The 44,186-nt window shown below is 72.1% G+C and carries 48 protein-coding genes and 2 pseudogenes (1 of these 50 only partly in view); 18 read left to right on the top strand and 32 right to left on the bottom strand.

The annotated features are described in order from the left end of the window. Positions 1–456: the 5' portion of a type I polyketide synthase gene (locus ACFVSN_RS29605; protein WP_387956888.1), read on the bottom strand. 27,585 nt of this gene lie to the left of the window's left edge; the window shows 456 of its 28,041 coding nt (coding positions 1–456); it begins with the start codon at positions 454–456; its stop codon lies beyond the left edge, outside the window. A 316-nt stretch (positions 457–772) separates the two neighbouring features. On the opposite strand from ACFVSN_RS29605, the gene ACFVSN_RS29610 reads away from it, so the two are divergent. Further along, positions 773–1,096, top strand: coding sequence for a hypothetical protein (locus tag ACFVSN_RS29610; RefSeq protein WP_380445998.1), 324 nt, complete (start codon positions 773–775; stop codon positions 1,094–1,096). 50 nt (positions 1,097–1,146) lie between these two features. Here ACFVSN_RS29610 and ACFVSN_RS29615 read toward each other — a convergent pair whose 3' ends face one another. Then, positions 1,147–2,184: a GDP-mannose 4,6-dehydratase gene (locus tag ACFVSN_RS29615; RefSeq protein ID WP_387598219.1), complete on the bottom strand. Its 1,038-nt coding sequence runs from the start codon at positions 2,182–2,184 to the stop codon at positions 1,147–1,149. Between the two features lie 285 nt (positions 2,185–2,469). Between ACFVSN_RS29615 and ACFVSN_RS29620 the strand changes: the two genes are divergently transcribed. The 3 genes from ACFVSN_RS29620 (at position 2,470) to ACFVSN_RS29630 (ending at position 6,537) form a co-directional block, all read left to right on the top strand. Continuing rightward, entirely contained in the window at positions 2,470–3,318 is an 849-nt protein-coding gene (locus tag ACFVSN_RS29620) for a BTAD domain-containing putative transcriptional regulator (RefSeq protein WP_380445996.1), read from the top strand. 31 nt (positions 3,319–3,349) lie between these two features. After that, positions 3,350–4,138 (top strand): SDR family NAD(P)-dependent oxidoreductase, encoded by a 789-nt coding sequence (locus ACFVSN_RS29625; RefSeq protein WP_380445995.1) that lies wholly within the window; start codon positions 3,350–3,352, stop codon positions 4,136–4,138. A gap of 68 nt (positions 4,139–4,206) precedes the next feature. Beyond that, a complete protein-coding gene (locus ACFVSN_RS29630; RefSeq protein ID WP_387598224.1) occupies positions 4,207–6,537 on the top strand; it encodes a condensation domain-containing protein in 2,331 nt (776 codons plus the stop codon). A gap of 61 nt (positions 6,538–6,598) precedes the next feature. Here ACFVSN_RS29630 and ACFVSN_RS29635 read toward each other — a convergent pair whose 3' ends face one another. From ACFVSN_RS29635 to ACFVSN_RS29670, 8 genes are all read right to left on the bottom strand, one after another. Then, positions 6,599–7,000 carry a VOC family protein gene (locus ACFVSN_RS29635; protein ID WP_387598226.1) on the bottom strand — a complete coding sequence of 134 codons (402 nt, stop codon included), beginning with the start codon at positions 6,998–7,000 and terminating at the stop codon, positions 6,599–6,601. A 193-nt stretch (positions 7,001–7,193) separates the two neighbouring features. Beyond that, complete coding sequence (locus ACFVSN_RS29640; RefSeq protein ID WP_380491550.1) at positions 7,194–7,583, bottom strand: ribonuclease domain-containing protein; 390 nt, start codon at positions 7,581–7,583, stop codon at positions 7,194–7,196. A 178-nt stretch (positions 7,584–7,761) separates the two neighbouring features. Continuing rightward, on the bottom strand, positions 7,762–8,976 hold the full coding sequence (locus ACFVSN_RS29645) for an MFS transporter (RefSeq protein ID WP_380491552.1): 1,215 nt from the start codon (positions 8,974–8,976) through the stop codon (positions 7,762–7,764). A gap of 29 nt (positions 8,977–9,005) precedes the next feature. Then, a complete protein-coding gene (locus ACFVSN_RS29650; RefSeq protein WP_387956880.1) occupies positions 9,006–10,037 on the bottom strand; it encodes a methyltransferase in 1,032 nt (343 codons plus the stop codon). Positions 10,038–10,144: 107 nt separating this feature from the next. Further along, positions 10,145–11,911, bottom strand: a complete 1,767-nt coding sequence (locus ACFVSN_RS29655; RefSeq protein ID WP_387598233.1) for an FAD-dependent oxidoreductase — start codon at positions 11,909–11,911, stop codon at positions 10,145–10,147. Positions 11,912–11,944: 33 nt separating this feature from the next. Further along, positions 11,945–13,105, bottom strand: coding sequence for an FAD-dependent monooxygenase (locus ACFVSN_RS29660; RefSeq protein ID WP_387598235.1), 1,161 nt, complete (start codon positions 13,103–13,105; stop codon positions 11,945–11,947). Between the two features lie 49 nt (positions 13,106–13,154). Beyond that, a complete protein-coding gene (locus ACFVSN_RS29665; protein ID WP_387598237.1) occupies positions 13,155–13,826 on the bottom strand; it encodes a cupin domain-containing protein in 672 nt (223 codons plus the stop codon). 48 nt (positions 13,827–13,874) lie between these two features. After that, a complete protein-coding gene (locus ACFVSN_RS29670; protein WP_387598239.1) occupies positions 13,875–14,711 on the bottom strand; it encodes a sugar phosphate isomerase/epimerase family protein in 837 nt (278 codons plus the stop codon). A 932-nt stretch (positions 14,712–15,643) separates the two neighbouring features. On the opposite strand from ACFVSN_RS29670, the gene ACFVSN_RS29675 reads away from it, so the two are divergent. The 3 genes and pseudogenes from ACFVSN_RS29675 (at position 15,644) to ACFVSN_RS29685 (ending at position 21,397) form a co-directional block, all read left to right on the top strand. Next, entirely contained in the window at positions 15,644–17,374 is a 1,731-nt protein-coding gene (locus tag ACFVSN_RS29675) for an acetolactate synthase large subunit (RefSeq protein ID WP_387956881.1), read from the top strand. Next, a pseudogene (gene ilvN / locus ACFVSN_RS29680) lies at positions 17,371–17,610 on the top strand (acetolactate synthase small subunit); the annotation flags it as partial. The gene ACFVSN_RS29675 and the pseudogene ilvN, both read left to right, overlap by 4 nt. A gap of 406 nt (positions 17,611–18,016) precedes the next feature. After that, positions 18,017–21,397, top strand: coding sequence for a tetratricopeptide repeat protein (locus ACFVSN_RS29685; RefSeq protein ID WP_387598244.1), 3,381 nt, complete (start codon positions 18,017–18,019; stop codon positions 21,395–21,397). 273 nt (positions 21,398–21,670) lie between these two features. Here ACFVSN_RS29685 and ACFVSN_RS29690 read toward each other — a convergent pair whose 3' ends face one another. From ACFVSN_RS29690 to ACFVSN_RS29700, 3 genes are all read right to left on the bottom strand, one after another. Then, on the bottom strand, positions 21,671–22,096 hold the full coding sequence (locus ACFVSN_RS29690; RefSeq protein WP_387598247.1) for an ATP-binding protein: 426 nt from the start codon (positions 22,094–22,096) through the stop codon (positions 21,671–21,673). Between the two features lie 74 nt (positions 22,097–22,170). Continuing rightward, positions 22,171–22,536 carry an STAS domain-containing protein gene (locus ACFVSN_RS29695; protein ID WP_387598250.1) on the bottom strand — a complete coding sequence of 122 codons (366 nt, stop codon included), beginning with the start codon at positions 22,534–22,536 and terminating at the stop codon, positions 22,171–22,173. Then, positions 22,521–22,826, bottom strand: coding sequence for a hypothetical protein (locus ACFVSN_RS29700; RefSeq protein ID WP_387598253.1), 306 nt, complete (start codon positions 22,824–22,826; stop codon positions 22,521–22,523). Before ACFVSN_RS29700 ends, ACFVSN_RS29695 begins: the two co-directional genes overlap by 16 nt. A gap of 160 nt (positions 22,827–22,986) precedes the next feature. Between ACFVSN_RS29700 and ACFVSN_RS29705 the strand changes: the two genes are divergently transcribed. The 4 genes from ACFVSN_RS29705 to ACFVSN_RS29720 all read left to right on the top strand — a co-directional run bounded on the left by ACFVSN_RS29705 (position 22,987) and on the right by ACFVSN_RS29720 (position 25,130). Next, a complete protein-coding gene (locus ACFVSN_RS29705; RefSeq protein ID WP_387598256.1) occupies positions 22,987–23,376 on the top strand; it encodes a helix-turn-helix transcriptional regulator in 390 nt (129 codons plus the stop codon). 217 nt (positions 23,377–23,593) lie between these two features. Continuing rightward, on the top strand, positions 23,594–23,761 hold the full coding sequence (locus ACFVSN_RS29710; protein ID WP_387598259.1) for a hydrophobic protein: 168 nt from the start codon (positions 23,594–23,596) through the stop codon (positions 23,759–23,761). 569 nt (positions 23,762–24,330) lie between these two features. Further along, positions 24,331–24,891, top strand: coding sequence for a hemerythrin domain-containing protein (locus ACFVSN_RS29715; protein WP_387598262.1), 561 nt, complete (start codon positions 24,331–24,333; stop codon positions 24,889–24,891). Positions 24,892–24,908: 17 nt separating this feature from the next. Continuing rightward, entirely contained in the window at positions 24,909–25,130 is a 222-nt protein-coding gene (locus ACFVSN_RS29720) for a hypothetical protein (protein ID WP_387598265.1), read from the top strand. 267 nt (positions 25,131–25,397) lie between these two features. Here the strand turns inward: ACFVSN_RS29720 and ACFVSN_RS29725 are convergent, their stop codons facing one another. From ACFVSN_RS29725 to ACFVSN_RS29750, 6 genes are all read right to left on the bottom strand, one after another. Then, a complete protein-coding gene (locus ACFVSN_RS29725; protein ID WP_387598268.1) occupies positions 25,398–25,970 on the bottom strand; it encodes a type 1 glutamine amidotransferase domain-containing protein in 573 nt (190 codons plus the stop codon). 437 nt (positions 25,971–26,407) lie between these two features. Continuing rightward, a complete protein-coding gene (locus ACFVSN_RS29730) occupies positions 26,408–26,620 on the bottom strand; it encodes a DUF6296 family protein (protein ID WP_387598271.1) in 213 nt (70 codons plus the stop codon). 16 nt (positions 26,621–26,636) lie between these two features. Continuing rightward, positions 26,637–27,059 carry a hypothetical protein gene (locus ACFVSN_RS29735; RefSeq protein WP_387598274.1) on the bottom strand — a complete coding sequence of 141 codons (423 nt, stop codon included), beginning with the start codon at positions 27,057–27,059 and terminating at the stop codon, positions 26,637–26,639. 89 nt (positions 27,060–27,148) lie between these two features. After that, positions 27,149–27,607, bottom strand: coding sequence for an SRPBCC family protein (locus ACFVSN_RS29740; protein ID WP_387598277.1), 459 nt, complete (start codon positions 27,605–27,607; stop codon positions 27,149–27,151). A 215-nt stretch (positions 27,608–27,822) separates the two neighbouring features. Next, complete coding sequence (locus ACFVSN_RS29745; protein WP_387598279.1) at positions 27,823–28,548, bottom strand: GAF and ANTAR domain-containing protein; 726 nt, start codon at positions 28,546–28,548, stop codon at positions 27,823–27,825. A gap of 59 nt (positions 28,549–28,607) precedes the next feature. Next, the gene (locus tag ACFVSN_RS29750) at positions 28,608–29,336 is read right to left on the bottom strand and encodes an ANTAR domain-containing protein (RefSeq protein WP_387598282.1); all 729 of its coding nucleotides are present in this window, start codon (positions 29,334–29,336) and stop codon (positions 28,608–28,610) included. Between the two features lie 212 nt (positions 29,337–29,548). Between ACFVSN_RS29750 and ACFVSN_RS29755 the strand changes: the two genes are divergently transcribed. The 4 genes from ACFVSN_RS29755 to ACFVSN_RS29770 all read left to right on the top strand — a co-directional run bounded on the left by ACFVSN_RS29755 (position 29,549) and on the right by ACFVSN_RS29770 (position 31,946). Continuing rightward, on the top strand, positions 29,549–30,448 hold the full coding sequence (locus ACFVSN_RS29755; protein ID WP_387598284.1) for a Rieske 2Fe-2S domain-containing protein: 900 nt from the start codon (positions 29,549–29,551) through the stop codon (positions 30,446–30,448). 80 nt (positions 30,449–30,528) lie between these two features. Beyond that, on the top strand, positions 30,529–31,050 hold the full coding sequence (locus ACFVSN_RS29760; RefSeq protein WP_387598286.1) for a hypothetical protein: 522 nt from the start codon (positions 30,529–30,531) through the stop codon (positions 31,048–31,050). A 22-nt stretch (positions 31,051–31,072) separates the two neighbouring features. After that, positions 31,073–31,717: a HemK2/MTQ2 family protein methyltransferase gene (locus ACFVSN_RS29765; protein ID WP_387598289.1), complete on the top strand. Its 645-nt coding sequence runs from the start codon at positions 31,073–31,075 to the stop codon at positions 31,715–31,717. Further along, the gene (locus ACFVSN_RS29770; protein WP_387598292.1) at positions 31,701–31,946 is read left to right on the top strand and encodes a CDGSH iron-sulfur domain-containing protein; all 246 of its coding nucleotides are present in this window, start codon (positions 31,701–31,703) and stop codon (positions 31,944–31,946) included. Before ACFVSN_RS29765 ends, ACFVSN_RS29770 begins: the two co-directional genes overlap by 17 nt. Here ACFVSN_RS29770 and ACFVSN_RS29775 read toward each other — a convergent pair. The 4 genes from ACFVSN_RS29775 to ACFVSN_RS29790 all read right to left on the bottom strand — a co-directional run bounded on the left by ACFVSN_RS29775 (position 31,905) and on the right by ACFVSN_RS29790 (position 36,056). Beyond that, a complete protein-coding gene (locus ACFVSN_RS29775; protein WP_387598295.1) occupies positions 31,905–32,915 on the bottom strand; it encodes an iron-containing redox enzyme family protein in 1,011 nt (336 codons plus the stop codon). The two genes, ACFVSN_RS29770 and ACFVSN_RS29775, sit on opposite strands and share 42 nt — an antisense overlap. Beyond that, positions 32,912–33,208, bottom strand: a complete 297-nt coding sequence (locus ACFVSN_RS29780; protein WP_387598298.1) for a hypothetical protein — start codon at positions 33,206–33,208, stop codon at positions 32,912–32,914. Before ACFVSN_RS29780 ends, ACFVSN_RS29775 begins: the two co-directional genes overlap by 4 nt. A 66-nt stretch (positions 33,209–33,274) precedes the next feature. Then, positions 33,275–35,722, bottom strand: a complete 2,448-nt coding sequence (locus tag ACFVSN_RS29785; protein WP_387598301.1) for a SpoIIE family protein phosphatase — start codon at positions 35,720–35,722, stop codon at positions 33,275–33,277. After that, positions 35,715–36,056, bottom strand: a complete 342-nt coding sequence (locus ACFVSN_RS29790) for an STAS domain-containing protein (protein WP_387598304.1) — start codon at positions 36,054–36,056, stop codon at positions 35,715–35,717. The genes ACFVSN_RS29785 and ACFVSN_RS29790 overlap by 8 nt, the downstream gene beginning before the upstream one ends. Positions 36,057–36,192: 136 nt before the next feature. Between ACFVSN_RS29790 and ACFVSN_RS29795 the strand changes: the two genes are divergently transcribed. Beyond that, a complete protein-coding gene (locus ACFVSN_RS29795; RefSeq protein ID WP_387598307.1) occupies positions 36,193–37,197 on the top strand; it encodes a YihY/virulence factor BrkB family protein in 1,005 nt (334 codons plus the stop codon). A gap of 38 nt (positions 37,198–37,235) precedes the next feature. Here the strand turns inward: ACFVSN_RS29795 and ACFVSN_RS29800 are convergent, their stop codons facing one another. The 3 genes from ACFVSN_RS29800 to ACFVSN_RS29810 form a co-directional block, all read right to left on the bottom strand. Then, a complete protein-coding gene (locus ACFVSN_RS29800; RefSeq protein WP_387598310.1) occupies positions 37,236–38,438 on the bottom strand; it encodes a PP2C family protein-serine/threonine phosphatase in 1,203 nt (400 codons plus the stop codon). 108 nt (positions 38,439–38,546) lie between these two features. Beyond that, on the bottom strand, positions 38,547–38,771 hold the full coding sequence (locus tag ACFVSN_RS29805) for a hypothetical protein (RefSeq protein WP_387598313.1): 225 nt from the start codon (positions 38,769–38,771) through the stop codon (positions 38,547–38,549). A 172-nt stretch (positions 38,772–38,943) separates the two neighbouring features. Then, positions 38,944–39,102: a hypothetical protein gene (locus tag ACFVSN_RS29810; RefSeq protein ID WP_387598316.1), complete on the bottom strand. Its 159-nt coding sequence runs from the start codon at positions 39,100–39,102 to the stop codon at positions 38,944–38,946. A 146-nt stretch (positions 39,103–39,248) separates the two neighbouring features. On the opposite strand from ACFVSN_RS29810, the gene ACFVSN_RS29815 reads away from it, so the two are divergent. Continuing rightward, complete coding sequence (locus tag ACFVSN_RS29815) at positions 39,249–39,791, top strand: hypothetical protein (RefSeq protein WP_387598319.1); 543 nt, start codon at positions 39,249–39,251, stop codon at positions 39,789–39,791. Further along, entirely contained in the window at positions 39,788–41,575 is a 1,788-nt protein-coding gene (locus ACFVSN_RS29820) for a glycoside hydrolase family 15 protein (RefSeq protein WP_387956882.1), read from the top strand. Before ACFVSN_RS29815 ends, ACFVSN_RS29820 begins: the two co-directional genes overlap by 4 nt. A gap of 183 nt (positions 41,576–41,758) precedes the next feature. On the opposite strand, the gene ACFVSN_RS29825 is transcribed toward ACFVSN_RS29820, so the two are convergent. From ACFVSN_RS29825 to ACFVSN_RS29850, 6 genes and pseudogenes are all read right to left on the bottom strand, one after another. Continuing rightward, positions 41,759–41,932, bottom strand: coding sequence for a CsbD family protein (locus ACFVSN_RS29825; protein ID WP_387598325.1), 174 nt, complete (start codon positions 41,930–41,932; stop codon positions 41,759–41,761). Between the two features lie 104 nt (positions 41,933–42,036). After that, the gene (locus tag ACFVSN_RS29830; RefSeq protein WP_387598328.1) at positions 42,037–42,354 is read right to left on the bottom strand and encodes a gas vesicle protein K; all 318 of its coding nucleotides are present in this window, start codon (positions 42,352–42,354) and stop codon (positions 42,037–42,039) included. Continuing rightward, positions 42,351–42,536 (bottom strand): gas vesicle protein, encoded by a 186-nt coding sequence (locus tag ACFVSN_RS29835; protein ID WP_387598340.1) that lies wholly within the window; start codon positions 42,534–42,536, stop codon positions 42,351–42,353. Before ACFVSN_RS29835 ends, ACFVSN_RS29830 begins: the two co-directional genes overlap by 4 nt. Positions 42,537–42,598: 62 nt before the next feature. After that, positions 42,599–43,381, bottom strand: a complete 783-nt coding sequence (locus ACFVSN_RS29840; RefSeq protein WP_387598331.1) for a GvpL/GvpF family gas vesicle protein — start codon at positions 43,379–43,381, stop codon at positions 42,599–42,601. Next, the gene (locus ACFVSN_RS29845) at positions 43,378–43,764 is read right to left on the bottom strand and encodes a gas vesicle protein (protein WP_387598343.1); all 387 of its coding nucleotides are present in this window, start codon (positions 43,762–43,764) and stop codon (positions 43,378–43,380) included. Before ACFVSN_RS29845 ends, ACFVSN_RS29840 begins: the two co-directional genes overlap by 4 nt. Before the next feature lie 26 nt (positions 43,765–43,790). Next, a pseudogene (locus tag ACFVSN_RS29850) lies at positions 43,791–44,072 on the bottom strand (gas vesicle protein); the annotation flags it as partial. Positions 44,073–44,186 lie beyond the last annotated feature (114 nt).

A 44,186-nucleotide genomic window follows, 5' to 3' on the forward strand; every position in this document is an offset into this window, starting at 1 on the left:
GTCCTGCGGCATCGCGCCGACGAACACGCCGGTGCGGGTGCCGCGGACGCTGCTCGGGTCGATGCCCGCGCGCTCGATGGCCTCCCAGGAGGCCTCCAGCAGGACGCGCTGCTGCGGGTCCATGGACAGCGCCTCGCGCGGCGAGATGCCGAAGAAGCCCGGGTCGAAGTCGGCGGCGCCCTGCAGGAACCCGCCCCGGACGTCGACCGGCCCGTCCGCCGGGTCGAGCTCCCAGCCGCGGTCGGCGGGCAGGCCGGTGATGCCGTCCTCGCCGGCGACCAGCATCGCCCAGAGGTCCTCGGGAGCCGCGACCCCGCCGGGGAAGCGGCAGCTCATCCCCACGATGGCGATCGGCTCCCGGGCGGCCGCCTCCAGCTCGTCCACCCGCTGCCGGGAGCGCTGGAGGTCCGCGCTGGCCCGCTTGAGGTAGTCCCGGAGCTTCTGTTCCTTGTCCATCATCGACGCAACCCATCTGGAAGACCGGCGAACGGCAGGGATCCGCTTGAGGACGGCCCGCGTGCCCGGCACGCGCGGCGCTCGCATTCCCGCACTCCAGCGCCCAGTCTCGATCCGGCCCGCGCCGAATTTCCCTAGGGTCTGCCTCCGGGCGGACGACGGGAGGCCGGAGGCAGACCCCAGGGTCTGTCGATCCTGCTCCAACGCCCCCCGGACTCTAGGGATTTGCCGGGCCGTTCGGCTGGATCGTCAGTTCCGCGAGCCATGGGCGCGGCCCGACCGGGGCGGCGCCCCGACATCGACGAGGATCACCGCCATGCCCGAACCGTTCCCGCACGGCGACGCACCGAGAGTGCCGCGGCCCTCCGCCGAGGGCACCGCGGACCCGGCCGCGGCCGAACTCAGCGAGCTCAGCGAGCTCGACGAGCAGCTGATCGCCCAACTGGTCCACCGCATCCGGCTGGCCCGGGGCCACCAACTCAGCCGCCGCGCCGCCGGATTGCCGACCACCAGCCTCGCGCAGGAGAACGCCATGCTGCGCCGCTACGCCGCCCGGCTGGGCGACCAGGGCGCCGGAATCGCGCTGGCGATCCTGGAACTCTCCCGGCCGCCGAACGGGCCGGCTCTCGAACAACGCTAGGGCGGTGGGGACTTCGCGTCCCCACCGCCCTCAAGCATTCCCGGCCCGTGTCACCAGCGGGCGCCGGCCAGCACCTCGCCGTAGTCGCGGGCGACGCGCGCCTGCTCCAGGTCGGACTCCACCATCATCCGCATGAGCTCCGGGAAGTCGACCTTCGGCTCCCAGCCCAGCTTCTCCCGCGCGTTGCCGGCGTCGGCGCAGAGCGTCTCCACCTCGGCCGGCCGCACGAGCCCCGGGTCCACCTCGACGTACCGCTCCCAGTCGAGCCCGACGCACTCGAAGGCGATCCTGGCCGCGTCCCGCACCGAGTGCATCCGCCCGGTGCCGATGACGTAGTCGCCCGGCTCGTCCTGCTGGAGCATCAGGTGCATCGCCCGGACGTAGTCCCCGGCGAAGCCCCAGTCGCGCACGGCGTCGAGGTTGCCGAGCAGCAGCCGGTCCTGCAGGCCGAGCTTGATCTGCGCGACCGCCAGCGAGATCTTGCGGGTCACGAACTCGGCCCCGCGGCGCGGCGACTCGTGGTTGAACAGGATCCCCGAGACGCCGTACATCCCGTAGGACTCGCGGTAGTTGCGGGTGATGTAGTGACCGTACGTCTTCACCACGCCGTACGGGCTGCGTGGGTGGAAGATGGTCCGCTCGTCCTGCGGGGTCTCCGCCACCATGCCGAACATCTCGGAACTGGAGGCCTGGTAGAACCGGATCCGTCCGGGACCGCCGACCGCGCCGGCCGGCTTGTTGATCCCGCTGACCATCCGGATCGCCTCCAGCACCCGCAGCACGCCGGTGCCGTTGACCTCGGTGACGAGTTCCGGCTGGCGCCAGGACATCGGCACGAACGAGATCGCCCCGAGGTTGTAGACCTCGTCGGGCTGGATCGAGTCGACGGCGGAGACCAGGCTGCCCTGGTCCATCAGGTCGCCGTCGACGAACCGCAGGTCCGGGATCAGCCTGCTGACCCGGTCCTTCCGCGGATTCGCTTGTCCCCGGGTGAGGCCCCAGACCTCGTACCCCAGGGAGATGAGGTGTTCGGCCAGGTACGACCCGTCCTGGCCGGTCACCCCGGTGATCAGTGCACGCTTGGACATCCGTTCCCCTTCAGCCACCGCTCGCGGGCTCGCGGGCCGTTCTCGGCACAGCCAGCGAACCAGAAGCACGGCTAAGGAATTTGCGAGACTTCGGGCCGGATCACGACGTCCACGCCCCCACGACCACGACGCCCCACGACGTTCGCGCCCCCACAGCGGGCCCGGAAGCGGGCTCGACCCGGGCTAGAGAAATCCCGCCGCCCCCGCGGCACGGGCTTAGTGTGCGGACGCATCCGCACACTCCTTCGACGACCACGCCGAGCCCGCACCCAGGGGAGAACCGCCATGCGCATCCAGGTCCTCGGCCCGCTCACCGCCGACCTCAACGGCACCTCGATCGTCCCCACGGCCGCCAAGCAGCGGCAGATCCTCGCCCTGCTCGCGCTCTACCCGAACCGGATCCTCCCCACGAGCACGCTCATCCACGAGATCTGGGGCGACCACCCGCCGCGGCGGGCCCTCACGACGCTCCAGACGTACATCCTCCAGCTGCGCCGCCGCATCACCCACGCCCTCGCCGGGGCGCCGCCGGCCGGCCAGGACACCACCGCCAAGGACGTCCTGACCACCAGACACTGCGGCTACCAGCTCACCCTCCCGCCCGCCGACCCCGCCCGCCACGCCCTCGACCTCCAGGCGTACAACGACCTCACCACGCGCGGCCAGGAGGCCTTCAACCGCGGCCACGACCTGGACGCCAACGCCCGCTTCCACGAGGCCCTCGCGCTGTGGAACGGCCCCGCGCTCGTCGACATCACTCCGGGACCGATCCTCAGCACCGAGATCATCCGGCTGGAGGAGAGCCGCCTGGTCACCCTCGAACGCCGCATCGACACCGACCTGCGCCTGGGCCGGCACAACGAGCTGATCCCCGAACTCACCCACCTCACCCACCAGCACCCGCACCACGAGGGCCTGCACGCCCAGGCGATGGTCGCCCTCTACCGGGCCGGGCGGCAGACCACCGCACTCACCACGTACCACCACCTGCGCCACCGCCTCACCGCCGAGCTCGGCATCCAGCCCTCGCCCCACCTCCAGCACCTGCACCACGCGATCCTCACGCTCGACCCCACGCTCAACACGCCCGCCACCAGCCTCCACCCGACGACCTACAACCTGTATCCGGCCTGAGCACCCACACCCTCCTCACCCAGGACCCGCCATGACGCCCACATCCGGCAAACCCCTCGCCCTCATCACCGGCGGGACGCGCGGAATCGGCCTCGCCATCGCCCGCGAGCTGGGCAACCGCGGTCACCGCGTCCACATCTGCGCGCGCACGGCCCAGGACATCACCGACACCCTCGGCACGCTCCGCGAGGAGGGCATCGAGGCCGACGGCGCCCCCTGCGACGTCCGCGACCCGGCCCAGGTCACCAGGCTCGTCCAGGACGCCGTGGACCGCCACGGGCCCATCACCGTCCTCGTCAACAACGCCGGCCGCACCGGCGGCGGCCCCACCGCGACGACCACCGACGACCTCTGGTACGACGTCATCGACACCAACCTGAACGCCGTCTTCCTCGTCACCCGCGAGACCCTCAGACACGGGCACATCACCGCCACGGCCCACCCGCGCATCATCAACATCGCCTCCACCGCCGGGAAGCAGCCCGTCACCCTCGGCGCGCCCTACACCGCGAGCAAGCACGCCGTCATCGGCTTCACGAAGGCCCTCGCCAAGGAGCTCGCCCCCACCGGCACCACCGTCAACGCGATCTGCCCCGGCTACGTGCACACCCCCAACACCACCCGCATCCACCACGAGTACGCGACCGCCTACAACACGACGCCCGAGACGATCCTCCAGCACTTCCAGACCCAGATCCCGCTCGGGCGCTACACCACCCCCGAGGAGGTCGCCGCCCTGGCCGGCTACCTCACCACCGCCACGGCCGCGAGCATCACGGCCCAGGCCCTCAACGTCTGCGGCGGCCTCGCCACGCAGTAGGCGGGCCCCGAGCCCCTCCCCCGCACGGCCACCGACGGAAAGGACCCGGGCCAGGTGCCCGCTGATCAATGATGACGACTCGTCAGTTCGCCAGCGCACCGGTCACCTTGTTCGTCGCCGGCACCCCGGAGCCGCCGCCCTGCCTGCCCGCCCGGCGACCGCCGCGGCGCCTCGACGCCGGCTCGGTCACCGCCGCACTGGCCCGCACCGCCACCCGGCAGTGGCGCCCCCCGACACCCGAGGAGTGGCAACCGCCGGGCCGGGCCGCCGAGTTCCACCTCGTCGAGCTCTACCAGCCCTACGCCGGCACCGTGTTGCGCACGGCCCTGCGCGCCGTCGAACCCGGCGCGGGACCGGACGTCCTGTGGGAGCGCGAGGCCGCCGGCCCGGACGGGCTCGACGGCGTCCTCGCCGAGCTCGGCCGCAGCCTCGCGCACGGGCCGCGCGTGCGCGCCGTCCTGGTCGGGCGGCCCGGCGCGGCCCGGCGGCTCTTCGTCGGAATCGCCGCCGGGCCGCCCGCCCGCACCCTCGGCGTCCTGGAGGAACTGCGCTCCGCGCTCTCCCACCCGCCCGCGCCGGTGACCGTCCCCACCAGCGCCCTCCAGCGCGAGCTCCTGCGCGACGCGACCGGCGGGGCCGACCACGGTGGGCGGCACGTCGAGCAGCTGTCCTGGAACTGGCACGGCCCGCTGGACACCGACCGGTTCACCGCCGCCTGGCAGTCCGTCTTCGACCACGAGCTCGTCCTGCGGGCCGCGTTCGACTGGCCGGAGGACGCGCACGACGACCCGTGGATCGTCCTCCACGACCGCGCCGTCCCCGAGGTCACCCGCCACCCGTCCGGCGCGCCCGGCTGGGAGGAGCTCCTGGACGCCGACCGCCGGCGCGGCTTCGACCTGCGCCGGCCCGCCCTGCTGCGCGCCACGCTGGTCGACACCGGCCCGTCCGACGAGGGCCCCGTCACCCGCGTGCTGCTCACCTACCACCACGCCATGCTGGACGGCTGGAGCGTGCGCCTGCTCCTCCAGTCCTTCTACCGCGCCTACCTGACCGGCGGCACCCTCCCCGGCGGCGAGCGCCGCCCGGACCTCCGCGACCACGCCCGCTGGCTCGGCGCCCAGGACACCGGCCCAGCCCGGCAGTTCTGGTCCACCCGGCCCGCCGCCACCGTCGTCGTCCCGGCCGGTCACCTCGCCCACGGCCGCGGCAGCGGACGGGCCCGGCGCCGCCTCACCCCGTACGAGGCGGTGCGGCTGCGCGGCTGGGCCGCCGCCTGGGGCGCGGGCGAGAGCAGCGCGCTCCAGGCCGCGTGGGCCCTGCTGCTGTACCGCGCCGCGCAGGAGCCTGACCCGCGCGTGGCCCCGCGGGCCGTCCGGGTCGGGTTCGCCGTGACGCTCTCGGGCCGCGGGATCCCGCTGGACGGCATCGACCGGCTCCCCGGCGCCCTGCGCACCCCGCTGCCGATCACCGTCCGGGTGCACCCGAGCACGACGGTCCCGCAGCTCCTCGCGGCCCTGCGGGACGGAGTGCTCGACCTCTCCTCCTACGAGTGGGTCTCCCCCGGCCAGGCGCACCGGTGGAACGGCACGCCGCCCGGCCGGCGCCCGCAGAGCCTCGTCGTCCTGGAACACCTGCCGCTCGCGCCGCACCACCCCCGGCTGGACACCGGCCTGGCGGCCCACGGCATCCACGTCGACACCCCGACCCCCGCCGGCACCTTCACGTCGTACCCGATCACGCTCACCGCGCACTACGACGCGACGGGCGGGCTCGTCCTCACCACCGTCCACGACCGCGCCCTGTTCGCCGACCGGGACGCGACCGAACTCCTCAGCCAGAGCGCACACCTGTTGCGCAGCTTCCCCGACCTCCCGAGCGGCCTCGCCACCACCGAGCTCCTCCGCACCACCCTCGCCGGCCACCCGGTCCCGCACCCGGGCGGTCCCTCCGACCCCGCTCCGAGCACTCCGAGCACTCCGAGCGCGCCGAGCGCGCCGAGCGCGCCGACCGGGCCGACCGGGCCGACCGGGCCGCTGGAAACCGTCCACCTCGATGTCCTGCGCCGGGCCACCCGCCCCGGCGCAGGCTGGGTGCTCCTGCTGCCCCCGCCCGGCACACCGGACGCCCGCTTCCCCGCCACCGCCCGCACCTGGCCCGGCCCGCAGGCCCTCGCCGTGCTGCGCCCGGTGCACGACGACGCACCACCCGCCGCCTACCGCCCGCTGCTGGCCCCGCTGCTGGAGTCCCGCGCGCCGGTCGCCCTGGTCGCCACCGCCGGAAACGGCCTCATCGCGTGCGAGATCGCCCGCCTCGGCCCGGCCGCGACCGCTCCCCTGGTGGTCCTGGCCACCACCGACACCGACCTCGCGGCCCTCGCCGCGGTCCTCGCCCGCACGTAATCGACCCGAACGGCGTCCGGCCGGCCCGGCCCACGCCGAAGTGGACCGGGCCGGCCCCGCGTCACGACCCGGGGGTCGTCGCGTGGCTGCCGTAGGGGCGGGTGATGATCTCCATGCCGTGGCCGGCGGGATCCAGGAAGTACAGCCCCCGCCCGCCGTGGTGGTGGTTGATCTCGCCCGGCTGCTTCATGCGCGGGTCGGCGTAGTACGTGATCCCGGCCCGCCCGATCCGCTCGAACGCCGCGTCGAACTCGTCGTCGGAGACGAGGAAGGCGTAGTGCTGCATGGTGATCGACTCTTCGGGGACGCTCGCGAAGTCCAGCGTGACGCCGTTGCTCGTGGCGACGGGGATGAACGGGCCCCACTCGGGACCGACTTCGAGGCCCAGGATCCCCGCCAGGAACTCGGCGGATTCCCGGTTGTCCCGGGCGTGGACGATGGTGTGGTTCAACTCGACCGACATGTGCGGAATGCCTCCGTAAGGCACCTCGCGGACACCTCCATGCCTCACCCGGCCGGTGACCGACACGCGATGCCGCGTCCACGACCCTATGCCACCCGGCGCTGATCGTCGAGCGCCCCGCGCGGCCCCGGCGGGCACGCGAACGGCCCCGGCGGGCCGGGGGCCACGCCGGGGCCGAGGAGCGGTGCCGGTGTCAGCAGCCGAAGTTGATCAGCCGGAAGGTCGCGTAGTGGTCGCTGGTGTAGTAGTCCTCCTGGGCCCGCTTGCCGGTGACGATCCGCCGGGCGCCGCGCGTCGGCGCGCCCGGGGTCACCACGGTGTACTCGTGGTAGTAGCCGTACGACTGGCGCGGCAGCACGCCGCCGTTGTTCTGGAACACGATCCCGTCCTGGCGGTACGGGAACGGCCCGTTGGAGGCGATGAGGTTGAGCGTCGTTCTGGCCTGCGGGGGCAGGGCGGAGACGCACACGGTGCCGCTCACGGCGGCGTTCGCCCCGGTGGCGGCGACGACGGGGGCGAGGGCGATCAGGGCGACGGTGGCGGCGGAGGCAGCAGTCTTCCACGCGCGTAGAGTGCTGGTCATGTCAACGAGTGTGGCGAGCCCCAAGCCGCCACGGAAGCCCCGTGACAAGTCTTCACTTCCGGGTAACTCAAGCTACCCACGGGCAACTTGAGCACGTCAGCGACGGACCGGCCGACGGTCGTCGGCGCAGTGCACCATGACGGGCCGCCCCCTCGGGCGGCCCGTCGTGGCATCCGGATCACTCAGCCGTCGCGGGACGCCCCGGCACCATCTCCGTCAGGAAGTAGAGGAGCGCCACCAACGGGAAGGCGATGCCGCACCATGCGATGCCCACCCAACCGTACGTCGCGTACACCACGCTGGCCACGGCCGACCCGACCGCACCTCCACAGAAGAAGATCGCCATGTAGAGGCCGTTCAGCCGGCTGCGGATCTCCGCGCCCAGCGCGAAGATCGAACGCTGCCCCAGCACCAGGTTGCACGAGATCCCGACGTCGAGCAGGAGCGCCGCGACGAACAGGACCGCGACAACGTGGCCGCCACTCGCGAACACCAGGAGGAAACAGGCCACGACGGTCAGGATCGCGAAGGCCGTAGCAGGTTTCGTCAGACCACGGTCGGCCACCCGGCCCGCGATCGGGGCGACGAAGGCTCCTGCCACCGCCGCCAGGGAGAACAGGGCGATGTCGACCTGGCTCAGTCCGCACTCCGGGCTCGCCAGGATCAGCGGCACGGCGGTCCAGAACAGGCTGAACGCCCCGAACAGCAAGGCGTGGTAGAACGCCCGCCGCCGCAGGATCGGCGTGCGGACGAGCAGCTGACCCATCGACCGCAGCAACACCGGGTAGTGGACGGACGTGCTCGGCTTCCGTTCCGGAAGGACCGAGCGCAAGGTCACGGCGAGCACCAGCATCAGTCCGGCGGAGATGGCGAACACCGCACGCCAGCCGAGCAGGTCGGTCGTCATGCTGGAAATGGGCCGTGCGAGCAGGATTCCCATCAGCAGGCCGCTCATGACGTTGCCGACGACCTGCCCACGGGTTTCGTCCGGGGCGAGGTGTGCCGCGAAGGGCACCAGCATCTGCACCACGACCGAACTCAGGCCGATGACCAGCGAAGTGGCAAGGAACACAGCGGCGTTCGATGCGACGGCCCCACCCAGGAGCGCTGCCATGCAGGCCACCAGGGTGACCGTGATGAGACGGCGGTTCTCGAAGATGTCGCCCAACGGAACCAGCACGATGAGGCCGACGCCGTAGCCGATCTGGGTGAGGGTCACGACAAGGCTGTAGGCACTCGCGCTCAGGCCCACGTCGGGGCCGATCAGACCCACCACGGGCTGCGCGTAATAGATGTTGGCCGCGACCGCGCCGCAGGCCAGGGCGATCAGGAAGGTCAGCCCGCGCGAGATGCTCGGGTGCGCCGTTCGGCTGGTTGCGCTCTCAGTTTTCATCGTTCTCTCGATACATAGGGACTCGACGTTTACACGGCACGTGTCTGGATGACCGAAAACTCCGGACGGGCGGACAGTACCTGCGGAGCGGAGAAGCCTGCCGCTTTCAGAAGTCTCTCGAAGTCGTCCAGTGTGCGCTCACGCCCTCCATGCAATACCAGCATTTGCAGATCCAGCACAAGGTCGAGCGGATCGCACTCCTGCGGCGCCTCCTGCAGCACGCGGTCCACGACAACGAGCCGGGCGCCGGCGTCCATCGCCTTGCGGCAGTTGCGAAGAATGGACTCCGCCTTCTCGTCCGGCCAGTCGTGAAGAATCCACGACAGGACGTAGACGTCTCCTCCCGGCGGCACCTCGTCGAAGAAACTACCCTCCTGCGTGCTGAGTCGATCGTTTCCGGAGGCCCCGGGCCCGGCCGAAATCACGCTGGCCTGGTCGTACACCACCGCGTGCGCGTCCGGGTTCCGCTCCAGAATCGCCCGCGCCAGGCTGCCGGTTCCCCCACCGACGTCGATCACCCTTTCACCCGGAGCCACGGTGAGCACATCGGCGATCGCCGCGTAGCGCCCCGGATAACCGCTTGCCATGTAACGCTGATAGAGCGCTTCCTCTTCAGGACTTCCGTTCATGTACGAGAAGAAGTCCTGAGCATTGACATGCGAGAACGCTTCCTCGCCGGTGACGACGCAATGACCCAGCGCCCCCCAGGACCGCCAGATGCCCGGCATCGCCCAGAATCGTGCAGCCCAGTGGAGCGAGGGGCCGGCCGTCGTGGTCCTCAGCAGGCGCGAGGCCTCGTTGTGGCGGATTCCGCCGTCCGCCTCGACCTCGAATATGCCATGGGACGACAGTGCTCGGGCAAGCCGAGTCAGGACGTCCGCATCGACCTTCAGTCGCTCGGACAGAGAAGTCAGCGACGTTCCGTCGCCGGCCACCGCATCGGGCAGTCCGACCTCGCAGGCGGCGGCGATCATCTGCGTGACCGCCATGCCGCGAATCAGTTCCTGCATCCTCCGGATGCTGTCGGCCGCCGGTGCCTCGACCTCGGCATCTTCGTGCACAGAGGGCTCCTCCGGGAAGGACGTCTGGACAGTCATACGCACCTCTTTCTACTCGTTCATCGCCATGCCCGGACAAGCCGCCGAGGCCCACTCGTCGCCAGGGCGAATCAGCCCATCCCGATCGTCTGCTCTTCCGAACCCAGCCCGAGAATCTCGCGCAGGGCCGCGTGCAGCGAGTCCTCGGCCGCAGTGGAATCCGCCTTGCGCCAGGCGACGAACGCATCCGGCCGCACCAGCAGACAGCCGTCCTCCGGCACCTCCGAGACATCCGCCCAATCGCCGTAGAGATCCTGCACGGCATGGCCGGGGCCGATCACATGCGCAGCAATCTCGATGTTCAACTTGTCCGAAAGGCGCTTGGCGACATCGAACCAAATCTGCCCGTTCAGCCCCGTCAGCAAGGTGAATTTCCCCTTGCCCACCACGTCCAGGCTCGAAACCTGCGTACCCTGCCGGTTGAGCCACGCATGCGGCAGGCGCGCGCCGGGCCGACTGGACGCCTGGTAGTAGAGTTCGGGATCGCGCAGCCATGCGGGCTCCGCCGTGCCGTCCGGGCGGACCGCGTCGGATTCATAGCGCTGGTTGAGTTCGACGCCTTGCGTGGCGAACTCATAGGATTTGAGCTCGATGGCCTCACGCAGCATTTTGCGTTGTGCGGCGCCCGCCGCGGAGGCCTCCTTCAGGACGGACATATTGGCGCGCATCCGGTCCGCGTCCAGGTTCGCGTCCAGTCCGAGTGCGGAGAAGATTCCGCCGAACTCCTCGATGCTCTTGTTCGCACGTTCGACGATCTGCTTGCCGATCGGCGCGCGTTCCTGGTCGTACGTACGCAGCAGGCGGTCCGAAGCCTGCCCCTTCAGAACCATGGCCATCTTCCACGTCAGATTGTAGGCGTCCTGAATCGACGTGTTCGAGCCCAGGCCGTTGGACGGCGGATGACGGTGCACCGCATCGCCCATACAGAACACCCGCCCCTGGGAGTACTTCGTGGCGTACATCTGATTCACGGTCCACGTCGAGACCGAACGTACGGTGATGTCCACCGAGTCGTCGCCGATCAGTTGACGGGCGATGCCGACCGCGTCGATTTCGGAGACATCGGGCTCGCCCGCGCTCATGTCGTAGCCCCACACGATCTGCCACTCGTTCCACGGCCTGACCATGCGAAGCAGGCCCATGCCGATGCCCCCGACATTGGCCCCCGGCTGCATGATCCACCAGAGATAGCCGGGACGGTGTGCCACGAGGTGGGAGAGGTCCGCCTGCAGAATGATGCTGATGCTGCCGGCGAGCCCCATGCCGCCTTCCATGGGGAGGCCGATCTGCTCCGCCACGAGACTGTTGCCGCCGTCCGCCCCGATCAGGTACTTGGCCCGGATCTGGTAGGGCTCGCCCTTCAATCTGTCCAGGACGTGCGCGGTGACACCGTGCTCGTCCTGTTCGAGCCGCAGGAATTGCGTGTCGAATCGCACGTGGCTGCCGCGCTCGGCGGCATTGGACAACAGGATGGGTTCGAGCAGGTTCTGCGGCAGGTCGCAGTGTTCGGCGGGGCTGGCCGACGCGTAGTCGCTCTGCCGTTGCGGTCTGTTGGCGCCGTAGGGCAGTCGACCCAGTTCATCGCCTACCAGGCTGGTGCAGAAGACGACATTGCCCATCACCTCTTTGGGCGAGGCCTTGGCAAGAATTTCGTCTGCCACGTCCAGGTCTCGGAAGATCTCCATCGTGCGCTGGTTCTTGTAATGCGCACGCGGACTGTCGGCGAGCCAGCGGTGCTTCGTGATCACGAGGTTGTCGATGCCGAGAGTGCTCAGCATCAGTGCTGCGGATGACCCCGCCGGACCGCTCCCGACGATCAGGACCTCAGTGTCGTACACGTGGAATGTCCCCCGAATTCATGATCAACCGTTTCATGTGACGGTGAGGCTGCTGGACCGCCGGCGCGGTACCAGATCAATGGTCATCGCGTCATGGCCGAAGACCCAGGCCGGGTCTTCGGGCTCCTTGAGCCACGAGTTCTCGGCCGACACGGCTTGGATCCGACCGGTACGCTGCCTGCGATTCTCGGCGTAACGCCGGAACGCTTCCTCGATCTCGTCCTCGGCTTCGAGACAACGCAGCAGCAGCACGCCGTCCTCGATGGCCATGGCCGCCCCTTGGGCCATGTGCGGCCTCATGGGATGACAGGCGTCGCCCAGGAGCGCGATTCGCCCTCGGCCCCATTCCTGCAACGGCGGGCGCTCGAAGAGCGGCCACTTGCTCAAGGATTCGGCCGCGTTCAGCAGACCGAGGACTTCATCGCAAGAGCCGGTGAAGGCCTCCAGCATCTCGTCCTTGTCGCCGTCGACCCAGGACTGCGGATGCGTCCACGCATCGACCGCCGTGCCGGCGACGAAGTAGTAGTCGTCGCTCTGGGAATCGATCGGGTAGCCGATGACAAAGCTGTCGTCAGCCCACCACTTGGTGATGCACCGCCTGTCGACAGGGATTCGGGTGCCCGCGGGCACGATCGCCCGGTACGCGATCTGGCCGGAAAAACTGGGACGCTCAGCGCCGTAGATCACTTCACGGACCTGAGAACCCAGACCATCGGCACCGATGACGCAGGAGGCTTCGGCGGTGCTTCCATCGGCAAAGCGCATCCGCACCGCCTCACCGCAGTCATCGACCCGGACCAGCCGCTTGCCGTACCGCACGCTGCCCGGCCGCAGGGCATCGATCAGTTCTCGGTGGAGAACGCCGCGGCCGACGGTGAGATAGGGAGCTCCGTACCGCTCCTCCGCCCGGTCACCGAGCGGCAGCGCGCACCTGACGGAATTCGACACCAGGTTCCGGCTGGTGAACGATTCGGGCCGGCATCCGGACCTGACGAGTGCGGCACCGATCCCGATGTGGCCCAAGACGCGCATCACATTGGGAGTCAGATGGATCCCGGCGCCGGCGGGCTCGAACTTCTGCGCCTGCTCGAATACCGTCACGGAATGGCCGGCCTGCTGCAGCAACGCGGCGGCTGCGGCTCCGCCCAATCCGCCGCCGACGATGGCGATGGAATCCTTGCTACCGATTCCCATGGGGCTCTCGACCCTTCATGCGATTTCTCCCGGACTCGACGGCGTGAAACTACGCCTGGGCCTCGATCTCATCGTGGATCAGGTTCAGCAGCGTTGCGCGCCGGTCGCCCGGCAGCCACGCGGGCCGGTCTTCGACGACGTCCTTGACGAAATCCCAGAAGTCGGCACTCTGATTAATGCCGTAGTTGCGGGCCATCGAGACCAGGCGAATGCGGGACAGAAAATCCGGCTCCGTGAGCTCTTCCTTGCTGGTCACGACCTTGCCCGCGTTCATGAAATACGGGAGTATCGAGCTCTCGGGCGTGTCCGGCGACCAGACCAACCACATCTCCTGGTTCACGCCGCTGGTATTGACGAAACCGTGCACGTAGTTGCGCGGAACGTAGAGCAGCTCCTTCGGGCGCATCGGCAGCATGGTGACCGTTTCCCTGTCGGCACCATCGCCCGGCGTGATGTCCAGGTCAGGGAACTCGTTGGGCCCCATGAAGATGCTGAATCCGCCGTTCGGCGCGTAGAACCATTCATCGGTGCGGTGATGGATGTGCGGCGGCGGGCCGACGTGCGGCGGTACGGTCAGCTTGGAGAACAGGTACTTGCCGCCGTTGCTCTCGCCGGTCCGGACGAAATTGAAGACCTCGCCGGCCGGGCCGAGCACCAACGGCTTCTCCGGGCCGGGCTTGACCTCCGGGAACTCGAACACCTCGTAATCTACGCTCACCATGTTTCCTTTCTTCTCAGGAAGTGCCGGATTTCACATGCCGTCGTAGCATCACGGGCTCGTAGTCGCTGCCTTGGTCGCCGGATTCATCGCCGCCGACGTGACGTCGCGCAACGCGGTCATGCCTTGCCGTGCCAGCGGCGCAGGAGGCAGCACCTTGTAATGATCGTTGAATATCTCGAGTGAAACCGGGCCGTCGTAGCCGTTGGCCAGCACGGGCGCCAGGAACGCGGCTACGTCGAAGTCTCCCTCGCCCGGCAGACAGCGGTGGTGCCGGCTCCAGGACTTCACATCCAGGTCCATCCGGGGAGCATCCGACACCTGTATCAGCGTGATGCGATCGGCGGGCACGTCGGCCAGGTCTTCGAAAGGGTCGTCCAGGGCAAGAGTGTGAAAGCTGTCCAGCACCAGACCGATGTTGTCGGCACCGGAACGCTCGATCATTCTCCAGGCCTGGCGGAACGTGTTGACGCGTATGCCCCAGGACAGGGCTTCGTAGCCGATCGAAAACCCTCTGACCGCGGCCCGTTCGCCCAAGCGCGCCAGGTCATCGGCGACGGCACCGTCGTCGAGGTCCGAAACGTCGGTGACGTTACTGCACAGGAGCAGCGTGCTCGTCCTCAGCTGCTCCATGCGGTCGAAGATCCGCTCGATCCGGTCCAGCTTGGGCACCAGCTGGTCCCTGGGGCCGCCTTCGAAGTCCCTGAGCGGCTGATAGTTCAGGATTTTCAGGCCGAGATCGTCCGCCATGGCCCGGGCGGCGGACACCGAGGATCCTTGCAGGTCCCATTCCATTAATTCGAAACCGGAAAAGCCGGCGTCGGCGATTGCCTTGATTTTGTCCGGCAGGGCGCCACCTAAGCTGACGGTGGCAATACCGTAGTCCAACTTCGCTTCCCCCTTGATAGCGGAATGACACGTCACAGTGCAGGTCGATAACTGCTTCTGCCGTCGCGTGGAGCATTGAGGGTCATCCGGGTGCAGCCGTCCTCGGCAGCGAAGCGGAAGGCCAAGGGCGTCCATGGAACGCACGGCGCAGCTGATGGGAAGCTGCCCGAGGCCGTGGCCTTGAGTAAGACATTCGTGACGGTCCCGGTGCGGGCTGCGGGTGGGCCCCGGGGGCGGCGACGTCAGATCCCCCCAACGCCGATGCATCGCAAAGTTAATTCACCCAGGTGGCCGGCGCAAGGCATGGCTCGGTCAAGATCCGTTGGTGTCTGGATTGTCGGTGATACCCAGGAGTGGGAGTGCTCAGTCGGGGTTGTCGCGGATCGGTCGGGTGGTTTGGGCGATGTTGTCGGCTCCGGGGGTCGGTGGCCAAGATGTCGACTGACGCCTCGTCAGTGATGCCGGCGCGCGCGTGGACGGCACATCCGTCGACGCGGCGGCCGGCGGGGGTTCTCGAACAGGTCGCGGCGGTGCTAACTGCGTGACGGCATAGCGGATCTGACCGACTGTCGGCCAGCACGGCGGAGTGGCTGGCCAGAGCCCGTGGGACTTGCACCGCCACACGGCGGGAAGTTAGGCTGCGGCCGAACCTTCTCGCGGCTTGCTGCGGGAACTTGCTTGGGCCGTCACGAACGGACTTGCTCTGCTCCGACGGGAGTTCTGATCCCTCGGAGCCGCTGGGCGCGTTGTCGTCACCCGACACCGCTCTTGGCGCGCCACCTCGTCGTACTTCCCGGACTCACAGTCCGGGAACTGCCGGGTGCTGCGCGCTGCCCTTCGAATCAGCCTTGCGAACGGGCGTCATTCCCCTCAGCACAACTCGGGTCAGCAGGCACGCCCAGCATTCGAGCCAAGTCAACAGGAACGAGCAGATGACCGAACAGATGACAGGTGCTCAAGCTCTGGTCAGGGCTTTGGAGCACGCCGGAGTCGACACCGTGTTCGGATTTCCGGGCGGCCAGATTCTGCCCGCCTACGATGCGCTCTACGATTCGAGCAAGATCCGCCACGTACTGGTGCGGCACGAGCAGGGTGCCGGACACGCGGCGGAGGGGTACGCCCAGGCGACCGGCAAGGTCGGTGTCTGCATGGCCACCTCCGGGCCGGGCGCCACCAACCTGGTCACCCCGATCGCCGACGCGTACATGGACTCCATCCCGATGGTGGCCATCACCGGCCAGGTGTCGAGCAGCATGATCGGCACGGACGCCTTCCAGGAAGCCGACATCTGCGGCATCACCCTTCCGATCACCAAGCACAACTTCCTGGTGACCGACGCCGACGACATCCCTCGCGCCATCGCGGACGCCTTCCACATCGCCTCCACGGGCCGGCCCGGTCCGGTACTGGTCGACATCTCCAAGGACGCGTTGCAGGCCCGCACCGAATTCCACTGGGAACCGACGACGCAGCTGCCGGGCTACCGGCCGGTCACCCGGCCGCACGCCAAGCAGATCCAGGAAGCGGCCAGGCTGATCTCCGAGGCCGAGTGCCCGGTGCTGTACGTCGGCGGCGGCGTGCACAAGGCCGGCGCCTCGGCGGAACTGCTCAGCCTGGCGGAGCTGACCGGCATTCCGGTCGTCACCACGCTGATGGCCAGGGGCACCTTCCCCGACGACCACCCGCTCCACATGGGGATGCCCGGCATGCACGGCAGCGTCCCGGCGGTGGGCGCACTGCAGAAGTCGGACCTGCTCATCGCCCTGGGCGTGCGGTTCGACGACCGGGTCACCGGGCAGCTGGCGTCGTTCGCACCGCGGGCCAAGGTCATCCACGCGGACATCGACCCGGCGGAGATCTCCAAGAACCGGGTGGCGGACGTGCCGATCGTGGGTGACTGCAAGGAGGTCATCGGCGCCCTCGTCCACGCGATCGACCGCCCCGGTGACTACGTCAAGTGGCGCGCGCTGCTCGACGGGCTGAAGGAGACCTACCCGCTGGGGTACGAGGACTTCGCGGACGGCTCGCTGGCTCCGCAGTACGTCCTGGAGAGGCTCGGCTCCGTCGTCGGGCCGGACGCCCTCTACGTGGCCGGCGTCGGCCAGCACCAGATGTGGGCGTCCCAATTCATCGGCTTCGAGAAGCCCGGCTCCTTCATCACCTCCGGCGGCCTGGGCACGATGGGTTTCGCCGTGCCCGCCGCGATGGGCGCCAAGATGGGCCGGCCGGACACGGTGGTCTGGGCGATCGACGGGGACGGCTGCTTCCAGATGACCAATCAGGAGCTGGCCACCTGCACGGTCGAAGGTGTGCCGATCAAGGTCGCGGTCATCAACAACGGCAACCTCGGCATGATCCGCCAGTGGCAGGGGCTGTTCTACGGCGAGCGGTACTCCAACAGCGATCTGCAGACGGCCCAGCGCGTCCCCGACTTCGTGAAGCTCGGGGAGGCCTACGGCTGCGTCAGTCTGCGGTGCACCCGGCCCGAGGACGTGGACGACACGATCGCCAAGGCGATGGAGATCAACGACGTGCCGGTGGTCATCGACTTCGTGGTCCACGAGGACGCGATGGTCTGGCCCTTCGTCCCTTCCGGGACCAGCAACGACGACATCATGATCGCCCGGGACATGACTCCGAAGTGGGAGAGTGACAACTCATGAGCAAGCACACGTTGTCGGTCCTCGTCGAGGACAAGCCCAGCGCGCTCACCCGGATCACCGCCCTCTTCAGCCGGCGCGGCTTCAACATCGACTCCCTCGCCGTCGTCCCGGCCGAGGAGCGCGGCTTCTCCCGGGTCACCCTCGTGGTCAACGCGGACGACACGGCACTGGAGCAGGTGACCAAGCAGCTCGACAAGCTCATCAACGTGCTGAGCGTCACGGAGGTCGACCGTGCGCAGCTGCAGGCCGTGTACGCATCAGTGACGAACTGAGCCGCGCCGGGGACATAGCACTCACCCCGTCGAAAACTGCCTTCCGCGCCCTGCCTTCCCACGGGCGCGGAAGGCAGCGGCATCACCGGAGACAGGCGCTGTGAGGAGTGCCTGGGCGCTCCCTGGTACCGAAGTGGCTGCGATCAGGCGCTATACGCCCTGGGGAACCCAGCGGCCCTGAGTCGGAAGAGAACACGTCCTAGGGACGTGCCGCACGTCACCGGACGGCGGAGAAGCCGGCAGATATGGCCGGTCGCCCCCGTCCGGACGGATGTGCTGATCGTTACTCCGTCTGCTCACAGGCCGCTAATATGTGGATAACAGCGATCCATGGCCGATGTGAGCGCTCATCACTACGGGGGTTCCGGCGGTGGGGATCCGGTTCGGGGTGCTCGGGCCGTTGCAGGTGGAATGCGACGGGCGGCTGCTGTCGATCGCCGGCCCGAAGGTGCGGATGCTCCTGGCCGGGCTCTTGTGCGCGCCCGGTGAGACCGTCCGCGTCGATGCCCTGGTCGACCTGATGTGGCACGGTGCTCCGCCCCGCACGGCGGTCGCCTCCCTCCACAATCACGTCAACCGGCTGCGAACGGTTCTGTGTCGGTACGGGGCCCGGTTGCGCTCGGTGCCCAACGGCTACCTGCTGGTCGTGGAGCCGGACGAACTGGACCTCCTCGCCTTCGCGGGCGCGGCCGAGCGGGTGCGCGACGCGCACGAGCGCGAGGACTGGGCGACGGTGGCGGCGGAGGCGGAAGGGGCCCTGGCCCTGTGGCGGGGCGAGCCGTTCGCCGACGTGCCGGCGCTGGCCGCCTGTCCCCAGGCCACCCGGCTGCGCGAGGCCCGACTCGCCCTGCTGGAGCGGGTTTTCGCCGCCGGCCTGCACAGCGGGCGCCACCACGAACTCGTCGCCGAACTGACCGCGCTGACCACCGAACACCCGCTCCACGAGACGTTCCACGCCCAGCTCATGCTGGCCCTGCACGGCTGCGGCCGCACCGCGCAGGCCCTGGACGTCCACCGGGAACTACGGACCAGGCTCGCCGAGGAACTCGGCGTCGACCCGGGCGGCCCGGTGCGCGAGGCCCATCAGCAGATCCTGGCCTCCGACGGCGAACCCGCGCCCCCGGTACCACGCGCGCCGTCCGCACGGTCCGCGGCGAGGGCGTCGCAGACGACGCCGCCCCCGGTCGCCTCGCTACCTCGGGACATCCCCGCGTTCATCGGGCGCCGGGAAGAACTCGACCTCGTGCTCGCCGCGTGCCGCCGTGGCGCCGAAGCGGGTGGCGTGCTGGGGATCCACGCCGTCGACGGCATGCCGGGCATCGGCAAGAGCGCGTTTGCCGTCCACTGCGCGCACCGCTTGGCCTCCGACTTCCCCGATGGCCAGATCTTCCTGCCGCTGCACGCACACACCCCGGGCACGCGCGTCGTCGGGCCGGCCGAGGCCCTCGCCGCCCTGCTCCTGGCCGTCGGGGTGGCGCCGCAGGAGATCCCGTCCGAGCTGTCGGCGCGGGCAGGTATGTGGCGCAGCCGGGTGGCGGGCAAGAAGATCCTTCTGCTGTTGGACGACGCTCTCGGCAGCGAGCAGGTCAGACCCCTGCTTCCCGCCGCGCCCGGAACCCTGGTGATGGTCACGAGCCGCCGTCGGATGGTGGGTCTTGAGGACAGCGTCCCCATCACCTTGGACGTTCTGCCCCCGCGCGAGGCCGCCGAGTTGTTCACGGCCAAAGTCGGCCGAGCGGGGCTGCTGCCCGAGGACCCCTCGGTCGTCGAGATGGTACGCCTGTGCGGGTATCTGCCGCTGGCCGTCCAGCTCCTGGCGGCCCGTCTGCGTCACCATCCGTCCTGGTCGGTCGCCGATCTCGTCTCGGACCTCGGCGATGCCACCGGGCGCCTGGACGCGATCTGTGCCGGGACGACCTCGGTGGCCGCCGTCTTCGACCTCTCCTATCGCCACCTGCCGACGGATCTCAAGCGGCTGTTCCGACGGCTCGGCCTGCACCCGGGTGACGACCTCGACGCCTACGCCGCCGCGGCGCTGGACGGCACCGATCTCCCCACGGCCCGGCGGCGGCTGGAGGTGCTGGAGGACCATCATCTGATCGACGAACCGGTCCGCGGCCGCTACCGCATGCACGACCTCCTGCGCGAGCACGCCCGCGACCTTGCCGGGGCGGACCGGCCCGAGGAACGCGTCGCTGCCCTGGACCGGCTGCTGGACTACTACCTGGCGGGCAGCACCGCCGCCAACCGCCACTTCGCCCGCCACAGCCAGCCCGCCACCAGCCACGCGCCCTCCGCGATCAGCCCCGACCTCTCGACCCCGGAACGGGCGACCGCCTGGATGCTGACCGAACGCGCCAACCTGCACGCGGCCGTGGAGCTCGCCGCCGCACACGACCGCCCGCTCCACGCCGTACGTCTGCCATCGGCCCTGCACGAGATCCTTCGGGGCCAGGGCCACTGGGAGCAAGCCGAGACCCTGCACCGGATCGCTCTGGACACCGCGACCGTCACGGGCGACCGGCTCGGCCAGGCCGACGCCCTGGTGTACCTGGCCAAGCTTCGAGACCTGCGGGGGCAGCTGGAACCGGCCACGGAGTTGCTCCGGCAGGCACTGACCCTGTACCGGGCGCTCGGTGAGCGGCTCGGCGAGGCATACACGCACTTCTGTCTAGGGGATGTGCAACAGAGCGAGGGACGGTACGAGGCCGCGATCGACTCGTGCCGCGCGGCACTGGCGATCTACCAGGAAGCCGGCGATCTTCCCGGCCAGGCCAATGCCCTGGTCAGACTCGCCTTCGTCCAACAGCTCGCCGGGCACACCGACCAGGCCACCGAGAACCTCCCGCCGGCTCTTGACCTGTTCCGCACCCTGGGGGACCGGGTCGGCCTGGGCAACGTCCATTTCAATCTCGGCCTGATCGGAGAGAAGACCGGGCGCTACGAAGACGCGGCACGCAACCACGACGCCTCGATCAGCCAGTTCCGCGCCATGGGAAACCGGTTCTGCCAAGCCAACGCCCATCAGGGCCTCGGTCTGGCGCAGGAGGCGATGGGACGGTACGAGGAGGCCGCCGAGAACCACCGGGCAGCTCTGGAGATCCTCCGTGCCATGGGAAACCCGATCGGCCACGCGAACTCCCTCGCCCTACTGGCACGTGTCCAACTCGTGACCGGGCAGCACGAGGTGGCCGCCGACAACCTCCGGGCCGCGTTGGAGATGTACCGCACGGCGGGCATACGCCGGGGCGAGCTGGACGCCCTCGTCACGCTGGGCAGCCTCCAGCACGAGACCGGGCACCACGCGGAGGCCGTCGAACTCCTCCAGCAGGCTCTGACCGGGTTCCGCGCCATCGGCGTGCCGGCGGCCGAAGCCCGCGCGCTGGTCCACCTCGGCGATGCCCAACGGGCCACGGGCGAACTCGACGCCGCAGCCGAGAGCCTGAGGCGGGGTCTTGCTCTGTGCGGCGACCTCCAGGACCCCGGGATCGAAACGGAAACCCTCAACGCGCTCGGCAGGCTCCTCTCTGAGCGAGGGCGGTGGGTCGAGGCGCGCGCACATCACACACGCGCGCTGGAGGTCGCCCGGGCAATCTCCTATCCGCTTCAGGAAGTACGCGCATTGGAAGGAATCGCCGACAGCTTCGGCCGGGAGGGGAACACCCGCGAACGTGCGGCGCATCTTCGCCGGGCCCTGACCATCGCCGAGCGGCTGGCGCTTCCCGACGTCGAGAGTGTCCGGAACGTGTGAGTTCAGGAGCAGCGGGTGCGCGATCGCCGAGTTGCGGGCTCTTTCACCTCCTCTGGCGTTCCGCCACTGCGGGCGGGACCGTCCGTCTCGACGCCTTCCCGCCCAGCGGCTTCCCGGCGGGCCTGGTGGCGGTCTTCGCCGACGCCGGGATCCTCCTCACCGCCGACGCCGACAGAACAACGGTCACCGCACCGAACGGACTGCGCCCGGTGGAAGCGGCCACCAGGCGGCTTCCTCACGGAACGGGCGGTAACCGCGGTCTGCGGACTTTCGTCACGCGGGTGCGGGTGGCGTGACCAGGTCTGCCCACACGGTCTTGCCGTGGTCGGACGGGAACGCTCCCCAGCGCCGTGCGAGGCGCTCCACGATGACCAGGCCGTAGCCGCCGATCCGGCCGGGCCGCAGAAGGCCGGGCCGGGGCAGGGTGGTGCCCGGGCCCGGGTCGGTGACCGCGATGCGCAGGCGGGAGCCGTGCTGGGCCAGGTCCAGGGCGAGGGCGCCGCCGGCGTGGCGGACGGCGTTGGTGAGCAGTTCCGCGGCGACGAGTTGCACGTCGTCCGCGAGCCCGGAGGGGGCGAGGTGCCAGTCGGCCAGGGCCTGGCGGGTGAACGCGAGACCGTCGCCGACCGGCAGGCTCCCGGCGTTGAAGGACAGGATCCGGTGGCGGTGTACGGGCGCGGATTCGGCAGTGGTGTGCATGGCGGCCCAGGGATCGTTTCGGTTGGTCGCGTTCCGAAACATGACGGGTACCCGATGCCATCGGGACCATGCACTCAGGCGGGCGACGATTGCGGCGGGTAGTGCCGCAGGGCGTCCTCGGCGGTGGCGTAGACCGCGAACAGGACGGCGGTCCCGGTGATCTCCAGGACCCGCAGTGTCTGCTGCCTGGGGGCGACCAGTACGAGGGGGACTCCCTCGGCCGCGGCACGACGGCGGGCGGTCAGGAGCAGGTTGAGGCCGGTGGAGGTGAAGAGCTCCACGCCGGCCAGGTCGACGGCGAGCAGGGCCGGTTGCTGGTCGAGGGCGGCGTTCAGGGCCTGGGCGGCGAGCGGTTCGCCGTCCAGGATCATGTCCCCGGCGAAGGAGCACACCAGCGCGTGCCCGACCCGGACGGTCTCCGACTTCAGGCAGGGCGGCACGGTCCTCTCCTCAGGCGTTGTCGGCGGCCGTGCGGCGCCCGGGCCCCACGGACGCGATCCGTTCCAGGCCCACCCACAGGGTCCAGGGCCTGCTCGCGCAGCTCCACCGCAGCGCCGTTGCCCGCCTCAACCGCGCTGAGGTAGGCGTCCATGCCGATCACCGCATGGCGCACCTGCCGACGCAGCGGCTCCACGCGCGCGACATCCTCACCGTGCGCGCAGGGTGCGCCGATCCGCTCGTGCAGAGCAGTGGTGAGCCGCTCCAGTGCTTCTCTGCTCATCGCGTCCACGCGCACCATCTCCGGTCGAGGAGCCGCCGCCCGGATCCACCACGGAAGCGGGACGGGAGCTGTTCCTCCACTGTTCGCCCCTCTGCCCGACATGTCAACCAATGCACGAATTCGCTGTCATGTCTCGGCGGCCGTGAAACCGGCGTCCTATCGTGGAGACATGGAAAACGCCACGGCGACCGAGCGGCACTGGACCTTCCTGACCAACCACGCCCGCGTCCTGGTCCAGATCGCCCGCGACCCCGGCATCCGCGTGCGCGACATCGCCACCCGCTGCCTGCTCACAGAACGCGCCGTCCAGCGCATCATCACCGACCTCGAACAGGCCGGATACCTCAGCCACGAACGCCGCGGCCGCGCCAACCACTACAGCGTCATCGCGAGCAAGCAACTGCGTCACCCCGCCGACGCCGGCCCCACCGTCGCCGAACTCCTCGCCGCCCTGCTGCGCCAACACCCGCAGACGAACGGCGAGACCCCGAGCCCCGCCGGGCCGGAACGGAGCCGCGTCACGTCCGCAGAGACGCGACGCGGCGACGGGCGGGGCTGAGGGAGCGGCCCAGGAGATCGGTGCGGCGACCGGGGCGCCGGGCAGGGCCCGTACGGCCTTACCCGGCCCGTTCGAGGCCGGCGATGATCCTTTGGCGAGGCCCAGCGAGGATGCCTGGGAATTCACGAAAACGCGTTCGCTCGCATTCGAATGGATCGGCCCCGGCCGGGCACACGCCGTGTCCGAACGTCCGTATCCCATGAAGGGGCCGAATCCCATGCTGATACTCATCCTCGTTCTGCTCCTGGCCCTGATCCTGGGCGGCGCAGGCTTCGCCATCCACATCCTGTGGTGGATCGCCCTGGCCGTCCTCGTGATCTGGGTCCTCGGCTTCGTCTTCTCCGCAGGCAGCGGCGGCGGCCGCGGCCGGTGGTACCGATGGTGACCGTCCGTGACACCTCCCACCGGGGCCGACCGTGACCGGCCCGGTCCCGGAACCGCCCGAGACCCCGGTGCTCGGAGCCGCCCTGTAGCGGGAGCGCGAGGCCGGCAAGGCCGGCGACGAGCGCGCCGTCGAAGAGACCGTGCAGGAACGGCCCCCAGGGACTGGGCACTTGGCGGACAGTCCAGCCGAACGGCCCGCCGTACAAGGCGCTCGCGGAGACGAGGTCCCGGCTTCCGCAGGCTCACCCGGCAGGGTCCGGCGGGCCGGCAGCACGCGAGCGGGTAGAGGTGGGCCTCCTCGGCCCGGGTGTGGCGCACGAGCTGGTCGGTCACGAGATCGGCCGGCTCCTTGCCCTGCGGGTCACCGCTGGGCAGGCCCTTGAGTTCGCACCGACCGGAACAGAGCTTGGCGCGGCTCCCAGGGCGACCGGGTCGAACCGGCGGAGCTCAAGGCGCGGGCCGACCTGCTCGGCACCACCAGCCCGGCCGTCCTGAGGGGCATACGCCGGCGCGAACGGGGCAGGCGCTCCTGTTCACCGGTCCACCCCGAGCCAGCCGGACGGAGCAGCCATGAACGGCCCCGAAGCGTTCCCGAGCGAATTGTGCGCCGAACACCGGGCCGTGGAGACGGTGCTCCGCAGACTCGACGGCATCCGCACCGACGACGGGCCCGTTCCGGACGACGACACCCGGTTGCTGCACGCACTCCGGGAGCTCCTCGACCGGCACCTCACCATCGAGGAGGAGCACGTCCACCCGCTGATCCGGCGGTACCTCCCGGCCGGCAGCGCGCTCGCGGACGCCGCTGTCCACACCCACACGACGATCCGCCGGCTGATCGACCGCGCGCTCGACGAACGCCTGCCGGTCACCGAGCGGCACCACGCCACTGACACGCTGCTCGTCGTACTCCGCACCCACCTGAGCGGCGAGGAGAACCGGCTCTTCCCCGCCCTGCGGCTCCGTGCCCCGGCCGAGGAGCTGCAGCGCTGCTCGAAGCGCGTACGCGAGGCCCCTCCCACGACTCCGCCCCGGCCCGTGTGGGGGCTTCCCCCCGGGACAGGCGCGATCGCCGCCGTCCGAGACCACCTCACCGGCCACGGCTCGTCGGAGCAACGGCACTCGCCCTGACCGGGGCCCCTGCCCTGGTGACCTCCGTCTGCCTGGCCCTCGGCCTGCCGCCCTCCCGGGTCACGGTGATCGCCTCCGGCGACGCCGTCGTCGCCGCGGCCCTCGCCGCCGGGGCGCACGCGATCCGCGTACCCGCGGCGCCGACTCGGGCGGACGTGCCGTGCCCGCCCTGCCTGCTGACCACCTGTCGGGCCGCGGCGGGCCCGGCCCAGGCCACTGATCTCCTGCTCCGCCGCTGACCCCGGCACCACCACCCGACGAGCCCGAACCGCCGAACGAGATCCCCACGGGCGCCTCCGCCCACGACGCCTTCTGGGACTTCTGGGACTTCTGGGACTTCTGCTCCCACCGCGGCCCGGACGAGCCGGCCGGCCGGGCGTTCTGGGACGGCTTCGCGCGCCTGTGGAGCGCCACCGCTTCCCCGCCCGCTGACCTGCGGATCGGGCTCCCGGTCCGCGCTCGGCTGCCCCGCGGCCCCGGCTGGGCAGCCGCCGGACCCGCGGCTCTCAGTGCTGACCGACCGTCGCGGCCCGCACTTTCAGCGCGGCGTCGATCCCTCGCAGGAACTGTTCGAGGTCCTCGGGCTTGCGCGAGGTCACGAGGCGCCAGCCGTTCGTGTCGTCCGTGACGAGCGCGGCGTCCGTCCAGGTCGCGCCGGCGTTGGCGAGGTCCGTGCGCAGTGACGGGAAGGAGGTGATCTCCTTGCCGTACACGACGCCGGCCTCGGCGAGCAGCCACGGGCCGTGGCAGATGGCGGCGACCGGGCGGCCGGAGGTGGTGAAGGCGAGGACGAGGTCGACGGCTTCCTGGCGCATCCGCAGGTGGTCGGCGTTGAGTGTGCCGCCGGGGATGAGCAGCAGGTCGTAGCCGGTGGCGTCCACCTCGCCGAGGGTGTGGGTCGGGCTCACCGTCTCACCGGGCTCCTTGTCCCGGACGAGGGTGCGGATGCCGTCCCGGCTGGGGGCGGCGATGTCGACGTGCACGCCGTCGCCGCGCAGGTGCCGGACGGGGACGAGGAGTTCGTCCTGTTCGACGCCGTAGTCGGTCACGATCGCGAGGACCTTGGTGTGCTGGTTCACGGCTTCCTCCTTCGGGCGGGAATCGCGTGCGGGCCAGGCCGTGGTCGGCCGTGCCCCCGAACACCTGCGGGTACCCGGCTTGCGCACGGCCATGCCGGATTGCCGGAGCCCCGTACGGGTAGCCGCTCGGCACGGCGGGCCCGGGTGTCCGCCCCGAACCCCGGAGGGCAGTGGTGAACCCCAGACGACGTGCGTGGGCCGTGGCGATGCGCGGCCGACACGGACACGAGCGCACGCAGCACAGCGGTGCCCGGCCCCTGTCGGACAGCGCCCGCCCGCAGAACGAGGGCCCGACGGCCGCCGACGTTGCCGGCGGCGGGCGACGGAACGGGCCACCCGGAGCAACCGAGCCGACAGCCCCCGACACCGCCGCACTGTGAGGTGAGGACGGAGGTGTGACCGAGCCCCGGAACAGTGCCCGGGGCTCCGTCGTGCCGTCAGTCCAGCGGCTCGGCTCGGGCCGGGCGGCCGATCGGAAGTGTGGTGGTCACCGTGCGGACCGCACCGTCGCGGTCGATCTCGGCGCGAACCGCACCGGTGTCGTCGACATACACTTCGGTGCCATCGTCACCCATCGCACCGGTAGCGGTGAGCACGACCTCGCGGTACGGGTCGGTCACGACCAGGCGGTAGTGCTTGGCCTTCTTCATGGTCGGTCCCTCGCTGTCAGTCGTCATCCGGATCGCCGTACCGCGCGCGCCATTCGCGGGCCCTGGCGTTGTGCCATTCGACGCCCTGCTGGGCCTGCTCCACGGAGAGGCCGCTGAGCGCGGCGACGGTGCTGATGGGGACGGGCTCGTCGTCGTACTCGGCGATCACCCGGCAGACCTTGCCGGCCCACTGCTCCTCCAGGACGAATGGGCGGCGGCGGTACTGCTCGATCAGGTCGGCCAAGTGGCCGACGGTGCAGGCGGTCAGCACCCTCTTGCCGTCCAGGTCCGGGTCGCTGACGTGCAACGCGGACGAGTCCGGCACGAGCGCGCTGAGCAGGTCGTCGCCAGGGACGGCCCGGCCGCAGAGGTCGCACAGGTCGAGCGTTTCAGGGGTGCCGCCGAACGGGTCGTCCGCCGGGGGGCCGATGTCCTCCATGCGGCGCGCCTACCCGCCGGCTCCGGGCCCAACCGCCCGTGCCGGGGCCCTGATCGCGAGAACCGGGGCCCCGGCACGGGCGGGGCGGCTCAGCCGGGAGTGATCCGCCCCCGCCAGCCGCCCTCCGCGCGGCCGCGCTCCTCGATGAAGTCCTTGAAACGCCGCAGGTCGCCCTTGACCCTCCGGTCGACCATGCCCATCACGTCGCCTGCCTTCTCGGCCATGCCCTGGGGGCGGAAGTCGATGGCCATGTTGACGCGGGTGTGCCGGTCGTCGAGGCGCTGGAAGGTCACGACGCCCTTCTGCTCCACCTCGCCGTCCAGCGTGCGCCAGGCGATGCGCTCGTCGGGCAGCTGGTCGACGATCTCGGTGTCGAACTCCCGGGTGACGCCGCCGATGCTGGTGCGCCAGTGGTTGTGGCGGTCGTCCAGCTGGGTCACCGAGTCGACGCCCTCCATGAAGCGGGGGAACTCCTCGAACAGCGTCCACTGGTTGTAGGCGGTGTGCAGCGGAACGTCGACGTCGACCGATTCCTTGACCATGCTCATCCGGGGCCTCCTCACGGATTGCGGCCGGGCGTTTCCCGACCGGCCCCGCGCCTGCCCGCTGCGCGCCGGCGTAACCGTCCCGGCGCGCGGTCACGTCGACGGACGAAACCGGTCCGGCGTCGCCGGACCGGTGCTGCGGCCCCTGCCTGGGAACCGTCCGTGAAGCGATGGCGACCGCGGTTCCGGGCCCCCGGGGACCACGAGCCGCGCAGCCCTCAGCCGGCCAGCACCGCGTCCGGGTCCAGGCGGCCCTCGACGAGGGCGCGGGCCGCGTCGGCCACGCTTTGCCCGCCGCGGCGGGCATGGGAGCGGAGGACCTCGAAAGCGGTGTCCATGTCGAGGCCGCCGGCCTCGGCGAGCACGCCCTTCGCCCGTTCGACGGCGGTGCGGTCCACCAGCGCGGCGCTGATCTCCTCCGCGGCGGTCTGCTCCCGCCCGTACCTGCGCTGGAGCAGGGCGATCACCGCGAGGTCGGCGAGCGGCTGCACGACGTCCGGGCCGTCCTGGCCGGGTTCGACCCCGGAGCGGACGTCGAAGACGTTGAGCGCGCCCACGACCCGGCCGTCCAGGCGCAGCGGCACCGCGCGCACCGAACGGAAACCGAGGTCGAGCGCCTGCTGCGTGAACTGCGGCCAGCGTGCCCGGGCCTGCCGGAGGTCCCGCACGACGACCTGCTCGCCGGTGCGGTGGCAGTCCAGGCAGGGCCCCTCGCCGACCGAGATCTGCAGCGCCTCCAGCCGGCGGACCCGGTCGTTGGAGTAGGCGATGTCGCGCAGCCCGCCGCGCCGGTCCGCGACCACGAGACCGGTGCCAGCCGCGCCGCTGAGCGCCGTGCAGACCTCGGTGAGCCGGTGCAGGAACTCGACGGTGTCGTAGCCGGGTCCGATCAGTGTCCCGGTGAGCCCGGCGAACGCCTCGTTCACGCGGGCCTCGCGCGTCATGACCGCCTCCACTTCCCTTCGGGGCAAGGCTACGCCCGTGCCCCGCCGTCGGTCATCCGTCATCGGTCCTCCTCGGTGAACCGCAGCCGTCGCTGCACGACCTCGTGCGCCACCTCGTCGATCTCGCCGTCGTGGGCGAACGCGTGGGCGCGCAGCCGGTCGAGGGCCTCGTCGGCCGACACCCCCAGCTGCACCATGATCATGCCGACCGCCTGGTCCACCTCCACGCCGTTGAGCGGCGGGTCGTCCAGCCACGGCTGGAGCGGCACCTCGCCGGACGGCGCCATGAAGGAGCCGACGATCGCGAGGGTCACGCTGGTCGCGGCGACCTGGATGTCGGCGACCTCCCCGGCGCCGGGAAGGCCCGGGTCGGAGCGGTACAGGCTCAGCACGCCGATGCCGGAGGTACCCAGGTGGAGCGGCGAGGCGTAGACGCTCCGCAGTCCCTGGTGGTCGATCACGGTCGGGGCGAGGTCCGCCACCAACACCGGCCAGCGCACCTCGTCGGGGGCCAGCAGGTCGGCGACCGCCACCGGCCGCCGCTCGCGGAAGGCGTCCACGCCCGGGCCCTCGCCGAGGCTGAACTGCCGCTCCTCCAGCCGCCGGGCCCTTCCGTCGCTGGCCCAGACGCCGGCGCGGTGGCCCGTGTCGGCCATCAGCGTGATGGAGGCGGCCTCGACGGCCAGGGCCTCGACGCAGGCCCCGCAGAGCCGCTCGGGCAGAGAGGGGCGTCCCAGGCCGTTGACCGCCTCGGCCATGATCTGCGCGATCCGCGTCAGATCGGCCATCTCCGCGCCTCGTATTTCCATCGGTCCGCCGCCAGCGGGCGGGACCGACTGTTGTCGGTCGTCACGGCGGGTCGCGCCGCAGCGTGATCACCGCAGTATAGGTGCCGGGGCCGCCTCCACGGCCTGTCCGGCGCTGCGCGTGTACCCGGATCGCCGCCCGGCACACGCCCGGCCGGGGGTTTGACCGCGCGGGACCCGGCAAGCCGCCGGGTATGGACGCACACCCGCATGCCTCAGCCCTGCCCGTCGACCGGTGGTCCCGCCGGCTGCGCCGCGCGCTCGACGCCCCGGCCCACTGGGAGGTCCTCGACCTCCCGGCCGGGCCGCTCGCCGACGCGGTGGAATCCCTTCCGCTCGGGCCGTACCGCGACGCCCTGCACGGCGTGTGGCTCGGCCATCCGCTGCACCCGGTGCTGGTCCAGGTGCCGATCGGCTGCTGGACGTCGGCCGGACTGCTGGACTTCCTCCCGGGCGCGCACCGCTCGGCCGACGCCATGGTGACCGTCGGACTGCTGGGCGCCGCGCCGGCGGCGCTGTCCGGCTGGGTGGACTGGGCCCGGCTCGACCCGCCCCGCCGCCGCACCGGCCTGGTGCACGCGCTCGCCAACACCACCGGCGTGCTGCTGTACACCGGATCGCTGCTGGCCCGCTGCCGCGGTCACCGCGCTCGTGGCCGGCTGCTCGGCCTGGCCGGGCTCACCGCCGTCTCGGTCGGCGGCACGCTCGGCGGACACCTGGCCTACGGGCAGGCCGCCGGCCCCAACCGGGCCGCCGCCGTACACCGGCTGGCACCCGCCGACTGGGTCGGCCTCGGCCCGGTCGACGACTTCCCACCGGGCGCACCCGTCCGCAGAACGGCGGGCGGCCTTCCCGTGGTCGTCGTCCGCGAGGGAGAGCGCTGCCACGTGCTCGCGGAGCGTTGCTCGCACCTCTCCGGCCCGCTCGGCGAGGGCACGGTGGCCGACGGCTGCCTGCGCTGCCCGTGGCACGGCAGCGAGTTCCGCCTGCGCGACGGCGAGGTCGCGAGCGGCCCGGCCACCTCGCCGCAGCCGGTGTTCGAGACCCGGGTGCTCTCCGGGCACCTGGAGGTGCGACTGCCCGGCGCCGGCTGACCGGCCGTTCACCGTTTCGCCCGCACCGCCGGGGGCAGCCGCCCGGCGAACGAGCCGCTGAGCGAGTCTCTGGAGGAGCCATGACCACTGTCGTCCCCGATCTCCCGGCCGGCCACTCCGCGCCGAAGCCGGAGTACCGGACGGGGATCCGGGTGGCGGCCGTCCCCGCCGGGCACGTCTACGTCCGGCACCTCGCCTCGTTGACCGCCCGGGACCCGGTGCGGCTGCTGCCGGACCCGTGCCCGCGCGGCACGCCCCGGAGCCGGTGGGGCTGGTGGCCGCCGGCCATGCTCGACCCCGACTGGGTCCGACGCCACCACGACGAGTCCGACCTCCTCCACCTGCACCAGGGCTACGAGAACGCTTCGCCGGTCCGGCTCACCGAACTCGTCCGGCTGCTGCGCCGGCTCGGGAAGCCGCTGGTGTTCGCCCTCCACTACCTGAAGAACCTCCCGGCGAACGTCGCGGCGGTGCCGCTGGTGGAGGTCCTCGCACGAACCGTCGCGGACCTGCCCGACGCACGGCTTCGGATCGACCCGCACGCGAACGCCCCGGACGGCGTGGTGCTGCGCCGGGTCACCGCCCTGGCCGGGCACCGCTGAGAGGCGGCTGGACGACATGCTGATGATCAGACCGCCAGGCGTCTACCGGCCCCAGGGCGACACCGAGTTGCTGGTCTCGTGCGTGCACCGCGAGCGTCTGGACGGCAGCAGCCGGGTGCTCGATCTGTGCACCGGCACGGGCGCCGTCGCACTCGCGGCCGCGCACGAGGGCGCCCGGGTGACGGCCGTGGACCTGTCGCCCCGAGCGGTGGCGGCGGCCTGGCTCAATGCCCGGCTGCGCGGACTCGCGATCCGGCTGCGCCGGGGTGACCTGCTGGCGGCGGTGGCGGACGAGGACTTCGACCTGATCACCGCCAACCCACCCTACGTGCCGGCGCCGACCACCCGCCGCGGGCACGGCCGCGGGCTCGCGTGGGACGCGGGGCCGGACGGACGCCTCGTGCTGGACCGGATCTGCCGGGAGGCGCCGCGGCGGCTGGCCCGCGGCGGCGTGCTGCTCGTCGTGCAGTCGTCCCTGGCGGACGTCCCGGCCACGCTGGCGGCCCTGGCCGCGGCCGGGCTGCGGACGGCGGTGACGGCTCGACGGCGGCAGGCCTTCGGGCCGGTGATGACGGCCCGTGCCGCACTCTTCGAGAGGCTCGGGCTGATCGCCCCGGGCGAGCGGTGGGAGGTCCTGGTGGTGGTGCGCGGTGTCCGGGAACGCTGACCGGCCCACGACCCGGGTGGTGGTCGTGCCGGACGGTCCGCTGCTCGTCGAGGGGCCGGTGGAGGTGGTCCTGCCCGGCGGCGAGATCAGGGTCTCCGAACGGCCGGTGGTGGCACTGTGCGTGTGCCGCCGGAGCCGGTGCTACCCGTTCTGCGACACCAGCCACCGGCGACGCCGCGGGTACCGCTCACGCGGCGGGGGCACGGACGGCGGCCTCGGGCAGGGGTGAGCGCAGGGACGTGCGGCCGGCCCGCCAGCGGGCGAGCAGGTGGTCCGCGAACCGGCCGTCGACGACCTGCGCGGCCGCCAGGCCGAAGGCGATGTCCGGCGCCAACGCGGGCTCGTCCGCGATCAGTCGCTCAACCACTCCGTGGCGGACCAGTTGCTCGTGGACGGCGTCGGCCTCCACGTGCTCCCGGTAGAACAGCGTCCCGTCCGGTCCCCCGCCCAACCGCTCCAGCGCGGCCGCCAGCCGTGCGGCACCGGGCGAGGAGGTGATCTCCAGGGCGGCGAACTGCCCGACGGCCGCGCCGCGCAGCGCCCGGTGCAGGCCGAAGAGCGTCATCAGGTTGACCACCGCGAGGGCGGCGGCCGGGACGAGCTCCAGGTAGTGCGCGTAGCCCGGGTCGAGGCCGAAGGCCGCCATCATCCGGGCGTACAGCCCCGCGTGAGCGCGTTCGGGGCGCCCGGCCCCGTACTCGTCGTAGACGATCGCCGTCAGGACCGCCTGCGCGGGCCCGTGGATCCTCGGCAGCATCCACAGCTGCGGGTCGGCCTCCTTGAGGTGGTAGACCGATCGGTGCACGAGGTACTCGCGGACGTGTCGGAGCTCGCCCTCGTCGCGCAGGAAGTGCGACGGGCCGGTGTCGTCCGGGGACTCCGTCAGCAGTTGGTCGAGGGCGGCCGGCACCGACGGGACGGGCTCCGCCTCCGCGCGCACCGCCGCGAGGAAGGAGCGCTCCAATGCCCGTCGCAGGAGCAACAGTTCGGGCTCCCACTCCCAGCCCGGGTGGACGCCCGCGAGACCCCGGTCGTGAAGTTCGTAGCAGAGGTACAGCGCGAGTTGGTGGTCCTCGCCCCACGGGTCGGTGAACGGGCCCGGCGGGGCGAGCAGCCGCCCTGCGCCGGGCGGTCCGGCGGACACCAGGCCCAGCACCGCCGCGGACAGCGGGCCGCGCGGGCCGAACGGGCCGGTCACCGTTTGCTCCCGTCGGCCACGACACAGGCGCGCAGCACCACGACGGCGATCGCGAGTATCAGGGCCGAGCAGCCGGCGAACGCCCAGACGGCGGACGCCGGCGCGGTCCACAGGCCGGCCACGAGCAGGCCCAGCGACAGCAGCACCAGCGCCAGGAGCGTCCCGGGCCGCACCCCCCGCACGACCTCCCACGCCCGGCTGCGCAGCCCGAAGGCGAGCCCGCTCACCAGGGCGTCCAGCCCGCGGTCGTGCCGCGTCTCGCGCCCGGTCGCGGTGGGTGCTCTCCGTTCCATCGTGTCCTGCCTCCTCGCACGGCCGTCCCCCGGTCCGCCGGTGCGGCTTCCCCGTCCGGGCGCGGACTAACGCGCGGCTCGGAGCCGGACGGCGAGGAGGCAGCTGTCGTCCGCCGGATTGGGGCCGCCGAGGCGGTCGGCGATGTGGTCGAGGCATTCCGCGAGGGCGGGCGCTGCGGATTCCTCGACGGTGCACTCCTCGGCGGCGCGCAGGAGGCGGTCGGGGCGGCCGGTGCCGGCGTCGCGTCGGTTGATCAGGCCGTCGGTCCAGAACAGCACGGTGTCGCCGGGCAGCAACGGCTGGACGGTGTCGCGGTACCGGACGTCGGCGAGCGCTCCGAGGACGGTTCCGGTGGGGCCGTCGGCGAGGTCCGCGACCGCCCCGCGCACGAGGGCCGGGGGCGCGTGACCGGCCGCGCTCCACGTGAGCGTGTTCGCGGCCGGCTCAAGCAGGCCGCACAACACGCTGGCGATCCGGTTGCCGCCGCGGCGGCAGAGCACCGTGTTGAGGCGGCCCAGCGCGGCGGCCGGGCCCAGGCCCGCGTAACAGAGCCCGCGCAGGGCGTAGCGCAGCTCGGACATTCCCACGGCGGCCGTCAGGCCGTGCCCGCTGACGTCGCCGACCGCGAGCAGGACCGGGCCACCGGGCAGGGCGGTCAGGTCGTACCAGTCGCCGCCCACCCGCCGGTGGTCCCCGGCGGGCACGTAGCGGGCGGCGTGGTCGAGGCCGGCGATCGGCGGTTCCGGCTCGTCCGGGGCGGCCATCAGCGCGTTCTGGAGGGCCCGGGTGGTGCGGTGTTCCGCGGCGGTGCGGCGCTGCTGCTCGGCGAGCCTGCTCCGGACCCCGGCCAGGTCCTGCTCGGTGCGGCGCCGTTCGGTCACGTCCTGGAGGACGCCCCGCACGTCGCTCGCTCGTCCGGTGGCCGGATCGGTGACGGCCTCCGCGCTGATCCGCACCGTCCGCGTCCCCGCCCCGGCCGGCCTGACGGCGACGTCCACGGGGCCCGGGTGCCGCCCGCCCAACAGGAGCCTGGCGAGCGCCCGCACGGCGGCGCGGTCCGACCGGTCCACGCACGCCAGTACCTCGACCGCGGTGACCGGGCCGGGCTGCCCAGGGGCGAGGCCGAGCAGCCGCCGGGCCTCCTCCGACAGCTCCAGGCCAGGTTCGCCGCGCCTCCACGCGAAGGTTCCGACGCCGGCCAACCGCTGCGTGTCACCGGTCCCCGCCGCGCGCTCGGCGGCGCCGTCCCGTGGGCGCCAGGTGAGGAGCAGGCCGTCGAGGAACGGCACCGCCCGTACGACGAGGACCGTCCCGGGCCCGGCACCCGTGAAGTCGCCGGCCCGGCCGTCGTACCGGATGCCGGTCTCGGCGGCATCGAGGATCCGGGCGAAGACCCCGGTCGCGACGAGCCCGGGGAGGATCTCGGTCAGGCGCCGCCCGACCATCGGGGCGGGGCCGGCCGCCTCGTTCGCGTACCTGACGCGCAGGTCGGTGACCGTCCCCTCGCCGCCCTCGCGGACCACGGACAGCACGAGAACGGGCTCGAACATCGCGTCCAGCACGCCGCGGAACCAGTACTCGCCGCCCGGCACCACCAGCCCCGGCTCCCCGCCCCCGACCACGGCCACCCGCAGCAGGTGCCCCGCCACCAGGCCGGCCAGCGCCTCGACGTACCGGGTGGCCGCGCGGGCCCGCTCGGGCGGGCCGTCCCAGCCGAGGCTCATCGCCCCGACGATCCGGTCCCCGCTGCGCAGCGGCACCGCGCAGGCCGTCCGGCCGGGGACGATCCGGCCGGTCTCGGGCGACCGGCCGGCCGCGTCGTCCGCGTCGAACTCCCACACCATGCCGCCGCCGTGCGCGGCCGAGACCAGCGGCACCCCGGTCTCCGGCGGGATGCGCCGCCACTGGCTGACCCGGCGCGGCTCCACGCCGTGGCTGCCGATCAGCGCGAGGGCGCCGTCCGGCTCCAGCAGACCGAGGACGACGGCGACGACGCCGAGCGGCGCCATGGCCACCTCGTGCACCAGCCGCGCCAGTTCCTCCGGCGTCTCCGCTCCGGACAGCGCGGAGACGGCCAAGTGATAGCGGGCGGCCAGGTCGGGCAATGGAGCAGAACGAGCGCCGCCCGGCGGCGCGGGGACCGGCGGCCCGGAGGCGGGTGCCACGAGCACGGGCGGGTGCCGCACGGGCCGGACGAACTCGTCGAGGGCCTCCTGGAGCGACTCGTCCCCGGCGAGGTCCGCGATCGGTGCCGCCAGGCCGACCAGCCCGGCGGCGATGTCCGCGACCCTCCGGTTGGTGTCCTGCGACAGCCGGACCAGGTGGCCGAAGGCCTCGTCCGGCGTGCAGCCGAGCCGCTCGGTGAGCATGCCCTTCGCCTGCTCGATCACGCCCCGGGTGCGCATCGCCCGGCGCAGCCCCTCCGCCTCGGCGCGCAGCCGGTCCACCGCTGCCAGCAGCACGCTCGTGTCGTCCGCCCGGGCGGTTCCCGCCGGGGACCGGTACTCAGCCACAGGCCGCCGCCACGTCCGGGAAGAGCGGCAGCACCGCTTCCACCCCGCTCAGCTCCACGACGTCCCGCACCTGCGGCACCGCCCCGGCCAGCCGGAGCGCGCCGTGCCGCTCCCGCACCCGGCGGGCGGCGCCCAGCAGGGCGTTGAGGCCGGTGGAGTCGACGAAGCCGACGGCGGTCAGGTCCATGACCAGCCGGGGCGCGCCGCCGTCGATCAGCACGTCGAACAGCTTCCGCAGCTCGGGGGCCGCGAAGTCGTCGAGGTCGCCGAAGAGCGGGACGACCGTCCAGCCGTTGACCTCGGAGAAGTCCTTCATCCGGATCACCTTCGCCACCTGGGTACCCCTCCAGGCTAGGGCTTCCCGTCCCGTTCGCGCCCATGTGGCGTACGGACCGGCCCAGCGGGCAGACGCACCCGCGCGGGCCCGGTCCGTGGCGGGTCCGCACCCCCGGCGTGCGGAGGAGGACGGCATGAACCCGGTCGAACGCGCCCTGCGCTCGGTGGACGGCTACCAGCAGCGCCACCGCCCCACCGCCGTTGTCGTCGGCGTGGTCAAGAAGTACGGCGACGACCGGGGCGGACTGCTCGCCGCGCTCATCGGCTATTACGGCTTCCTCGCCCTGATCCCGCTGCTCCTCCTGCTGAGCACCGTCCTCGGCTTCGTCCTGCACGGCAGCCCCGGCGCGCAGAAGTCCGTTCTCAACTCCGCCCTCGCGGACTTCCCGATCATCGGCGACCAGCTCCGCCAGAACGTCCACTCCCTCCAGGGCAGCGGGTTCGCCCTGGTGGTCGGCATGCTGTTCATGCTCTACGGCGCGCTCGGCATCGCCCAGGTGCTCCAGCACGCCATGGCCGAGATCTGGAACGTCCCCGGCGTGCGCCGGCCCGGCTACTGGCCGCGCCTGGGCCGCAGCCTCCTGCTCCTGGTGGTGCTCGGCTGCGGCCTGGTCCTCGGCACCGGGGCCGCCTCGGTCGTCGCCTCCTCCCTCGGCGGGCCCGCCGCCCGCATCGGCGGTCTGATCGTCTCCGCGCTCCTGAACGCCGCCCTGTGCCTGGCCTGCTTCCGCGTCCTCACCCCGCGCGAGGTCCCCACCCGCGCGCTCCGCCCGGGCTGCGCGGTCGCGGGCCCGCTGTTCACCGTCCTCCAGGCGTTCGGCTCCCTCCTCGTCGTGCACGAGCTGCGCCACGCCGGCCAGGTCTACGGCTTCTTCGCCACCGTGATCGGCCTGCTGTCCTGGCTCTACCTGGCCGCGCAGATCACCGTCTACACGGCGGAGGCCAACGTCGTGCTGGCCCGCCGCCTGTGGCCGCGCAGCCTGCTCCAGCCGCCGCTCACCGACGCCGACGAACAGGTGCTGAGCGCGATCGCCCGCCAGGAGGAACGCCGCCCCGAACAGCAGGTCGACGTGGCCTTCGAGAACGACGATCCTCCGCCGGATCCCGACGACGGCACCACGGGTCGGACCTCGCCGTAGATCGCGGCTCGACCCGGGCTGCGCGCCGGGCGCGGCCGTCACCGGCCCCGGCCGTCGGGGTGCCACTCGGCGAGGGCGATCGTGGCGTCGTCGCGCAGGCGGTGGTCCTGGTGGGCGAGCAGCGAGTGGATCAGGTGACGCAGGGCCTCGGGGGCGGGTTCGCCGCTCGCCATGTGGCGGACGAGAGCGTCCGTCAGGCGCTCCTCGCCGAAGGTCTCCCCGCTGGGTGAGCGCGCGTCGGTGACGCCGTCGGTGTAGACGAGGACCCGGTCGCCGGGCTGGAGCCTGATGTGGTGGACGGGCTGCGGGCCGCGGTCGTGGAAGCCCAGTCCGAGGGGCAGTTCGGCCGGCCGTTCCAGGGCGCCCGCGACGACGTGCCGGCCGCGGATGAGCAGCGGCGCCGGGTGGCCGCAGTTGATCCAGGCGAGTTCGCCGGTGGCCGCGTCCAGGTCGGCCACGACGGCGGTGAGCAGCCGGTCGGGGATCCAGCGGCCCAGTGTGCGGTCGATGGCCCGCGCGATCGCCGCCAGGTCGCCGCCGGCCCGGCGGGTGCTGCGGCAGGCGGCCAGTGCGACCGAACTGGCTCCGCCGGAGGCGAGGTCGTGTCCCATGGCGTCGAACACGGACAGGTGCAGGCGCCCGCCCACCACGGAGTGGTCGAAGGCGTCCCCGCCGACGTCGTAGGCGGGTTCGAGGACCGCGCTGGAGGTGACGGTCCGGGTGCCGATGGTGCGCGGCGGCAGGAAGGCCCACAGGAGTTCGGCCTGCAGGCTCATCGGCCGGTCGCGCGTCGTGCGGACGATCACGTCGCTGAACGCGGTTTTGGAGACCACCAGCAAGGCGACGAGGGCCGCCAGGGCCTCCCATCGGCCGGCCTCCTCCGGCTCCCCCGTCCGGGCCTCCACGCGCAGCACGCCGATCCGCTCGATCCCGTCGACCAGGGGGAACCAGCCGATCGGCGGCGGCCCGGTGGAGACCTGGGTGTGCTGGAGCCGGTAGGCGCGGCCCGCGAGCGTGGTCTCGATGTCGAGGGGGTCGCCCGGGTCGCCGGTCCGCGGGTCCGGCAGTGGCACGAGGTGTCGCTGCTGGACGTCGGCCAGGAACACCCGCGCTCCCGTCCCGCCCAGGTCGCGGACCGCGTCCTGCACCAGGCCTGGCAGGTCGCCCGGTCCGCTCGCCCTGGACCGGGCCAGAACCCGCGCCAGAACTCCGCCAAGCTCCTTCTCTTCGTACGCCGACACGGTGGTACCTCCCGTCGCGGTCGCGCCTACCCAGCGGCGGCCCGGTCGCACACGCGCGGGCCCGCCCTCCGCGGCCGTGACGGCGGCCGCGGAGGGCGGGGCACGTGGTCAGAGCGAGGACGTCCGGTCGGGCCCGGCCGTTTCGTCGGGCCCGGCCGTTTCGTCCGGCCCGGCCGTTTCGTCCGGCTCGGCGGGCGCGGCCTTCTGCTCCGCGACGGGCTTTCCCGCCCGGACCGTCTTCACGGTGTCCGCGGGCCGCTCGTGGTCCTCCGGCTCGGGCGCCTCATGGTGCAGCGGCACGCCGCCGGCGCCGCCCTGGGGTGTGTCGTCCATCGGGCCGCCTCCTCAGGCTGCGATCCCTGCCCAGGCCTGAGCAGGGTAGGGGACGCCGTGGCCCACGCCGGGCCGACGGCGGCCGGGGCGGTGGTGCGCCGGCCGCCGGGCGGCGCGCGAAGGCCGTGGGGGCGTCCCGGAGTCACCGGGAGCCGCCTGTCCCGTCCGGGCCTCAGTCCTCGCCGAGGACGGCATAGGCCTCCGCATCGCCCTGCTCCCCGCTCTCGTCGTCCGCTCGATCCGACGGGCGGTAGCACGCCGGTCCGCCGGCATCGGGCCGGTCGGGTGTGCGGACGGCTCCGGCCGGGCCGCCGCCTTCGCGCGCGTCCATGGGGGTCACCTCCGGAATCGGAGTCTCTGGGACCGCTCCGGCTACCCGGCTCCGGGCCCGGCAAACAGCGACGAGGTTTCGCCGGGCCGGGCCCGGTAAGCCGCTCCTGCGAAGGACCACGAGGCCATCGACGAACCGAGGCTGCCATGACCGCGTTCGGCTACTTCCTGTCCTGCGAGGAGTTCACCCCCGCCCAGCTGGTCGAGCAGGCCCGGCTGGCGGAGCGGGCCGGTTTCACCCGGCTGGCGATCTCCGACCACTACCACCCGTGGAACGACGCGGACGGTCTCGTCACGATGACCCCGGACACCGAGCTCATCGGGCGCTACCGGACCGCGGGCAGCGCAGGGCCGGTGCTCGGCGGCGTGAAGGTGTGCTGGTCGGAGGACCGGGTACGGGCGGTCAAGGCCGTCCACCGGCTCTGGCCCAGCGAGCTGCTGCCCGGCGAGCTCGCCCAGGTGCTGCCCACGCCGAGCCACTTCGAGCAGGCCACCGAGCTGGTCACGGAGGAGATGGTCGCCAAGGCGGTCACCTGCGGAGACGACCCCCGGGATCACGCCGACCGGCTGCGCGGCTACGTCGACGCGGGGTTCGACGAGGTGTACGTCGGCCAGATCGGTCAGGAACAGGAGGGGTTCTTCGACTTCTACCGCTTCTACCGCGAGCAGGTCCTGCCGCAGTTCGTATGACCGGTCAAAACTCCGCAGGAGGTGGGCAGTTGAGTACACCCGACACCACCGCCCCCGCCCCGCACGCCCTGCGGGACTACGCCCTGCTCGCGGACGGCCGGCGCGGCGCGCTCCTCGGACCACGTGGCGACATCGTCTGGATGTGCGCCCCCGCATGGCACGACGACGCCGTGTTCGCCGCCCTCATCGGCGGCCCCGGCTGGTACTCCGTCACTCCCGCCGAGCCGTTCGTCTGGGGCGGCTACTACGAACCGGGCGGCCTCGTCTGGCGCAGCCGCTGGATCACCACGGCTGGGATCGTCGAATGCCGCGAGGCCCTCGTCCACCCGGGCGACCGGCACCGCGCCGTCCTTCTGCGCCGGATCGAGGCCGTCCACGGGGACGCCCGGGTGGACGTCCACCTGTGCCCGGCGGCCGGCTTCGGCACACACCCCCTGCACAAGCTCCACCGCGACGAGCGAGGCACCTGGACGGGCCGCACCGGCGGACTGCACGTACGCCTGACCGGTGCCCCCGAGGCCCGGCCGGACGGCGCGGCGCTCCACGCCACGGTGCTCCTGGAGGCCGGTGGCCGACGGGACCTCGTCCTGGAGATCTCCGATCAGCACCTTCCGCCGCCCACCCCGGCGGACTCCCTGTGGCGGACGACCGAGGCCGGTTGGGCGGCCTGCGTGCCCGACCTGGCCGGCACCATGGGGCAGCGCGACGCCCGCCACGCCCACGCCGTCCTCGCCGGTCTGACCGGCCCCGGCGGAGGCGCCGTGGCCGCCGCCACGACGAGCCTGCCCGAGCGCGCCGAGCAGGGGCGCAACTACGACTACCGCTACGTGTGGGTGCGCGACCAGGCGTACATCGGCCAGGCCGCCGCGGCCGCCGGCGGGCACGCGCTGACGGACGGCTCCGTACGGTTCGTCACCGCCCGCCTGCTGGAGGACGGCCCGGCGCTCGCCCCCGCCTACACGGCCACCGGCGGCCCCGTACCGGACCAGCGCACCCTCGACCTGCCCGGCTACCCTGGCGGCTTCGACGTCGTCGGCAATCACGTCAACCGCCAGTTCCAGCTCGACGTCTTCGGCGAGGGCCTCCTCCTGCTCGCCGCCGCGGCCCGCCGCGACCGCCTGGACGCGGACGGCTGGCGCGCGGCGCTCACCGCCGCCGACGCGATCGCCGCCCGCCACCGGGAGCCGGACGCCGGCATCTGGGAGCTGGACGCCGACCGGTGGACGCACAGCCGCCTGATCTGCGCCGCCGGGCTGCGCGCGATCGCCGCCGCCCCCGGCGCGGGCGGCGGGCGCGCGGCCGGCTGGGAGACGCTGGCAGACCTGATCGTCGCCGAGGCCTCCGCCGACTGCCTGCACCCCGCCGGCCACTGGCGGCGCTCACCCGGCCGGTTCGATGTCGACGCGGCCCTCTTGTTGCCGGCCCTGCGCGGCGCCCTCCCGGCCGACGATCCCCGCACCACGGCCACGCTCCGCGCCGTCCGGCGGGACCTCGGCCAGGACCACTACCTGTACCGCTTCCGCCACGACCAGCGTCCCCTGGAGGACGCCGAAGGAGCGTTCCTGCTATGCGGCTTCGTCATGGCCCTCGCCGAGCACCAGCAACACAACGACATCGAGGCGGTGCGGTGGTTCGAGCGCAACCGCGCGGCCTGTGGCCCGGCCGGCCTGTACGCGGAGGAGTTCGACGTCGCCCAGCGCCAGCTGCGCGGCAACCTCCCGCAGTCCTTCGTCCACGCGCTGCTGCTGGAGTCCGCCGCCACGCTGGCCAACCCCGGCCGATGACCCGCCAGCGTCGCACGGGCCGTGGCGGGCCCGCAGGATGGGCGACGGGGTGAGAGGCAGTCCTCCGAGCCGCGGGCCGTCGAGAGTCGCCGAGCCCGTCCCTGGGGACCGCCCGGGGCGCACCCGGAGCCGCCCGCCACGGTCGGGGACGGTGGCGCGCGGCTCCGCACGAGCGGGAGGCGGTCAGTGCTTCAGTGCGTCCTTCGCCTTCTGGCCCGCCTGGGAGAGGTCGCCCTTGACCTGCTCCGCCTTGCCCTTGGCGACGAGCCGCTCGTTGCCGACCGCCTTGCCGGCTGCCTCCTTGGCCTTGCCCTTCGCGGTCTCGGCGGTGTGTGCGATCTTCTTTCCAGCGCCCACGGCTTCCTCCTCGTTCCGTTCGTTGTCCTGGGGCGTCTGCCCCGATTCCTCCGTTCAACTCCTCCTTCATCCGCATTCCGCGGACCCGTTTCGACTGATCCGATTCAGGGGCCGGACCCGAGCAGCGGCCCGAGCGGGCCGAGGTCGATGTCGAGGTCCTCCGGCGCGAGGCCGAAGTGGTCGCGCAGCTCATCCATCCGCTGTTCCAGGGCCATCAGCGTCACGCCCAGCGCCTCGACCTGGTCCTCGCTCAGGTCGCCCTCGTCGATGCGGCGCAGCGCCTGCCGCTCCATGAGCTCCCGCAAGAGCTCGACCACGGTGAGGACGAGGCAGGCGAGGTCCCGGCCCACCGTCTCCGGGTCTACGGCGACACGCCGGGCGACACGGGCTCCGTGGGGCTCCTGCGGCGACCGCGCGGTCACGGCGACTCCTCGTCCCGCACGGTCACGGTGCCTTCGACGGTCCGGGTCGCGGAGCGCACGGAGGCCACCAGCGCCCGGAGGCTGATGCGCACCAGGTCGACGTCGGCGATGGCGAGGGTGATCTCGCCGGCGATGACCACGCCGCCCGCCAGTACGCGGTCGAGGAGGTCGACGAGCGCCACGCGCTCGGCACCGGCCGGCGAGAGAGCGCCGGACCGGTCTTCGGCCCGTCGGTCCGGGCTGCTCACGGCGCCTTCCCCTCGGGGTCGGCGAACGAATAGGGCGGCCAGGGACCGGTCAGCTCCAGCCGGAGCTGCGGGTGACGGTCCGCGAGGGCCGCCACGGCGTCCTCCAGGCGCTTCCGATCGACGAGGTCGACGAGGTAGGAGCCGTTCAGGACCATGGGCTCGGTGCGGCCACTGGCCTCCGCCGACTGCGGTGGGTGCAGGGCCGCCGCGGCTACCAACCCGGAGAGTTGCGCGTGGATGCTCCACGCGTCTTCCGAGGCCTGTCGCACGGCTTCCCCGCGCTGCTGCCGCAAGGCCTTCCGGCGCAGCAGGTAGGCCGTGCCGGGCCGGGCCGTTTTCTCGGCGCCGGTCTCCTCCTCCTCCTGACTCGGCCGGTGGGCGAGGTACGCCTTGATGCCCCATTCGGTGCGCCCGTCGATCCGCCGGAGCGCCTCGGCGAGCTCGTCGTGGCGCTCGCGGAGCAGCGCCTGCGCGCGGGCGTCGTCGTGGTACAGCGTGGCGAAGCGCAGGGGCAGGGCCGGGCCCGTGCGGGCGAGGGCCTCGACCACCCGGTGGTGGGCACGGACGGCGTGCTCCAGCCAGACCGGGTCCTCCAGGTGGGCGTGCAGGGGCCGCTCGTCGAAGTCGGCCCGGGGCACCGATCCGACCACGGCCGCGAGGCCCGGGCCGCTCAGCGCGCGGAGGGGTTCCGCCGCGACGCCGCGCAGTTCGTGCAATCGGCGCAGTTCGGAGCGCCGGTCTGCCGGGACGACGGCGTAGAGCCAGGTGACATGGATCATGACGCCTTCCCTGCGCGTGGGGGCCGACGCCGGGTGGGTGGGGCCTGTGCCTCATCGGAGCAGCCACCTGGTGCCGGACGTTCCGGATCGCTCGCGGCGGCCTCCAGTTCACCGATCCGCTCGCGCAGGCGCCGGTTCTCAACGGCGAGGTCGCGCCGGCCCGAGGAGAGCCCGGGATCGTGCTCCCACCAGTCGATCCCCATCTCGCGGGCGCGGTCGACCGAGGCGACGAGGAGTCTGATCCTGATCGTCAGCAGTTCGATGTCCAACAGGTTCACCCGGATGTCCCCCGCGATGACGATGCCCTTGTCGAGGACCCGTTCGAGGAGATCGGCGAGGTTGGCCGGCTGCGGGGCGGGCGGCGTGCGGTAGTTCGCCGGCAGCGGCGGTCCGAAATTGTCGTGGCCGTTCACGGTGTCTCCTCCGGGTCGACGCGGCCGCGGTGGTAGCGCCGTTCGCGCTGGTAGGACACGAGACCTCCCCGTTCGTCCAGGACGACCCGGTAGACCGCCAGGATGTCGGTGGAGTCCGGGACGCGGCGGGACTCCAGGACCTCGACCCCGATCCGCCACCCCTCCTCGTCGCGCTCCAGCGAGGTGACGCCTTCGGGTGGGTTCCCGGTCAGCTCCTGCACCTGGCGGGCCGCCCGGGCGGCGGCCTGGCGGGCGCTCAGCCGGCTGCGGGGGCGCTTCTCCGTCTCGGACCGGTCCGGTTCGGCGGGCGCGGGCCCCCGCCCCCCCGGGGGGGGGGCGCGCCCCGCCTACAGGGCGCCGGGGGGGGGGGGGGGGCCGCGCGGCGGCCGGGC

This window comes from Kitasatospora sp. NPDC057904 (assembly GCF_042887925.1).
Lineage (GTDB): Bacteria > Actinomycetota > Actinomycetes > Streptomycetales > Streptomycetaceae > Kitasatospora.

Bases quoted from the DNA above. Each gene is read 5' to 3' on its own strand.
- ACFVSN_RS29610 (WP_380445998.1), top strand. From the start codon at position 773: ATGCCCGAACCGTTCCCGCACGGCGACGCACCGAGAGTGCCGCGGCCC.
- ACFVSN_RS29615 (WP_387598219.1), bottom strand. From the start codon at position 2,184: ATGTCCAAGCGTGCACTGATCACCGGGGTGACCGGCCAGGACGGGTCG.
- ACFVSN_RS29620 (WP_380445996.1), top strand. From the start codon at position 2,470: ATGCGCATCCAGGTCCTCGGCCCGCTCACCGCCGACCTCAACGGCACC.
- ACFVSN_RS29625 (WP_380445995.1), top strand. From the start codon at position 3,350: ATGACGCCCACATCCGGCAAACCCCTCGCCCTCATCACCGGCGGGACG.
- ACFVSN_RS29630 (WP_387598224.1), top strand. From the start codon at position 4,207: ATGATGACGACTCGTCAGTTCGCCAGCGCACCGGTCACCTTGTTCGTC.
- ACFVSN_RS29635 (WP_387598226.1), bottom strand. From the start codon at position 7,000: ATGTCGGTCGAGTTGAACCACACCATCGTCCACGCCCGGGACAACCGG.
- ACFVSN_RS29640 (WP_380491550.1), bottom strand. From the start codon at position 7,583: ATGACCAGCACTCTACGCGCGTGGAAGACTGCTGCCTCCGCCGCCACC.
- ACFVSN_RS29645 (WP_380491552.1), bottom strand. From the start codon at position 8,976: ATGAAAACTGAGAGCGCAACCAGCCGAACGGCGCACCCGAGCATCTCG.
- ACFVSN_RS29660 (WP_387598235.1), bottom strand. From the start codon at position 13,105: ATGGGAATCGGTAGCAAGGATTCCATCGCCATCGTCGGCGGCGGATTG.
- ACFVSN_RS29665 (WP_387598237.1), bottom strand. From the start codon at position 13,826: ATGGTGAGCGTAGATTACGAGGTGTTCGAGTTCCCGGAGGTCAAGCCC.
- ACFVSN_RS29675 (WP_387956881.1), top strand. From the start codon at position 15,644: ATGACCGAACAGATGACAGGTGCTCAAGCTCTGGTCAGGGCTTTGGAG.
- ACFVSN_RS29690 (WP_387598247.1), bottom strand. From the start codon at position 22,096: ATGCACACCACTGCCGAATCCGCGCCCGTACACCGCCACCGGATCCTG.
- ACFVSN_RS29705 (WP_387598256.1), top strand. From the start codon at position 22,987: ATGGAAAACGCCACGGCGACCGAGCGGCACTGGACCTTCCTGACCAAC.
- ACFVSN_RS29710 (WP_387598259.1), top strand. From the start codon at position 23,594: ATGCTGATACTCATCCTCGTTCTGCTCCTGGCCCTGATCCTGGGCGGC.
- ACFVSN_RS29715 (WP_387598262.1), top strand. From the start codon at position 24,331: ATGAACGGCCCCGAAGCGTTCCCGAGCGAATTGTGCGCCGAACACCGG.
- ACFVSN_RS29730 (WP_387598271.1), bottom strand. From the start codon at position 26,620: ATGAAGAAGGCCAAGCACTACCGCCTGGTCGTGACCGACCCGTACCGC.
- ACFVSN_RS29735 (WP_387598274.1), bottom strand. From the start codon at position 27,059: ATGGAGGACATCGGCCCCCCGGCGGACGACCCGTTCGGCGGCACCCCT.
- ACFVSN_RS29740 (WP_387598277.1), bottom strand. From the start codon at position 27,607: ATGAGCATGGTCAAGGAATCGGTCGACGTCGACGTTCCGCTGCACACC.
- ACFVSN_RS29745 (WP_387598279.1), bottom strand. From the start codon at position 28,548: ATGACGCGCGAGGCCCGCGTGAACGAGGCGTTCGCCGGGCTCACCGGG.
- ACFVSN_RS29750 (WP_387598282.1), bottom strand. From the start codon at position 29,336: ATGGCCGATCTGACGCGGATCGCGCAGATCATGGCCGAGGCGGTCAAC.
- ACFVSN_RS29755 (WP_387598284.1), top strand. From the start codon at position 29,549: ATGGACGCACACCCGCATGCCTCAGCCCTGCCCGTCGACCGGTGGTCC.
- ACFVSN_RS29760 (WP_387598286.1), top strand. From the start codon at position 30,529: ATGACCACTGTCGTCCCCGATCTCCCGGCCGGCCACTCCGCGCCGAAG.
- ACFVSN_RS29765 (WP_387598289.1), top strand. From the start codon at position 31,073: ATGATCAGACCGCCAGGCGTCTACCGGCCCCAGGGCGACACCGAGTTG.
- ACFVSN_RS29780 (WP_387598298.1), bottom strand. From the start codon at position 33,208: ATGGAACGGAGAGCACCCACCGCGACCGGGCGCGAGACGCGGCACGAC.
- ACFVSN_RS29795 (WP_387598307.1), top strand. From the start codon at position 36,193: ATGAACCCGGTCGAACGCGCCCTGCGCTCGGTGGACGGCTACCAGCAG.
- ACFVSN_RS29805 (WP_387598313.1), bottom strand. From the start codon at position 38,771: ATGGACGACACACCCCAGGGCGGCGCCGGCGGCGTGCCGCTGCACCAT.
- ACFVSN_RS29810 (WP_387598316.1), bottom strand. From the start codon at position 39,102: ATGGACGCGCGCGAAGGCGGCGGCCCGGCCGGAGCCGTCCGCACACCC.
- ACFVSN_RS29815 (WP_387598319.1), top strand. From the start codon at position 39,249: ATGACCGCGTTCGGCTACTTCCTGTCCTGCGAGGAGTTCACCCCCGCC.
- ACFVSN_RS29820 (WP_387956882.1), top strand. From the start codon at position 39,788: ATGACCGGTCAAAACTCCGCAGGAGGTGGGCAGTTGAGTACACCCGAC.
- ACFVSN_RS29840 (WP_387598331.1), bottom strand. From the start codon at position 43,381: ATGATCCATGTCACCTGGCTCTACGCCGTCGTCCCGGCAGACCGGCGC.